Below are 57,671 nucleotides of genomic sequence, written 5' to 3'. Positions count from 1 at the left end.
TCCCTCCGGTCATAGCAATGGCACCTTTGATTATAGCACCGTCGACCCATTCTTGCATCCGCTGAACTTCCTTTTCATGAATCAAAGCGGACATATCTGTACCTTCGTCAAGTGGGTCACCGACAACCAACTTTTCTACTTTAGCTTTAAATTTATTCAAAAAATTCTCATAATTGTTTTGGTGCACCATTATCCGTTGAATGGAAATACAGACCTGACCACTAAAAGAAAAAGCTCCAAGCACACAGCGATCAATGAGTTCATCGGTAATTTCAATTGAGTGGTCTATGATCAAAGCCGAATTGGAGCCGAGCTCCAAAGTGACGCGTTTTAAACCTGCTTTGTTTTTCATAGCTATCCCAACAGCTGGACTTCCTGTGAAAGTAATAGCTTTAATTCTTGGGTCACGCACCAGCTTTTCCCCGACAATTGATCCAGGCCCCGGTATTATATTCAAAGCTCCGTCAGGCAGACCCGCTTCTTGGAATACCTCAGCCAATACCAATGATGAAAGTGGCGTTTGACCCGCCGGTTTCAGTACGATCGTATTTCCTGCAGCAATAGCCGGACCAACTTTATGTGCAACCAAGTTAAAAGGAAAGTTAAATGGCGTAATTGCAGCGATAACACCAAGCGGCTTGCGTAAAGTGAAGGCTATTCTCCCCTCTCCGCCTGGAGCCGCATCAAGCGGTACAGTTTCTCCATGGATTTGACTGGCTTCCATGGCTGCGAATCTGTAAGTCTGTATGGTGCGTGCAATTTCTCCTCTTGCCGTTTTAATCGGTTTAGCCGCTTCCGTAGCTATAATACGGGCAAATTCTTCTTTGCGCTTTTCCAAAATATCTGCTGCTTTGTTCAGAATCACTGTGCGTTGATGAGCTGATAGCTTAGCCATGATACTTGCAGCGTTCACTGCAGCTTCAATGGCTTCTTCTGTTTCTACTTCATTCGCATGAGCAACTTCAGCAATCTTATCTCCTGAAAAAGGAGCATACAGCGATTCGTATTTAGCCGCTTCTTTCCATTGTCCGTTAATAAACAAATCCCATTTCACAAGCATCCCCTACTTTCTCAGTTGCGCATACTGCCGAATCAACACTTCTTTGATAATATCGAGCCCTTCTTCGAGCTCTTCATCCGTTATCACGAGCGGTGTCAAGAAACGAATCACGTTCCCATGCACCCCTGCACTTAACAGGATAACTCCAGCCTCATAGCATCCCTTCTGAACTTCAGCAACAAATGCTTTAGCTGGCTCTTTGGTATCAGGATACAAGAATTCTACGGCGCACATCGCTCCAAGCCCTCGTATGTCCGCAATCAGTGGAATTGACTTCTGCAATTGTGTGAAATGGTCAAGGATTTTTTGACCAATAGAGCGAGATCGTTCCAGAAGCTGCTCACGTTCGATTTTTTCGATAACGGCCAAAGCAGCCACACACCCAAGAGGGCTTCCTCCATAGGTCCCTCCGATTTCTCCTGGGTTCGGTGCATCCATAATTTCTGCACGTCCTGTAACTGCAGAGATCGGCAAGCCAGCAGCAATCGATTTGGACATCGTGATAAGATCAGGCTCGATGTCAAAGTGCTCGCTTGCAAACATGGTACCTGTTCGACCAAAACCAGTTTGAACCTCATCAGCGATAAACAAGATATTGTTGCGCTTACAGATATCGTATACACCTTTAACAAATTCCTTCGGAGGTACGATAAAGCCGCCTTCACCTTGTATCGGCTCCATAATGACTGCTGCCAATTCTTCTGGTGAAGCCTCTGTATATAGAAAATCTTCGAACTGCTTGACGCAGTACAGAGCAAAATCTTTTTCAGACATTCCTTCAGGCCTAGCCATCAGATTAGGGTATTGTGCTTTATATGTAGCTGGAGCAAATGGACCCATTTGAAATTTATAAGGCTTTACCTTGCTCGTAAGTGACATGCCCAGCAGCGTACGCCCATGGAATCCACGTGTAAACGAAACGATTCCTGGCTTTCCCGTATATTTTCGAGCGATTTTGACAGCGTTTTCTACAGCTTCCGCACCACTGTTCAGGAAAATCGTCTTTTTCTGGTATTGACCTGGTGTTATTTCTGCCAGCTTTTCAGCAAGTGCAAGATACGGTTCATACATTGCCACATGAAAGCATGTGTGAATGTACTGATCAACCTGCTTCTTCACTGCTTCTACAACATCTGACGGACAATGGCCGACGTTTAGTGTTCCAATAGCTCCAGCAAAATCTAAGAATACATTGCCATCCACATCATATATCAAAGACCCTTTGGCCTTTTGTACAAAAACGGGCGTATTATTGCTAACTCCTCTTGGTACAAACTCTTGCCTTTTCTTTAATAATTCCTTGGTACGGCTCTCCGGAAATTGTGAAGCAACCGATACAAATTTTCGCGTTAATTCCAAAGTCTCATCCCCTTAGTCTCATTATGAAGCGCTTTCCATAATTTTAAGACTATTAATGCAAGAATACTATTGCACTAAGAGATAAGTTTTAATATATTTATTATCACTAAGGGATAATTATTTTAAAGTAATTATCGTTATTGGAGTGATTAATTATGAAGTTAGTCCAAGTATTAAAGCTTCCTTCTCTCCAACAGGCTAGAATCGTTGCAGGCGCAAACGGTCTTGATCGTACTATCCGATGGGTGCCTATTGTTGATTTACCCAACCCGTTGCCATGGGTGAAAGCTGGGGATTTTCTTCTGAGCACGGGTTACGGATGGCCTGATGACGAAGAAATGCTTTGTGATCTGATTATTCAATTATCTAAAAGAGGACTCACTGGGTTAGGACTCGCAGTCCCCCAATACTTTGACAAAATTCCACAGGCTGTATGCAAAGTAGCGGATGATTTGCAGTTTCCTCTCCTCGAAATACCATGGGAGGTTCAGTTCAACACCATTACGGAAGAAATCCTCAGTTCGATTCTGACCTATCAGTACAAACTTCAGGAGCATTCTGAATTTATTCATCATGAGCTCATGCAAATCGCATTGGAAGCGAAGGATCTCCAGGAATTTGCTCTTACCTTTGGCCAGTTAATTAGAAGAAACGTCATTATTCAGCATCCTGATGGCCATCTTATGGCCATCTACAGCATACAAGAAGATGGTTACACAAAAGAGAAAACCGAACAACTTCTTCATGAAATTTCCACTTTTTCCAAAGAGCAAGCACAACATTTATCCCTGCGATCCGGTTCACCGCCAATAAGAATCCAGGCGACAGCTAATTCCAATCTATATTCTCGTTATGTATGTCCCATTTCGATCAAGAAAGAACTGGTTGGCCTTATGTGGATCATCGAAGGATCACAGGCTCTAAGAGAGGTAGACTTGCGGGCTGCTCAATCCGCCTCTATCGTGATAGCTTTGCACATTTCTCAGCAGCGGGCTCTTGCTTCGCTAGAAGCTCAGCTAGGATATTCCTTTTTGGATTCTTTATTTGAAGGTGAACATAGCACAACCCCTCAAATCTTACGGCGTGCAGAGTTATTAGGCTTTGAACCAGAAGGTATTTATTCGGTTGGCATCTTGATCATGGATGTCTCGGTTCCCTTGTCGAGAGAAGTCATCTTAAAGAGAGAACAGCTGGCAGACAAGCTTAAACTGAGAATGCAAGAGTTGAAAATACCAGCAGTGCTCTCACTGACACAAAATCAAATCATTTTCTTAATTCCGAGCCGTGTTCAGCCCGAGGAAATATGGAAGTCAGTGAAAGACGCTAATCTCGCATTCACCGTTAGTCTCCCTCATCAAGGAATTAACAATATACGTCTAGGTTATTGGGAAGTTCGCTCAATCCTGCCTCATATCCAATTTGGACAACTCCATCGCTATCAAGATTTGCTAGTACCTAGAGTCCTAATGGGAGATCTAGATGCACGTTCGTCCTTTCTTAACCAGTTGTTTGGTCCACTTCAAAAAATTAAAAACGGCGATGTGCTGATAAATACTTTATTAACATATGCTTCCCAAGGCTTTCAACTCAAAAAAACAGCTGAGGAATTAAAAATTCATCCCAAAACCATACGTTATCGATTGGATCGGGCCATTTCAATAGGAAATTTCAATCTCAATGAAGTGGAAACACAATTCAATCTTCAACTGGCTGTTCGTCTCTACTCATTAGAAAATCAAAAGTATTAATTTCCAGAAAAATGATTATGGACACCCTTTTTAAAATAGGATAATATGAAGTTAACTTCATGTGAAGCAAACTTCACACGGTGCTATATCGGGGGTGATTTGTTTGAAAAATAGATTTGTAGAGCTTTATTTAGTTTCATTAGCAATTCTCGCAATTGGAGTTTTTGAAATAATTTTCAATTACTCTAAAGCTAATACTACTGAGGGACTTTACTTAGGTGTTATAAAATTATTCGCAGGAGCATTGTTGTTAGTTTTCGCAATAACTTCTCACATTAAATATCATACCAAACGCAAACAGTTAGATCGAGAGCTGTCCAAACAGTATGATGAAAGAGATGATTTAATAGATGGCAAAGCTTCGCACTTTACTCTCAAAATTTTAATGATTGCGATTTTACTTATGATGTTTCTTTCAGATTGGATTGCAATTCCAACAACCACTGCTTTATTTTTGATTATAATATTTGCCTCAATTACCAGCGTTTTAGCTAAAAAATATTATAATTACGTTCTATAATTAGGAGAATTCCTATGAAAAACAAAATTAAAGAGTTACGTTTAGAACATGGCATCACACAACAGGAACTAGCTGATACGGTATGTGTTTCTTCAAGAACAATCATTTCTTTAGAAAAACAACAATATAATCCATCTGTTTTACTAGCTTATAGAATATCTTTAGTTTTTAACTTATCAATTGAAGAAGTCTTTATATTTGAGCAAGATGACAAATAACTAACGGGGGTAAATATATGGCTTTAAAAATATTGCTTATACTTTTTGGAGTAGTCTTGGTTTTATGGGGTATTTATAAAATGAAAACGGATGATGCATTCGTAGGAAAGACCCAAAAAAGAAAAAATATTTTCAATTTATTGGTGTTCGGGCAGGCTTCTGGAATAGGACAATTATTAAGTGGGATCCTGTGTATAATTCTAGGGATTGTAGCCTTTATAATTAAATAATTTGCAAACAAAAGGAGCTAATCTGCATGTAGAGTTTAGCTCCTTTCTTCAATTCTGGAACCTATTGACGAGACTCGCAGCCAACCACCATATGGGGTTTATCTAAACTCAAATCCGTTGGGATAATGTTTATTCCAAAATTCATATGCCTTTTTCTTATATTCCTCTACATTGTTAATTTGGGCACGTTCTTCCATGCTAACTTGATAATCAAATACTATTTTCGGCTTATCCTTTTCCTTTAATTCACTTAAAAAAATATTATGATCGTCTATCGTTACACCAAATATTTTTTCGTATATTCCATAATAACCTTCTTCTTTGTGACGCCTTATATACCGATCAAGGTCGAAATTACCTTTTTCATAGAATCTGTAGGACACATGGAACTCTTTGTCCATGCTATCTGGATGTTTTTCTATATATCTATCGATCGCAGCTTCCACTTCTTGTTCTAATGCCCAGTTACTCTCCAATTCCCTATCGATGTCGATTTTATCACGCATTACCCCTAAATGCATTCCCGTTGAACCCGGAGAAATTAAAGCAACCCCATAGATGGATTCTGGATAAACCCCCTGAAATTGGTTGAGTGGATTACCTGGCTTATGCTTTTCAAGAAGGGCGAAAATTTCTTGGCGCAATTCGAAAGCCTCTTTGATGTATGTAGTTTCAAATTCCCCAGATTCCGCGTGCTTTTGAACCTGGATAGCTAAACTGGGATCACGTTTATCGTATACTGTTGCGAGCATATCGCCTTTTTTGGTACCATGTGTAGAGTTATCGCTTTCCTCAATCCACAAATCAACCTCTGCGATCTGAAGATCATATTCTTCTTCTAGATATTTGGAGATTTCAGCTTTTTCAACTTCATAGCTTGGCTTTTCCTTGAGAATACTACATCCTGTCAGCACTACTAAAAGCGCAGAAAGACCTAATATCACTATCATTTTTTTCATTTAAGGTTCCTCCAAAATAAATGATTATCAAGATAAAAAAACTTAATATTCTTATAATAATGGTTGCATTGATAAAGATCAAAAAAAACGCTTGGCAACCTAACGCCAAACGCTTAATTTATAAACCTACTTCTTACTTTGCCTGAATGTACCCTTCCGCCTTAAGCAGTTCGGCGATCAGAACAGCACCGCCTGCTGCTCCACGTAATGTATTATGGGATAGACCTACAAATTTATAATCGTATATGGAATCATCACGCAATCTGCCAACCGAAACTCCCATACCGCGTTCAATGTCACGATCAAGCTTCGTCTGTGGTCTGTTCTCTTCTTCAAAATACGTTATGAACTGCTTTGGTGCGCTTGGCAAACCAAGCTCCTGAGGTCGTCCTTTGAATCGAAGCCAGCGATCTAGAATTTCTTCCTTTGAAGGCTTGTTCTCGAACGATACAAATACTGTAGCCAAATGTCCGTCTGTTACTGGAACGCGAATACACTGTGTTGTAATTAAAGGCGCACTAGCTTTAATAATTTCACCATTGACCATGCTGCCCCATATGCGCAGTGGCTCCTGCTCACTTTTTTCTTCCTCACCGCCAATGTAAGGAATGACATTATCTATCATATCAGGCCAATCGGTAAAGTTTTTGCCAGCTCCGGAAATTGCTTGATAGGTTGACGCAACCACTTTGGTTGGTTTGTAATCATATAGTGCATGAAGTGCCGGCACATAGCTCTGGATTGAACAGTTAGGCTTAACGGCAATAAATCCTGTTGAGGTTCCCAGCCGCTTTCTCTGTGAAGCAATCACTTCAATATGCTCCGGATTAATTTCCGGAATCACCATAGGGACGTCCGGCGTCCAGCGATGAGCCGAATTATTGGAAATAACGGGCGTACCCGTTTTGGCGTATGCCTCTTCCAACGCTTGAATTTCATGCTTTTTCATATCTACAGCACAAAAAATTAAATCGACCTGATCGGCAACTACCTCTACTTTAGAAGCATCCTGAACGATGATATTTTTTACATTCTCAGGAATTGGGTTAGCCAGCTTCCATCTGCCTTGAACAGATTCTTCATAAGTTTTACCATCTGAATTGCTGCTTGCTGCTATAGCAGTTACCTCAAACCAGGGATGCTGATCCAGCAATTGCACAAACCTCTGGCCAACCATCCCCGTTCCTCCAACAATACCAACTTTCAGTTTTTCTGTCATAAGATATTCAAATCCTTTCTGTGTTTTTCTTGTGAAACAACAAAAAAATCCCACCCCCAAGACTTAAGTCTTAGGGACGAGATTTATATACTCGTGGTACCACCCCAGGTTCGCTAATATGTCACCATATTAACCTCTCAAGCCTAACGGAGCTCTCTGTGAAAGAATCCATTTATTTACTCTTCTCTTCATCGCATTTGAATATTTCCATTATTTTATCAAATATCACTTGAGAGGTAAATATTAAATTTTAAGAATCTCGATTAACCATATAATTCAATAAGTGCTTCAGAAAAGCGTTACTGCGAGGCATCTCTTTTAACGCTTCCATTGCAAGACAGTAGTGTTCCCACATCTCTTTTCTGGCGCCTTCCGGACCAAGGATGGTCACAAAAGTTGAATTGTTGTTTTCAACATCCATGTGTGTCGGTTTACCGAGTAATTGCAGATCTCCTTCCAAATCAAGCAAGTCATCCTTAATCTGAAAGGCAATGCCCGCATGATAAGCATATTTCTTCAAAGTCGCAATTTCTGTCTCCCTAACCTGAGCAAGAATGGCTGGCATAACCAGAGAAGCCTCAAATGCGATTCCGGTTTTGTAAAAGCATATCTTATTCAATTGCTCCAGTGTCAATGCTTTTCCTTTGGATTGCAAATCCATCGCCTGACCCATACAAATATCAGCTGCACTTTGGGACGAATATTGTATTAAAGCAAGCACAGTTTTAGCATCGAACTCATCAAGGCACGATTGTTCTTCAATCGCCTTCTGAATCAGAAACAGACCTGTTAATTCCGCAGTGGCGCTATTATGAACCTGATGCAAGGTTGGACGTCCTCTACGGGTAGACGCATTATCCTGCGATGGCAGATCATCGAAGATCAAGGATGCGGTGTGCATATATTCCAATGATCTCAGCAGCGGGACAATAGATGAAGCTTGCAGTCCATATTCGTTTACGCCCATGACCCAAGCTAATATGGGCCGTAAACGCTTGCTATCCCCTGCCAGACTGTAATTTGCAGCATCAATAAGCGACTCATTTTCCAGTGTAATTCTGTTATTTGGGGATATCTGCAATAGATTGTTGATCTGATTGCGGACAGTAGTGAGTGTATCGACAAATTCTTCCTTTTCCTTTCGGTCGTTTTTCAGAACGGTCACCATTTGGTCCCGAAGTAGTTTATCGAAGAAATCCACATCATCCGCTTTTCGGACCATATGTTGGATGAGACGATTTAATTCCGGATTTCCGGAGGCGAATATCTCCATAATTTCATTATACTTTTCAACACCGATACGCTCTTTACAACGTTTTAGACCGTTGATGGCACGATCCAGTATCACTTCACGGGTCTTGGCATCGGAGTGATACACGTTATGGATTAAATTAGAGATGACTGCCCAGTATAATTCAAAGGGGTTAATTAGATCCGAACGCTGATCACGGTATTTTAAATAATAGGTATAGGGTGTTACAGCCCCGTCTCTCATATCGTCAAACATATCTGCAAAATCATCAGCCAGCTGGTTATAGATGCCATAAAAGAAGGTTCGATTATCAAAGCCTTCATCCACAGGAGCGCTAATGACGGAACGAACAATCAATCGAGAAGATGAAGATTTTAAGATGATGGGCAGATAAAGCTCTTCGTTGGTGTAATTTGCATTCGAAAGATCCTTTATACGGTCTATATCCTGGGAATGAAAAAACACATAGGACTGCTCGAAAAAAATATTTTGTGTTTCCGGCTGCTGATGTTCCTTAATATATTCAAAAGCATCGCTGAGCTCTGAGTGAACATAATGGATCAGATCCGAGTTATTACCTTCCCACTCTCCTAATTCCGGCACAGATCCAGTGAGAAGCGCATTACGTATCATACGGGTATATTGTACTTTCTCCCCATCGTTTAAGACCCCAGAATCGAGAAGATCGTCAATGAAGGGATAAGTCAGACCATAGGAATACCCCAGCCTGATGGCTCCATCAAGTCGCAAGGCACGTTCCGAAGGTAATATCTCTTCGTCCATCTCTTCCATCACATGCAGAACAACCCCGATAATGATTTTGATTAGTTTGCGCTGGGCATGCTCCGCATTCATTTCCTCCGGAATATGAGAGGATACGTTCTTAAGTTTGTTAATCAACCAGATCACAGCGTTTTCTACGTTTTGCTTTTGGGCCCATCGATACAACCCAGCCAAACTTATAAACTCTGATTGATCTCCGCTATTTGTTGCGGTAGAACGAATCAAGTGATTCTTGATGTCGGCAACAAGGCGTTGTATCCTGAGCTTTGTTTCAGGAGAATCCAGGGCTTTGCCCAGATCCCGCATATAAATATAGGAAACGCTTCGATCCAAGTAATCATCCAATTTACCTGTATAATTTAGCCAATTAATATATCGATTATAATCCTGAGAATCAGGCTTTTTCTTTCCTTGTGAAAATAAGGATAGCAATGAATGATGATGAATATGCTTCTTTTTCCACAATTGAATATCTTCTATTAAAGTAGGCACGTAAGTCTTTTCCATAACCTGCACATAAAGTGATGCAAAATAATGAGCTGCCTTCTGCTCAGCAAGCTGATACCATATATCGGACTGATCTGTAAATTGCTTATTCATACGATGGATTACCTCAACTTCTATATATGTTAAACATATATCCATTAGTGGGAGCCGCAGGATTATGTTCACATCTTTATACGTGGAAGCATCTTTTGGGTTACGCAAACGTTAAGAGTTTTTATTTCCAATGCAAGGCAGGTGAAACACAAACGCTAATAAAAAAGATGACTCCTAATGAATTACAGGAGTCACCTACTTGCAGAATAGCATCGAATAACAATTCCGCCTTTATCAAAAACATTAATCTAATAAAATCCATTTCTTGTCCTTAATCTGAATCATAGAGAGCGAATCGACCTTTAACCCGCTATGGTCTGTTTCCGAGAAGGTATAGATGCCGCCGGTTGCCACCAAATCTTTGGTTCCGGATTCGATCGCATCGCGAAGTTTGATCGGGTCGGTCCCTGCTGTTTCAACAGCTTTTTTAATAATTTGAAAAGCATCCCAAGAGTGTCCGCCATACGTGCTGGCTGCATAACCGTATTTATCCTCAAATAGTTTTTTAAATTCTAACAGCACTTTCTTCTGCGGATGATCGTCTGCTACCTGTTCAGGGGCTATCATTCGGTCTGCCGGGAAAACCGCCCCTTCCGAAGCATCACCGGAAAGTTGAACAAATTCCGCGTTTGCTACGCCATGGGACTCGAGGATTGGAACTTGTATGCCCAATTCACGAACACTTTTCGTTACAACAGAGGCCCCTTGAGTCGTATCCCATATGATGATCGCCTGCGGATTGGCTTTTTTCACCCGCGTCAGCATCGGCTTTGCATCATTTACAGTCGGTTCAAACACATCGGTAACTACCGCTTTGATGCCGGCATCTGGAGCCAGTTTATTAAATTCTTCCAACGCGCTAGAGCCAAAGGAATTATCGACGTTTAACCAAGCAATATTCGTCAGATTATTTTTTTTCAGATAGTCTATGATTTTAACCATAGCGATGTTATCGCCTTGGGTGACCTTAAATACGAATTTTTTGACCGGAATGTTAATGTTTTTACTTGAAGCAGTGGCAAAGAAAGGGATTTGGGCTTTTTCAACGATCGGAATCATCGCCAAAGCATTACCGGACAGCGTACCGCCAATGATAACCGATACTTTATCCTGCTCGATCAATTTTTTTGTACTCAGCACGGTTTCATTTTGGTCGGATTTATCATCGTAAGCGATCAGTTCGAGCTTATGGCCATTAATCCCGCCTGACTCATTCGCTTGATCAACAAGCAGTTTAAGCGCATCCATGCCGGGCTTGCCAAGTGTACCAGCACCACCAGATGTAGAGAAAACGGCACCAATCTTCAGCACATCCTTGGATGAACCTGAATCCGATTTATCAACTTGGCCTTGTTCCTTTGCAGCAGGCGAACCATTGCCTCCGCAAGCCGTTAATACAATGAGCATGACGATACTAATCAAAATCTGTAATCTCTTTTTCATTTATAGCTCTCCCTTTTTAATAAAAGTATTTGTTCTTGAAGACTGTAGCCATAGAGTGTTCGATCAGCTTGTACAATAGTATGGAATGCTGTCACCCCCTCAGGAAACGCTTACATAAGCTATAAAAACATGCTCAAATTCATCACACTTAAAACGGCCTGATCCGGATAAATGATTCGAGATGCAATTTTCCATTCCTCATTTACCTTTCGAATTAGATCCTCTCGCTCCCCAAATATTTGTTCAGTATTTGGATCTGAAGCTCTGCTGCGCTTGAATAAAAAATAACTTCTTACTTTATATTCATCAGGATCAGAACCCGGATCAATCATAATATTACTTATGAAATGCCGTTGTCTGGTAGCCGGGTTTTCGACCCATGCCGATTTGGTATAAAGTCTTTCCACTCTTGTCGATAGAGTATTTTTCGTCTCTTCAAAAAAAGACACGTCACTAGCTAGATTCGTTCCTTCTTTATTATCAACCGTTACACGTTGCGGCATTCGATATTTGATATCGTCGGTAAGCAAGTCTAACCATTCTCTATACTTCCGATGATCTAACAAGTAAGCTTCCTGATGGAGCAAACGGGTAATTTGATTATGTACGTCATTGTTCATTTGCAGTCCTCCCCTGAACCGCTAGTAATGAGTTCTAACCAATATTCGTGGATATTTCTTGCTATATGATCTGTATAGCAGGTTGGATAAGCGATACCTGGTCCAGGGAAGTTCTCATCGGGTTTAACACTACCCATTCCCATCAGATAATTAAAAAGATTATTGTAACTAAGGGATTTATCTCGTGCCATTGTACCTTCACTTGCTTCAACTATACGAGCCCAATTCTCCGTGTCATCTTGCTCGAATACACCTGAAGCTCCAAAGGTTTCACGAAATCCATCATACGATTTTTCTTTGTATTCTTCCGTCAACGCTTTATCAATCATATGCCAAACCCAAATCTCGACCTTATCTGGTCCTAAAGGTCTCCAAACCCGAAAGTTGATATGGTTATACTTATTTTCTTCTGATCCGCTGCATGTACTTAAAAAGGACAGGTTTGGATAAACACCTCCCACAAAAGTTCCTGCTTTAGATAAGATCTCCACTTGCTCTGGACTTAAGTTTTTATCAAACATCGGCCACATCGATTCAGGCATTCCTTGATACGGATGAGCAGACTGTCCTGTTGCTGATGTGATGACATTGATCCCATGCCCATGGTCTAATACGACTTGATGTCCAAACGACGCGTATAAAGGATTATTAGGAGTCAATCCCATTTCCACTGCAGATCGATGAGTCGTCTGAACGTGATAAGGATCTGCCGCAAAGTTTTCCTGCAACATTTTCCAATTGGCTTTAGCTACCCATCGTTGGGGCACCCCTCTTACTTCAACTCCGCCATCGCTTCTTCCCAGCATAAGATCGAAATAAAATTTCATATCACCTAGATACTCATGCAAAGAAATCGCATCAGGATCCAGGTTTGCAAATATCATCCCCTGGTAACTCTCGACCTTCGGAATAGGACGAAGACCCCACTCTTTTTTATCCATTTCCTCTCCGAATACCTTATGTCCAACTACGATACCAATCAAATCTCCATCCAGGTTGTAACTCCATCCATGATAAGGACAAACGAACGTTTTCTTGTTTCCGTAGTCTTCTGTACATAAACGTACCCCTCTATGAGCGCAAGAATTGAGAAATGCTTTAAATTCTCCGGTATTGTTTTTTACAAGCAAGACAGGATCATTCACAATCCATCTTGTCACATAGCTGCCAGGTTCTTTCAATTCAGATTCATGACCCAAAAAATTCCATTGTTTGCTAAATATTTTTTCTACTTCTAGTTTGTAAATGTCTGGATCATTTAACACCCACTGTGGCAAGTATCCCTCTGACATCTTTTCCTTAAGCTGCTGAAACTCCTTCTGACTTAGGCTCATAACCTGCCCTAACCTCCCTTAAATGATTGAACTGTAATGTATTTTTTAGTTATAATGACAATAACATTTGAAAGCGATTCCAAAAAGATCGTATATTCTTAATATTTTGACAAAAATGATTATTATAAATAAATAGATATAAGGGGCGAGAAACCAATATGCTGTTAAGCACACTGAACCGACTGCAATTAATTGTTCATCGGGTAGAAGAATATCATCGGATGCCGACATGGAAAATTGACAGAATTGACCGCCCTTATTCCGTATTCTGGTATGTTTTTTCAGGCGAGAAAAGTGTGGAAATCGGAGGAGTGAAATATGAGGTAAGCCAAGGGGATCTCGTTATATTTCCTGCACAAGTTCCATTTGAGCTTTATATAAATGAAAAATCTATTCCTTTACACCACATTGATTTTGCCATTGAATATAAGTTCGGACCTTTTGATTTTTTGACCCTTTATGAATTCCCTATTATTATAAAACCGGAGAAAAATGATCACTTGAAACATTTACTTACTCTTTGGCACGAAATTAAAAATCATCCTGAAAAAATGTATCCTTATTCCAATCACGAGAACAAATTAAAACTGGAATTAGTGGAAAACATTGAAATGCTCCGTTTCAGTGCACTCGTTAATCAATGGTTAGCTGAACTGCTATGTTTGTTTCAACCTTATTCGGATGAATTAACTCTATCGTTCGATCCCAGGCTGCATCAAGTTGTCTTCTATATCCAGAATCATCTCCACGATAAACTAAGCTTAAGATGCCTTGCAAAACAAGTGTTTTTAAGCGAAAGTCATTTAAGTCTACTCTTTCGGCAAAAACTAAAAATATCCCCTATGGAATACGTTAGGCAGGCGCGTCTTCATAAAGCCCGTGAACTGCTCCTAACTACAAATTATCGTTTAAAAGAAATAGCTGAGGCAGTCGGTTTCGGTGAGCAAAGCCAGTTAAGCAGGGCCTTCCGCCAAGCCGTAGGGATTAGTCCTTTAGATTATCGAAAAGGCGAGGGTTTATAAGTGCTGTGCTTTTGACCCGTCAATACTTTTTTCAATATAAAAATACCCCTTTAGATAATCATATCCAAAGGGGTTAAACGGTGTAGTTATCAACATTTTCGAATGATTTTATTTCTTAATTCAGAGTAGGAACTTATCCACGAATATGATCCCTTATGTGGCAAAGCTTTTGAATTATGAAATTGATTCAATCTTATTTTAACAATGCGAAAGATTGTTTAATGTTCAAATCACGATAAAGTTGATCAAACAGCTTGCCGTCTTCCGATTGTAGATCAAACGGATTGGACTGTGGAGTTATATACACATACACCATACCGCTCCCTTCCGCAATTACGCTTCCTACAGGAGGACCATCTTCTTTAGAGATGCGAGTCCAGTCGTTTTTGGCAAATACGGCGAATTCCACAAGCGTTTGAGTATCTTTTCCGTCCTTGGTCGTATAATCAAACTGTACTACATGCTTGGCTGATGGCAGAATTTTGCTTGCATCTGCACCTTCATATGGATTCACCTTATAAAGTCCGTCCCAGGAAGCGGGCGTTGTAAAGCTAAAATTTGCTTTAGGATTGTTGTAAAGGTTTTCTTGTTTCGGAGCTTCTACTTTAACGTCGAACACTTCCCATTTGCCATTGTTCCATTTCCAGTTAGAAGTGACAAAAGCAACCGTATCCGAGTTGGTATCCCCTTCTACCCGCTCAACTCCCTGCAGGATGTAAGAACCGTTTTTGTTCAGGTCGATCGGTTGCAGCTTGATGGAACCTTCGCCCAGCAGGCCTACCTTCTCTTTTTGCAGTCCAGGAAGCGGAAGTTCAGCAGGCTTGCCGTTGTTAAGCGTATAGATATAGTTGTTGGTATAGCCGCCGCTTCCGCCTGCATCTGCAGTAACCATTATATCTGCCACTTTGTCTATGTTAAGATCCTGCAGCAGAAGCTTAGGTGAGTACCCGCCGTCTTTCAATGGAAGTGAGGTCACTTGTTTGGACGATCCATTTTCAATGACAAGCAGCAATTCCATATTGTATATATCACTTGCTTTTTCCTTTTGTCCATATAGTGTGATGATGTCCGCTTTTTTATCGCCGCTCACGTCAACTGTTTTTTGATCCAGCTTGTACATGTTGGCAGGCAGTTTAAAGCTGTTTTTGTTGACGGTCGGATAGCTGGCAGCTAGTGCGGTTCCGCTTATTACGACAGATGTTAGTACGGTGGTTGCAATAATTTTTTTGAAGTTCATGTGGATTCCCTCTTTGTTTATGTATTGTTGTTGTTTACAATTTCATTGTAGTCCTGATTGAAAAAGAAATGGTTACAAAGAAGTTTCATCTTTATATGAGTTGGTAGCATCTCTTTCAATCAATCTTACAAATACGTATAAGCATACTTTGAAAATCCCCTTTAAGGTCAACCTTAATCCCTAATTTCATTAAAGCCAATCCGCTAAGAGGCTGTTTAATGTTTTCAACTTGATACACTGATTGCTCATCTAGACCCTGCAAACGAATTTGGGGAAGCTCATTCGCAAAATTATTCGAGTGCAGAAATGCAAATAGAACCGCATCTTCTTTGTTATCACTTACATACATCACTGATGACAATATACTTTCCCTGACTGAAAGGAGTCTATATTGATGCCCATGTTGGATGATTGGTCTTATTTCCTTATATAAATGGATCAGTTCTTTTGCTTCTTGAAGCTCACTATCACTCCATTTCAGCAGGTTATCACCAATTCCCAAGTTCCCCATCATGGCACTATGAAATCGATAGGTCAGAGACAGCTTTCGATTGTTAACCCAGTTAACTTCATCCGTAACCCATGATTCCATAATTTTGGCGTAGTATGCGTAAGAGAAACCTTCTTGAATACGCAAGCGATCAAAAGCGTCCGTGTTATCGCTTGTCCACACTTGATCAAAATATTTCAAAATACCTAGATCTACACGTCCTCCTCCACCCGAGCAGGATTGGAAGATGACCTTAGGATGTTTAAGCTTCAGTTTTTCTGCAATTTCGTAGATACCTAATGCATGCCGAACCCAGACTTCCTTTTGTTCTTCAGGTGGTGCGGAAGGAAACCCTGGTTCACTGAAGTTTCGATTCATATCCCATTTGATGAAAGCGATCGGATGCTCCGAAAGGAGTCTGTCGATACAATCGTAAATATACTGTCTCACATCATTTCTAGCCAAATTTAAGATGAGCTGATTTCTAACTAAAGTCTTCTCTCTCGTTTCAAAATGATAGACCCAGTCTGGATGGTTTCGATACAGGTTACTATCGGGATTCACCATTTCCGGTTCTATCCAAAGTCCAAACGCCATTCCTAAATCATTTACCTTACGTATCAAGCCATGAAGTCCATTAGGGAATTTGTCAGGATTAATAACCCAATCCCCCAGCCCCGCTTGATCCGAGTTGCGGGCGCCAAACCATCCATCATCCATGACAAACAGCTCTACTCCAATTTTTGAAGCGATCTCTGCCAGCTTAACTTGTTGCTCTTCATTTACGTCAAAGCCTGTTGCCTCCCATGAATTGTAAAGTACTTTCCGCAGCTTACTTCTATTCTCTTCAGGCAGAAGATAACTACGCTGGTATTTGTGGAGATTTCGACTAGCTTCACCGAATCCTTTGTTTACATAACCAACTACGAAATTCGGTGTACGGAAACACATTTTAGGCTTCAAACTCCAAGAAAAATCAAAGTCATTTACCCCTGCGCTTACTTTCACCATATTAAACTTGTCTTTTTCAATAACCACTTTCCAATTTCCACTAAAAGCCAAAGCGCCAAAGTATACTTCACCTTGATTCTCTCCTGCTTTTCCTCCTTGATCCAGCATAAAGAAAGGATTTGCAAAGTGACTGGTTGTACCTCTTCTGCTCTCAAGAATAAGTTTCGTATCTGGAAGCATCACCCGATCTAATTGCGTTTCGGCAGGCCAACGTCCTGTAAGATAGGTCAGTCTATACTCTTTTTCTCTCGGCAAATGGATAGAGCCAGTCAAAGCTTGATCCAAGGTAATATTCTTCTCGCCAAGGTTTACAATCTCACAGTACCTTTCAATGAGGTCGCAATCCATTACAATTTTGTAATAAAGCTTAACCTCTAAGGGATAGTAAGTATCTTTCAGAACAAGGAGAAGTACATCCTCCAAAATTTCATAATTGACATAAGTAAGGTTGACATCTCTTACATGATCATGAAATGTTACCTTTAAGCTAGGCTCCGTAAATTTGGCTTTCCCCCACCCCATATACTCTTCTTCACTCATTTCGCTTCCAAGTGTATAGGGATACTCCGATACCTGTTCTGCTTTGGGATAATCCGATAATCGTGGGAGCTTCTCTCCAAAATAAATATGATTAATGGTACCCTGTTCGCATAATCCTAATGCGTAGGAAATATGATCTCCCTCCAGTACCCAAATATTTCTTGATGCGTCGTGTCTTATCATATTAAATGTTCCTTCCTATCCTTTTACTGAACCCGAAACCATACCGGATATGATATATCTCTGACCAAGTATATATAGAATAAGCACAGGTAACACGGTCAAAACAATAATCGTAAATATCATATTCCACTCATTAAAGTGGAATCCAAAATAGTTATAAATTGAATTGATCATTCCTAATTTTTCTTGACTGTTCAACAGGTACAAAGGGGTAACAAAATCGTTCCATGCTCCAAGGAAATTTAATATAAAGCCGGTAATGGTTACAGGTTTTAAAAGTGGAAATACAACTTGAAAGAATAACCTGCCTAAACCACAGCCATCTATAATTGCAGCCTCATCAAGCTCTCTAGGGACACTGCCGATAAATCCGTAATAGAGAAACATTGCAAATGGTATACCTAGGGTGGCGAATATTAAAATGATACCGGTATAACTATTTTGAAGATGAACCGTTTGCAGTACTTTAATTGTAGCGATATAGTTTAGCGGTGCGACTAAACCTATAAAGAAATAGTTATAAATTAACTTGTTCCATTTGTCTTTGTTCCTGACCAAAATAAACGCTGCCATTGCCGTAACTAAAATACTTATGACTGCCGAGACTGATGCCATGAGTAAGCTATTGAAAAATGAGTGCACCAAATTTCCATTTTGAAATGCTTCCACATAATTAGTCCATTGAAAAGTATGAGGGAGCTTAAAACTCATCTCATTCGCTTCGCTTGATGTTTTTAAAGAATTAATAATAATGAGGTACACCGGTATAAGGATCGTTAAACTTAATATCCAAACAAAGATCTCCTTTATAATTTGATAAATGGAGTTTCTCCTCATTCCGTATCCACCTCCTCTTTAGTAACCTTCTTCATTACAAAAGCAATAATCAGAGTTATCAGGAAAGCAATCATGCCAAGCGCATTCGACATCCCGTATCGACCGACAGAAAACTCCTTAAATACTTGCGTATTAATAACCTCGGTCAAATTCCCTGGACCACCATTTGTCAATGCATATATGATATCAAACACCCTGAGACCATGAATGGTATTAAGTATTGTTGCGATTGTTAATGAAGGCATTAGATATGGAATCGTGATCTTAATAAATTGCTGATAGCGACCGGCTCCATCCAATGAAGCGGCTTCGTAATAAGATTTAGGAATCATTTGTAGTCCAGCTAAAAGAATGACCATATTCCATCCAACCATCCGCCAAATTTCGACACCCATTGTTGATGCCAATACAACACTCTTATCAGTAAGCCAACTGCGAGTAAAATTACCGAGCCCCGTAAACTCTAATATTGTATTTATTGGACCATAAGGGGCTAGTATGGATACAAACACAATACCGATGATTAGAGGGGCTAGCGTGTAGGGCATAAAAAATACCGTACGCAATAAATTTCTTGTCTTCAATCCTTCGTTTAATAAAATCGCGAGAAAAAGTCCGATCAACACTTTAAAAATAACGGTGAAAAAGGTAAACGAAAAGGTATGAAGAATGCTTTTTAAATAAGGGCCGGTCGATAAAAATATATCTCTATAATTATCCAACCCTATAAAATGAATGTCAGGTCTTATGGTGGACCAATCTGTGAAAGAATAATATGCCCCCCATATTACAGGGACAATAAAGAAAAAGGTATATAAAAGAAAAGCAGGAATTATAAATACACGACTATAGGTTTTCTTAGCGTTCATGATGGATTAATCACCTAAACTTTCAATTTAACTTAAAGGAAAAGGAAGCTTAATAGATTATCATAATAACTAATCGTCAAGCTTCCTTTGTTCAATTATTTAAACATTTTTGCCCGTTCGGCATCTATGGATTCTAATACTTGTTTTGGTGTTTTTCCACCTAAATACAAGTCCTGTATCATCTTACCAATAACAGATCCATTCCAGAATTGAACGCCGCCTTCAAAATCCAGTCCTGTTCCATCTTTTGCATTTGCGATTACTGATGTATAAGCTGTTGTTGTTTTACCTTTCACATCTTTAAAAGATACAGGTCCCAAATCTTTTCTTTCGGCATAATAAGCCTTGAGATTGTCTTCCCTTGCTAAAAAGTTGAAATAATCTTTTGCTGCATCAATAACTTTAGAATCTTTATTAATGGAACGAACAATACCGCCTGCAGACATAGCCCAAGCTTTATTGTCACTTAAAGGACTAGGGAACATTCCCCATTGATCAGCCTTACTATCAGGAAATTTGGCTAAAACTTCATTTTGAAAGGTAGAATAGGTTAGCATCATTGCATATTTTCCTGATCCCATTGCATCTACGGAATTTTCCCAGGTTTGAGACATGAAATCTTTACCAAAATAACCTTTATCAGCTACTTCCTTCAATTGTGTAAGACCGATCTCCAGATCCTTTTGGTCAGCGATTTTGGCTTTATTTGTATTGAATTGATCATAGATTCCCGGATTCTTCTTTGCGATCATCGCTCCAAGTGCATTTAACCAAATCTCTTGGTGCCACTCTGCTTTTCCCGGTTCGTAGATTGGTGTTATTCCTTTAGCTTTAAGTGTCTCACAAACCTTCAGGAATTCTTGATAGTTCGTCGGAATTTGAACCCCGGCTTGTTCAAACAAGGACGCATTATAGAGTAATCCCCATCCATCTACAGACCATGTATTAAAAGCAATAACTTTACCATTATCCGTAGTTCCTGCCTTTGCCCAATCCGTATATCTGGACACCCATGGTTCATTTGAAAGATCAAGCGCATGCTGATCAGGCATATATTCTCTCATACCTACTCCACTTGGTGTAAGGTATACATCCGGTCCTTCTCCTGTAGCGAATTTAGCCTTTAAGACATTTGAATTCTGATCATCTGGTGAAATAAGGAACTCAATTGTATTGCCTGTTTCAGCTTTAAATTGTTCGGCAAGTTTTTTGTCAATGTCTTTCATCCAGTTCGCAGATGATGCAACCTTTATGGTTACACCTTTTTTAGGAGCAGGTGTCGAGTCTGATGGTTTCGTACTTTCAGAAGGATTCGAAGTCTCCTGTGTTAATGAGGCAGTAGAACCGCATCCTGCTATAACACCTACTAGAGTGATAGCTGTAAGCATGCTGCTAAAAACGCTAATTTTCTTTACATGTTTCATTTGAACGACTCCTCCTTTTTATTATCTGTTTATTTGGGTTAGCGTACCTTGAATTTATCATAAGTCAACAATTCGAATTGATACATGGATAAATTAAGCTTCTACAAGTGGATATTTTTGTTATATAATGATTTTATTTCAAGGATACTATTCAAGACTTTCGTTTTGAAAGGGGTTTCAAATGTTTAGATCCAAAACCATTCAATCGAAACTTTTCTTTAATTACTCTTTGTTAATCATTGGTATTATTATCGTATTTGTTCTATCCTTTTATTTTTACATCTCAAAAATATTAGAAACCAAAGCTTCCGAATCTCTTTATCAAATCTCAAGCCATATCTCGACTGAATTTGATTCACAACTTAACATGATGAATTCCACTTCCACGAAAATCTTATTTTCACAGCCACTTAGTCGACTCTTCTTTTCTGATATGTTTCAATTAAATAAATCTACCATAGACCAACAACGTCAATTTAATGAAATCTTGTACTCAATCATCGGCTATGACAAAAGTGTTTCTCAAATTAATATGTTCCGAACAACAGGTGAATTTGCCAGTATTGGTGATAACGCTGTGTTTTCAAATATTTCTCCTGAGAAAATTGCTAATGTTCAATGGGTTAACGATACATTTGACAATAAAGGAAATAAACTGATCTCTCTCCCGCATCAAGATGATTGGAATTTGACGCAAGCAACCGTAATTTCCTTAAGTAGAGCTTTCTCTCCAAATTGGGGTACAAAAGAAACGAATATCCTTGAGGTTCAACAAGACTATCGACTTTTCACTAATATTATTGAGAATGCTTTAGTAAAACCAGATTCAAAAATAAGTAATGAAGTCCAAGTATACGTTTTTAATAAAGATGCACAATTAGTTTATCCCTTCGAGAACAAGAATTCATCTACTGAATTATACTGGGAATATGTTAATAAACCTGCTAATCATAATCCTACTTTCTCAATTCTAAACACCCATACGAATAGTGAGGATATGCTAGCCTTCAATTATTCTGAATTATCAGAATGGACAGTAGTTGCCGTCGAGTCCAAGAGTATGCTGTTGAAGCCTATTAGAAATTTTCAGAATTTTTTGCTTATTATAGGTTTCATCACGATCTTAATTACTTTGCTTATTTCATATCTCGTATCTAAGACATTAACTAACCCGATCAAAAAAATTCATAGCTTAATCAAGGGGTTAAATTTAACATCACTTTCTCCCAAGTTTTCCTCAACGATTAATAGTAATCTGAATGAATTAGAGCAACTAAATTATTCTTTTCAAGATATGCGCATTAGGCTGCAAGAATCATTAAATGAAGCTATTTCTTCACGTGCTTATGAACTTGAGGCCCGCATGTTCGCATTACAAGCGCAGATGAATCCACATTTCCTCTATAACACAATCACAAACGTTAGTGTTATGGCAGAAGAGAACGGTCAACAATCAATCGTAGAGGTATGTGACAGCCTTTCCGTTATGCTGCGTTACATATCTTCCGAACACGCCGCTCCCGTGAAATTAAGAGATGAGATAGAACATACATTAAACTATTTACAACTTATGAAATTAAGGTTTGAAGAAAATATAGTTTTTAATATCCATGTATCTGAAGAACTACTCAATGTTGAATTTCCAAAATTAATCGTTCAACCTATAGTCGAAAATAGTATGAAATATGGTATTAATATAGATCCACCTTGGTTGATAACCGTAGCAGGCCATAGTTTTCAGGACAGGTGGGAATTAACTATTCGTGACAATGGTCCAGGCTTCACAGAAAGTGAACTTGCGTATTTATTGGAGCAATTCGAGACTATAGATCCATTAGTTAAGATACCCACATTAAAAATCAACGGCATGGGACTATTAAATATTTACTGCAGGTTAAAACTTTTATTTGGAAACAAATTGACATTTCATATAGGCAATCATCAGAGTGGTGGAGCTGTTATTACAATTTGCATCAAATACTAGGAGGATTTAGTTATGCTGAAATTTTCTAAGTATCGTGTCGTTGTTGTTGAGGATGAACCTAAGATCCGTAGAAACATCGTACAGAAAATTGAAGATGCCAATCTCTTTTTCGAAGTAGTAGGCACAGCCTCCAACGGCGAAGAAGCCATTTCCATAATTAAATCTGTTCAACCCGATGTTGTTTTCACTGATATAAAAATGCCAAAAATGGATGGTTTAGAGCTGGTTAAACAAATAAGAAACTATTTTCCAGAAATTCAAATTGTCATATTGAGCGGTTATTCAGAATTTGAATATGCAAAATCAGCCATGAAAATGGGTGTTCGGGAATACTTGCTAAAACCGTTAAAAATAGAATCATTACTTGAAACTTTAAGTAATATTCGAACAAACATAGAAATGAATAACTCAACCATTATAAGAAATATCCTGAGTTCCGATATTCATGGTTATTCCTCAATTTCAGAGACGTTTACTTCTCGTGATGACGAGTTTTTACTTTTTTTAATCTGTATCGGGAACTTATGCCCTCCTATTACTTCCATTCCTCTAACTACTATTTTTCAAAACAATTGGTTGAAATTTCAACTAAGTGACATAGTTAAATCCCTACAGGAATCTGATAAGTGGTGGGTCATAGATGAAAAAACACCCAACCAAAAATTTCTCCTGATCTCAGGAACTAATAGACAATCTGAAGTTAGTACGATTATTGCAGAAGACATTAAACAGAAACTTTTAAAACATAATCCTACATTTACAATAAATATATGTCACAATGGTTCTATCATTAAACTTAGAGACATATGGGAGAAAGCTCAAGCTCTTCGATTTACATTAGATTGCGAGTTAGTAGTTGGAAACTCTAGTGTAATCTCTCTTACAAATGAGAAGCACACACCCAAAAAGCCAATCCTGGTTGATCAATTATTCCGCAACAAAATGGCTTCGTTTATACAATCTGGGGAAAAATCACTTCTGAGAAATGAAATCCTTCAACTGTTTAATAGTTGGGATCAGTTGAAATATCCGCAAAGATTATTGGAAAAAGCAACAAATCAATTAATCAGAACTATATACATTCAAACGGGGACGTTATCTGAGGAGGAAATTTATCAACTTGAATATCGTTTACACGAAAAACTTGCTATATCCTCAAACTTTCCGAGCATTTTCGAAGATTTTTGGGAAATCGTCGAACGCATGCTCATACTTAAGAAAGATGATGAATCTGATATCAAAAAAATAATTGATCAAATAGCCGAATTTATTAGACTCAACTTTACTGAATTCATTAATTTTGAGGAGATTGCTCAAAAATATCATTTTACACCTGCATACCTTTCTAAAACATTCAAAAAATTATATGGGGAAACTCCATTGAAGTTCTTAATCAAATTACGCATTGAAGAAGCAAAGCGATTACTGCAAGAAAACCCCCTCTATGATATCGGGAAAATAGGAGGAATTATCGGATATTCAGATCAACATTACTTCAGTAGAATTTTTAAAAATTCCACAGGAAAAAGCCCTACTGAATATAGGGAGCAAATTCGGTAGTACTAGGAAAGTCTATAGGCACATCGTGTAAGATGTGCCTAGTTTAAACAGGATAAACGGGATGCTTGCGTGTCTCGTATATTTTTGTATGCAAGGAATAAGCTGCAAACCGATTGATGAGCTCATCTCGCAATTTACTGGCAGGAACGATCCCATCAATGACCATATCAGAGGCAAGGCGGTATAAGTCAATATTTCTGCGGTATTCGTCCTGTTTTTCGGCAATGAAATTCGCTCGCTCTGACTCCGGAAATTCGGCGATTTTATTCGCATATACGGCGTTTACCGCTGCTTCTGGGCCCATGACGGCAATCTGTGCTGAAGGCAGCGCAAGGCAGCAGTCCGGTTCAAACGCTGGTCCAGCCATCGCATACAAGCCTGCGCCATATGCTTTGCGAACAATAACGGATATTTTGGGAACGGTTGCCTCAGAAACCGCAGCAATCATTTTGGCGCCATGCCGAATGATCCCCGCCTGCTCGACTTTGGTGCCGACCATAAAGCCGGGCACATCAACGAGAAAAAGCAGTGGAATATGAAAAGCATCGCATAAGCAAATAAATTTGGCAGCTTTGTCGGCTGAATCGTGAAATAAGATGCCCCCCTTGGCACGCGGCTGATTGGCAATGATGCCGATCGCCTTACCGTCGATCCGGGCAAAACCGGTTACCAATTCCTTGGCAAACAGCTTCTTGATTTCAAAAAATGTATCTTCATCGATAATGCGCTCTATTAATTCATATATGTCAAATGAAGTATACTGATTGTCCGGAATGATCTCTTCGATTGATAGATCAAAATATTTATTCGGTTCCGGTTCTCGAACAGGAGGCTTTTCGGAGCAGTTGGCGGGAAAATATGATAGATAGTCCCGTGCAAGCTCAATTGCTTCTTCTTCACTGTAAGCAAGCACGTCTCCGCAGCCAGAAACGGAACAATGCATTTTGGCACCGCCAAGCTCCTCGAGCGTCGCCTTCTCACCGACGACGATTTCAACGATTCGCGGAGAGCCGAGATACATAGACGCATTCCCCTCAACCATGATGACAACATCGCAAAAAGCCGGAATATAAGCGCCACCAGCCGCAGACGGACCGAACAGCAGACAGACTTGAGGCACTTTTCCCGATAGTTTCACTTGATTATAGAAAATTCGCCCAGCCCCCCGGCGCCCCGGATACATCTCCACCTGGTCCGTAATCCGTGCACCCGCAGAATCGACCAAGTATAAAAGCGGCACCTGCATTTTATCTGCAGTTTCCTGCATGCGAATGATTTTCTCAACTGTTCGAGCTCCCCAGGAGCCAGCCTTGACGGTTGAATCATTTGCAATGACGCATACCGTTTGACCGTTTACTTTGCCGATGGCAGTGACAACACCATCCGCTGGCAAATCTTGCTCCATACAGTTGGCGAATAGAGCATCTTCAAATTCAAAATCCGCATCAAATAATAACTGTAAACGTTCCCGGACAAATAATTTGCCCTGCTGCGCGTTTTTCTCGTGATATTTGGGGGCACCGCCTTGCTCGATCTGTTCTATTCGCTGTTGAAGCAGAGCTTCTTGCTCTTCATATCCGTTCTTCATCGCCATTTACTCCCCTTTGAATACCGGATGTCGTTTCTCCTGAAATGCTCGCAATCCTTCCAGACGATCTTTGGTTGGGATTGTAACCTCATATGCCTGTTGTTCAAGGGCAAGTCCAGTTATCATGTCCCTGCCGAATCCATTATCAATGGCGATTTTAGCCTGGCTAACTGCAATCGGCGCATTACGCGCGATCTGTTCGGCTATATGCAGCGCTTTATCTAGCAAGGTCTCGGCAGGCACGATATATTCCACGAGACCGATGCGCAGCGCCTCTTCGGCTTCAATTCTACGCGCCGTATAAATCAGCTCTTTTGCCCGCCCTATGCCAACAAGCCTCGGGAGACGCTGTGTACCGCCAGCACCAGGAATAATGCCAAGTGATGTTTCCGTAAGACCGAGCTTGGCCGTCTGCGCTGCAATCCGAAGATCACAGGCAAGCGCCAATTCCAAGCCGCCACCAAATGCCACACCATTAATTGCTGCAATGACCGGCTTCGGAAGCGATTCTATTTGGTTGATTGTATCACGAATGAGCGCAACGGCAGCATATACTTCCGTCTCGCTCATTCCCATTCGTTCCTTTAAGTCGGCTCCTGCACAGAATGCCGTATCTCCTGCTCCGATGAGAATTACGCAGCGCACGGACATGTCAGACTTGCATTTTGAAATTACTTCTTGCAGTTCAAGCAGCATCTGTCTGGATAATGAATTGGCGGCTTGGGGGCGATTCAGCATTACAATAGCGATCCCTTGACTGTTATTTGAAACCGTAATTGTATTGTCCATGCTTAAACCGCCTAACATCCAATTTGACTTGCAATCACCATTCGCTGAATCTCCGAAGTGCCCTCGCCTATTTCCAGCAGCTTCGCATCACGGAAAAACCGCTCAACTTCGTACTCCCGCATATAACCATAGCCGCCATGGATCTGAACAGCTTGGTCGCAAACCTTCATGCACATTTCCGTAGCAAATAGCTTCACCATTGCCGCTTCCTTCTTGAATGATCTGCCCTGGTCTTTGAGCCATGCCGCCTTATAAACCATGTTACGGGCGATTTCGATATACATCGCCATATCCGCAAGCTTGAACTGAATTGCCTGAAACGTCGATAAGCTGCGTCCAAACTGTTTACGTTCTTTGGCGTATTCGAGCGATTTCTCGAAAGCTCCCTGAGCGATTCCAACAGCCATCGCGCCTATACCGATTCGTCCTCCGTCCAACGTGGCCAAAAACTGCTTGTAACCATTGCCGAGCGTGCCGAGTAGGTTTTGTTTAGGTACGCGTACATCTTCGAGCACTAGTTCAGTCGTGTTAGAGGCATGCAACCCCATTTTCTCGTACCGGTTCAGCACAGTAAAACCGGGTGAATCCGTCGGCACAATAAAAGCGCTAATACCACTTGTTCCTTTTGAACTATCCGTTACTGCGGTAAGTACGAGATGACGGGCGTAGCTGGCATTCGTAATAAAACATTTATTGCCATTAATGACCCATTCTTCTCCACTTAGTACAGCTGTTGTTCGCGTTCCACCCGCATCCGATCCTGCGTTAGGCTCAGTGAGCGCGAAGGCGCCTAGCGATTCGCTACTACATATCTGCGTTAAGTAGGCGGTCTTTTGCTCATGGGTGCCAAACAAATGAAGCGGCCCGCCACCTAAAGAAATATGAGCGGAGTAGGTAATCCCCGTGGATGCGCATACCCGGCTCAGTTCCTCCACAACGATCGCAAAACTGATCGTATCCGCTCCTCCGCCTCCATACAATTCCGGAAATGGTAGCCCCATAAGCCCAAGCTTGCCTAATTTCTCGCAGATTTCCTTAGGGAACGTACCTGTTCGATCCCTGTCAATCGCTCCCGGTGCAACCTCGGCGTCCGCGAAATCGCGGATCAAATTTCGGATCATCGTCTGTTCCGTTGTTAAATCGAAATGCATCACTCCACAACCTTCCTTTGTAAACGGAGATAAACGTCATCTTCAATTTCGATTTCCATACGCATTAAATTAGATGCGAAACATTTTCCGAGATTATCCATTCGCAATGTTGCCGAGCCTCCACCGCCTAAGGCCTGCTTGCACACAAAATTCATCGCATACAGATTAGGCAATGTATAACGAGTCACTTCACCATTCACCAATCCGATAAAATGCGCTTTTACCTTCTCCGCAGTCACTTCCTTAAGCAACACTTCATATAAGCGTTCATTTGGCGCAAACATGGCGATATTTACCGTGTTGCCTTTATCGCCTGAACGCGCTTGCACCAGATGCCGGAGCTGTACCTGGGTCATAGCCGCACCTCCGAAACCGTTACGTTTATTCCGCATTCAACGAATTCACGAGGCACAAGGCATGACCACATGCCAAGAAGCTCACGTGGCTTCATCATCCCCAGAAATCCGCCCATTGAAGGTGGACCGTTCAGCATGAGCGGAGGAAACAGTCTGCCTAGCTTGGCGGCCTCCTCCTTACTGCCCGTACGTATCGCAAGTCGCAAATACACTTCGTTCATCTCTTGAGCTGGCTCTTGCGCGAGCGGTCCGTGCAGGGAATTGTAACCGAGATAGTCCGTTTGAATATCGTCAGCCTTAAGCCCGATTCGCTCTATTTGTTTGCAAATAATTCTATCTGCTGCTTGTGCCTTTGCCAAAGCATCAGGCCATGAATATCCGCATATTCCTTGCCCAAGCCAGCCGTCCGCATAGCCCATCACAACTTTCATTGTATCAGGACGTTTCGTTCCACAAGCACCAGTTACGTGCACCCGATTTGGCCCGATGTTTGTGAGTTGTACTTGCTGCAGATCAAGTACGACATCTGGAGTCATATAGGCAGAAGGATCATGGATTTCATAAAGCAATTGCTCCTTGACTGTATCCACAGATACGAGGCCTCCCGTTCCTTCCGTCTTCGTCAGAACGAATTCCCCATCCTCGCGAACTTCCGCCACTGGAAAGCCAATGCGGTCTAAATCATCGATCGATCGCCAATCACCACTGAAATTTCCACCTGTCGCCTGCCCGGAGCATTCCAATAAATGGCCCATGAGTATGCCCTGCCCCAAACGATCCCAGTCATCATGCTGCCAACCGAATTCATAGACGAGCGGAGCTAGGAACAGAGCGGAGTCGGTCGTCCGACCTGTTATGACGATGTCAGCCCCCTGACTAAGCGCTTCTACAATCGGGCCAATCCCCAGATAAGCGTTGGCAAACATGATACGGTCTGCAACGAGATTGAAGCTTCTACCATCTTCCAGATGCGTAAGCGTGATCCCTTGCTGCCTCCATCCATCTAAACGCTCCAGCACGTCATCGCCCGTTACAACTGCTACCTTCAGCCCTACCAAGCCGAGCTCTCCAGCGATACGCATGACTTCCTGCTTCGCGCCTAGCGGATTCATACCTCCGGCATTAGTCAACAGCTTGAAACCCTTTTCTTGTACATAGGGAAGCAGCTTTCGCATGGCCTGCGGAATATCTGCTGCATACCCCCTTGACGGATCTTTTTGCCTGTCCTTTTGCAAAATTGCAAGCGTCAACTCAGCCAGACTGTCAAAACAGAGGTACTGAATGTCCCCTCTCTTAGCTGTTTCGATTGCAGGTATAAGGGTATCCCCATAAAAACCTTGCCCTGCCCCAATACGAATCGTTTTCATTGTATCCCCCAAGGATCGTTATTCGGTCTTGCCTGTAACAATATATGGGTTTGAAACTTGTCCTATTCGATTGAAACATCCTTATAAATAGTTTACACGTTAAGCGACTACCGAACGGGGTTTCATTTGTTATCGATCAGTTATAGTTATGAAATTGATTCACCCGATAAATCAATAAAACAAAAAGGAGCTGCCTAATAGCAAGCTCCTACATTAACATTCTCCATTAGATTATAATGCTGTATCTGCCGTATTGATTACTCTTCCAGCACATCCGCCCCTAATTCGCTCGCAACCTCAATCATTATGGGAATCACTGCTTCATTGGTGCCGGATACGTATATATCTCCCTGATAATGCCTGAATGGGATCTTAGTTTCGTCGTAGTTCCACATAAAAAAATCTCCCTCGATGGACATGCTGGTAGAGCCTGTCACCGTAAAAACTGATGTATAGGAAAAATCCGGTTTGGACGTGAAATACTGTTTGCACTCTTCCAAAGATATAGTTTGTGCCGAATTGGCATTTTCCTGAAATGCTCTTGTAATTCGATAGCGTTGACTCATTGAGATGCCTCCTACGATAACTGATTCATAAACTTGGTCACATTCCCTAAACAACAACTACCTTGAGGATTGTTTACTTCACAACCACATCGATTCTCTTTGATGTTTTCACGAATATGATCAATCGGACTAGGCTTAAGTTCCTTTTCAACGGATTGGATAATTTTTTCTTTTGTCCAATCAAAACAATAGCAAACAGGTACAGTACAAGTAGTGTCTTTTTGGTGTACAGGAACCTTGACGTCTGATAAGGAATAGGTTTTTTTATTTGTATCAAAATACACCACGTTACAATTACTTGTTGAACAAAAATAATGAGTTAAATCAGCATACAAAGACGATAATGCAGCTGGTTTTAGCATGGACTTTATAGTAAGAGGTTTCACTTTTTTTCCCAGTACCATGCAAGCTGGACAGGTTCCAGAATCGCTCATTTCAGAAATTTGCTCTTTTGTATTACAACAATCGCTCATGATTAAGCGCTCCCTTTCAATTGACCTTATAAGGAAATTATACCATTCCTTATTGAATTAAACTGTCCGTTAACTGAACAGGCTGCCAATGTTATCGGCAGCCTGTTGTCTTTGCACTATCGTTCTCCGTTAGCCCAATAAACGATATATGCGCCCTATTAAAGCAGAAACTCTAATTGATAATCCCTAGGGTCATTTTCGTATAGTTTCTTATTTATTTCTACCAACTCTTTACAGCCAATGGCAAAATAAAATGCAACTGTCTCCTCGGCAGAACCAGCACAAATATATAATTTATCTGCTTGCCACTCTTTCGCTATTTCTGCGATTATCAAGAATAGCTTTTTGCCAATACCTTGATTTCTATGCTCTAATGAAATAAATAATTGGTCTAATAAAACGTAATTATAATTTTCACCAAAGAACTCACGATTTATTGTTGCAAAACCTATTAATTTGTTATTTTCATCAAAAGCACCTACCGCTTCACCTTCACTTAAAATAGTAGCTTTCAAACTATTGAAATGGTGTTCGTAACCATTAGCCCAATCAGAATCTTGATAATTAATTTCGACTAACTGGCGTTTTCCATCCACTTCTCTCCATGCATTTTTTATGTATTGTGATGGATTCATATCATTTATTAGTTCACACTCTTCAATTGCTAATTTTCTATACTTCACACTTAACATCAATTACCTCCGAATACTATTCCTACACACTACATGAAACGCCATATGAATACCGGCAGAACTCCTGCGGAGCTGACGATATTACCGGTATCCACAAACTTGACGTTTTCTTGAACCGCGATGGACGGATAGGTTTTTTTAAGCTTTTTGGTAAGTGAGCACAACGACACCCGAGTCGAACGTCTTCGTATCTACCAATTTTAACACGGTATTATCAATCCCATCTTCGAAGAGGCGTTTTCCACTGCCTAGAACGACAGGGAACACCATTAGTCGATATTCGTCGATCAAACCGAGCTTCATAAGCGTCCGTACGAGAGAACAACTACCAAAAACCAGAATGTCTTTGCCCGGTTGCTTTTTTAGGTTGTCGATTTCCTCTACGAGATCACCCTGGATCAGGCTTGAATTGTTCCATTCTACCTGATCCAGGGTACTGGACACTACATATTTGGGATATTCGTTCATCCACTGACCGTATTCTCCTGCCTGTTCGATCATGTTCGGCCAAGCGGCTGCAAATCCGTCATACGTTACGCGTCCCAGCAACAGAGCATCGCTCGCTTTAAGTTCGTCGTACTTGAACTTCTCCTGTTCCTCGCTGTTGAACTGAAACGTCCAGCGCGGTTCCTCCATGACGCCATCCAAAGATACAAACTCCGAAACGACAACCTTTCTCATATTAATTCTTCTCCTTCGCTTTATTTATTTTTGCTTGATCCATATTTTGCACTCCAAAACTTCATACCAATTGATAACCTGGTTTAAGCATTTTAGCGCTATTGGAAAACGCGTAAATAATTGATGTACGGCTACCGATGCAGCTATTCCGATTACTGCTCCTGCTAAGACATCAGATGGATAATGAACCCCAGTCCAAACTCTTGAGAAAGCAATACAAGCTGCTAAAGCAAGCCAAACCATTCCGTCTTTTCTACGGAATATCCAGATGGAAGTAGCAATTGCAAAAGCCCCAATCGCATGGTCACTTGGAAATGAGGCATTAGCCGGGTGTGCAATCAGTTGAAGAACCGTATGTGTCACGAAAGGGCGATCTCGGTAGAAGAAATGCCCTATAATTCCGCTGCATACTAATGCCGCACAGGCAGAGATGAGTGATTCTGCAACCATTCGGCGTTTGATTTCATGCCTTGTAAACCAATAAATTACAATTCCGATGTAAAACACATACTCAGCATAAGAAGCAAACAAACTCATAATGGGATTTAAAACAGATAATGTATGTCCTAGTTCATTAATCATTTGAAACCACTGATAATCCAACTCAGAAAAGCTCATTTTCATCATCCTTTATTTAAATTAGATGCCTTAACATGGCATGTAAAATAATTTTACTTGATGAAAATGAGAAAAAAATGAGAAATCCATTATTGAAGAACTTAACTAATGGGTAACTTAATGTTTACAGTTGTCCCAACGTTCTCCTGACTTTGGATGGTTATTTCCCCCTGATAATTATTCACAAGCTGCTGAGCAATGGATAACCCAAGTCCTGTACCTGCTATTTCATGGTTTCTTGCCTTATCCACACGATAGAACCTATCAAACACATATGGTAAATCCGCTTCGGGGATTCCAACTCCATGATCTACTATTGTTATCTGAACCTCATTTTTTAATCCTTCTCCCTCAATGAAGATCCGTTTATCCTGAATAGTGTATTTAATAGCGTTATCCAGAACGATAAGGAGAATTTGCTCCATATGTAGCGGGCTTATAGATATGACAACATCTCTAATTTTCTCCAATTTCGCACAAAATGAAAAATCAGGATTGAGGGCTTCAAATCTTTTTAGAGTCTCATGGATTAAGGGCTCTAGTTGGATTGATTTTCTATTTTCATTTGTAAGTTGAGACTCTACTTTCGTTAATGTCAGAAGTTCTTGAACGATACCTTTCAAACGCCTAACCTCTTGAAGCGATGCTGACAAAGATTCATCGAGAACTGCAGGATCCGATTTACCCCAACGATTTAAGAGAGACAAATGTCCATCCAATATGGTTATGGGTGTCCGAAGTTCATGTGAAGCATCTTCAACAAACTGCTTTTGTTGACGAAAGGAAATTTCTAGTTGATTCATCAAATCATTGAATAACTTTGCTAAACTAGATAATTCATCACCGTTTTCTACATGACTAACACGCTCCGTGAGCCCTTTCTCTTTTACGCTTCGAATGGTTGATGCCAGTGCGCGAATCGGACGCATGAACTGCCGAGCAAGAGCCAAACCACTGATTCCACTTATGAAAACAGCCAATCCACCACCAATTAACATGACCCATAACAGCGTCTCACTGAAATGATCAAATGTTTCCAAGTTACTTGCTAATTCTATGGTTCCAACAAATGAAGCCGCTATTAATGGACTCCTGTATATGAGAATATGGTCTCGCTCATGGGTAGTATCGAATAGCTCGGATGCTGTCACCGACTTCGGTGTAACCCAGCTTTCATCAAAATGGTTTGAAACCGTCAGGAGAGATTCTCCCTCTTTACCAATGATGCGTATTAATTGGTTTTTCCCAATTACCTTCTCTATGTATGGCCGACTTTCGACAATCTGCAAGGCATCCGCCCTGTTTAATTTTTCCTGAAAATAGTCTTGAAGCTGCGTCATATTGACTTGAATCTTATCTTTCTCCTGGTTCATCATCCATTGCTTAAGAACTAAATATTGGGCAAAATTATAGGTTGAAAATATCAGAAAGATTAGCGCAGCAGCTCCTAACATGAGCTTCCACTTGATAGGCAGACGTCGCATAAAAAGAGTTAGACGTTCTATCATCTCATCACGTAGCCTATTCCTCGTACAGTTTGAATACAGCTATTTTCACCGTTAGGATCTAATTTGTTACGCAAGTATCTGACATAGACATCAACAACATTTGTCTCCACTAATGAATCATATCCCCAAACTTGATCCAAAAGCATATCACGAGTCAGTACAAGATGGTGGTTTTTCATAAACATAACTAATAGATCGAACTCGCGTTTCGTAAGTTCAACAATTTGCTTGTCCTTGTAAACAATTCGGGCATCTATATCGACAATAATATTCTGAAAAGTAAGCATGGCATGCGGGGCGTTTCCTTCTAGTTCTATACGACGAAAAATAGCCCTTATTCGAGCTAATAATTCTTCAATAGCAAAAGGCTTGGGCATATAATCATCAGCTCCGCTATCTAAGCCAGATACACGATCAATAATACTATCTCTAGCTGTCAACATCAAGATCGGGGTTTTTTTGGCCGCACGTATCCGGTGGCATACCTCAATGCCATTAAGTACTGGCAGCATAATATCAAGTAATATTAAGTCCCAATTATCTTGAAGTGCTAATTCCAGTCCTGTTTTACCATCATAAGCAGCCTGTACTTCAAAAAATTCATGTTCCAGCTCCAGTTGAATAAATCGAACTAGGTTTTTTTCATCTTCAATGAGCAATATCCGTTTCATAGACATCCCCCTCGATTCATTAATTTCCTAACTATAAGTTAAATAGATGATAAAATAATGAGAAATTTCCCCATAAATGCGTCTACACCTAGTTTGAAGCTCGGGATGTTTTTCTATGCAAAAACCCCATAGACCTGGGGAAAGTTAGTTAAAGAAAATGATTGCGAACTATTTTATAAAAGTGTCTAACGAAAAGTACCACAAGTATGAGTGCTATTCCATAGCTAAATGGTCGGATGTATGACTCTACTTGATTCCAATTTTGCCCTAGCTTATAACCAAAATAGGTTAAGGCCATATTCCATGGTAAGCATCCGAGAAATGTAAAGAGAACGAAACGGGTGAAATTCATTCTTGCAATACCTGCTGGTAGCGATATGAAGGTACGAATCAAGGGTAAATTTCGTCCGAAAAAAGCTGCATATTCACCATATCGGATAAACCATTTCTCGGCTTTATTAATATGTTCGGGCCGAACCCACACATATTTCCCATATTTTTCTATAATAGTTCTTGCACTAGTTGCTCCTAGCCAATAAATCAGGATAGATCCAACTAAATTGCCTAACACACCTGCACTAACAACCTCGAAATAATTAAATGATCCTTTTTGAACAAAAAAACCACCGAATAGCATAATGACTTCGCTAGGAATTGGGATGCAAGCACTTTCTAGTAACATACCTATGAAGATTCCCAAGACACCGTAACTTGCGACCAATGCTGTGGTATTAGCAGAGATCCATTCAATCATCTGATGCAACTAAACCACCTCTTTATTTATTTCTGCGCAAAGAACACATTAGAACCAATTAGTTCCTCAGGTTACTTTCCACATCCCAACTATAACAATAAATAATGAGAAATTAATGAGAGTTACTTCTTATCGGGATTGCTGGGTGGCCCGAGAACTGGGGGTAAGCGGAAAGCAAAAAACTTGAAAGGCTTATACCAATCAAGTTTTTTTGATTCTAAAATTCTTATTTCTAAATATGCGAAAGCTCCAGGAGCCTTCGCAAATTACTGCCCGTTAACGCAGCGAAGCTGCCATTCAACTCTATGGCAGCCTCGTGGTGATCTATTTTAACATTTGCATCTGATAGGTTCGGTAGGTTCGGTAGGTTCTGCCGCCCTCTCTAACCATGCAAGCCTCCTTCCAATCTAGCGCCGGGACGATAGGATCCAACCGGAATTTGGATTAAGCTCGTTATTCCTCGCCCAGGCATTTTATAGATCTCGTCACTCAATTTAGCTTCATATCCAAGAAGCGGATGTCCCCCCATTCCGATCGCGGAAGCCGAGAGCAACAGCCGTTGCACGAGCATGCCAGCCTCCATCTGTTGAATGCGGTATCCTCTGTAACCCAGAGTAGGTATGAGATGATCCATGCTCCCCGCCACATGAAAGCAAAGCGGAACCTGGTAGAGGTTCACATTATCCACAGACATACCAAGCTGCAACATGGACCGATGATCTCCGCGACGCACCCTCCTGAGCGTGTGACTGTAACTGTCGTAATGGTAAGCGCCGTCAGGTATGTCTTCAACGTTATGAACGCAGACATAAAGCGAGACACGAGGCGCGGAGTTATTCTCTATTCCATCCACATCATTGGCGTACACAAAGGAAGCCGTCGCCTCTTGCAGCATTTCAGCCAGTTGTCTCTGACTCACCTTGCTCATAACGAAGTCTCTGTCCGGCGAATACCGTTTTCGGCAAATCAATGCTAAATCATATGACAACCGCTGCACGCTTGGTAGAGCCACCGTCAGTTCCTCACAATCAACGATCTTCTCACTCCCGATTCGGCGCGGCAATGACTGAAGCGACTCGATCAAGGATGCTTCATTCATTTGGATAAGCAATGGAAACTCTCTAACTCGCCGAGAGCGAACGTAGTGTTCATGGTGGATGGATGGTATCTCGCGTAATAAATTGGTGGCAGTAACTGTTTCGTCTTCTTTCTTCCGGTCGTCAAACCAATAGGTTGTCGGCTCCAACGACAGTGGAATAACCGCGTATACGCTCTCTTCTTGATCAGTGAGTCCGAGCAGATGGTTAACCGCACGATCAAGAAACCGAAAAAACACACCGGGCGTATAACCGAACCGTTTAGCCACTTCCAAGAGCTGCCCGATCAATACACCGGCATCCAGCCCTTGCAGACGATAGGAAAAATAATTGTATTTAAAAAAATTCTTCCAAAACATCGTCGAAACAAACACAACGCCAAAACAAGCCGACAAATCGCATCGGCTGCCAAGAGCCCGGGTTAGATAGGAATCGAATTGGCCTTCGCGAAGCAGCATTAGTCGGTGATGCGCCGCATCGTAATGGTAGATCCCCTTAGGTAAACCTTCTATTTTCAGATACATATAGCATTCACTGGGATACAATGCTCCTCCGGAGGGAGCATACCGCCGATACATTTGCAGCAAACCCTTCGATGGTTCACTCGTAATCGAGGCGAAGACGGACTGGGACAATTGCGTGAGCCCAAATACGTACCAGAGAAAGTGTCCGATTATGCGAAGGTCTGGCATTGTAGGAGTTCTCACGCCTTCAAGCGTCAGCGGAATTTCAGGAGATAACGGTACCGCAGGCACGCCTCGGTAAAGCTTATATGCAAGCGGTCCGTCCTCCCAGTCCACTGCTAAGTCGGGTGGTTTAGTTTTGTCAACGTCAAAGTGCAGTTGATGCAAGAATAACTCAAGACTCATCGCCTTCTCCCCTCGCCTTATGGAAATGGATGCGGATATGGATTGAGCTGATCAACGGTCAGCGGCTGCTTCACATACCCAAGTTCCATAGGTACCCTGAGCACTCTTTCTAGCCCTGTCACACGTGTATAGTGATGTCCGAAAGTCATCGGTAGCAACCCCGGAATTAGTACTTTTACGCAATAGAGTCCATTGCGAATAATTTCCGGTGCCGTTAAATCCACCACGATTACTTCCAGGTTTAATCGGCGGAATGTCTGCAAAATATCCTTCAGATCATCTGTTAAATCCGAATTCACCGGATTCCGCTTGAACTCCTCGTCAATTGTGCGTGGCAATCGGCTTTCATCAAGCAAAAATTGCAGACGTTCTTCAGCTTGCGGCAATCCGTACAGCAATGAATGGTCTTCCATTTGGTACAACAGGGAAGAATCGTTGAACATGCGAACAATGCGTTCCCTATTCTCCTCCAGTTTCTTGTCGAAATTGAGCACCATGCCAGACAATTCATGCATCGCACCTTTTATCGCACGGATCGGATCTGGGTGCGCACCGGCCGCACATATTAGATTTACTCCTGATTGTTTTCTGTTTTTCGCGATCCCCCAAACGCTCGGAATTCCATGTTCCATTGTCGCATTGAAGAAATGCACATCGAATCCCGCAACGGCACGTAAACGATCAATCATCAACTGCAATTCTTGATCATGAGCGGATGATAGATCAAGACGCGGGAGAGGAAGCTTGGCATACCAAGTCATCAGAAACGAGTCGCGCTCCACCACTTCCAATAACCCGTAAAAAATAGCTTCTTCCAAGCTTCCTCCAAGCGCGCATCCGTTGGATGATTCAAACGCGAATCGATACTCGGCACCCATGCTATAAAACCCTAGCTGCTCTGGAACGAGAATCGGACGCTCTTGATAAAACGAATAGCCCCATACCCAATTGATTGAGTGGTCAATATCAAACGGCTTAAACGGAAAACCTGGGCGGGCATATTGATCCTTCGTGTGTATTCCTACCTTGAAGGGATCAAGGGCTTGATCCTGCAAATCACGATAACTACCGCGAACGACCGTCCGTTTGCCTCGAGGCACCATACTGCTGTACCGTTCCATGCCCTCCAAAATAGCGGTCAACTCGCTCACTGCATAGGAATGCGTCCGTCCCGCCGTGCCAACATCCTCATTGAACAGCGGCAAATTTACGCTCGCGTCCGCAAATGGCGAAACGAGATCCGCCATTTTCCCATTCAAGATACCTGTACGGGAATCCAGATAGTCGTGGATCAGATTTGTCTTCATGTCATCAAGTGATCGGGTACGGTAGCTGTCCGTATTAATTTTCGGTCTTGATTGCAGCTCGATCCGGGCTGTTTCCATGGAATCGTCCGGCAATCGGCTACAAACCGGACACAACGAATCCGGAATAAAGAAGTGACGCGTGCTCTCCAACGTATTTAAGTTGATTATAAATAAATGATCTTTCGTCCTCGCTGACCTGCCTTGCAGCACCATCCCTGCTTCTTCCGAAAGTAAGTGAGCCATTTGCCTAAGCCCCGTACGGGATGCCCATGCATCGCTCATGATTTTCCGGGTCGCCAGCTGTAGCTTCCGTATCTCCTGTCGGTCGCCCATCGCCATTAGACGACGGCTGTCGGCACACTCAGAACACCCTTGCGTACCCGGTTCAACCAGTGGACCGATAACACCTTCACCAAAAGAAACAAAGCCGCGAAGCCAGGGCATACCGGCCCGCTGGATAATCTTCTCTGCTGTTTGATAGATATCAGGGTTCCAGGCATCATGCAGTACCAAAATTAACTTCGCCGATTCCGGTACTCCCCTATCGAAATCAGTTTGACAAACAACTTCGTATTGGCCTGATAATTCATCCTTTACGCAGTCAGCCAACACCCCTCCCCCTACAATCGCGACAACTGCGCTCACCGCTATTCCTCCTTTCGCAGCAGCATGCCAAACACCCCTGCCAGCTCTTCTTTGAGAAACGGTTCAAGCGCTAGATCGAATACAATTGGCTGTATGCGGTTCTGTTTTAATGTACGCCAAGCAGATTGAATAACTTCAGATACATGCTCCGTCACTTCATATGCCGGGATGCCAATGCTTATCGGCGATTTTTCTTCCATGTTCACAGACGTTACCTGCAATGCTTGTGCCGTGCTGCATGCATTCTGGTTTTGTTCCTTCAGCAGCGCCTGTTGCAAAGCATTCCGCAACGCTTGGTGGACACTCAAGCCAACACTACCAAACCAGCAATCGCCCGTGCCAATCCATACGACTGGGAATCCGAATACGGCTTCCCCAAAGCCGATCTTCGGCTCAGTCTTTATAGTGGTTAATGCGTTTAAATAAAATTGGCAGCGCTCGTCCTCTATTGTAGACAACAGTACCGGAATGACAGAGGGAAGCTGAGTGCGCGGTCGCTTGACCAGTTCTTCTGTCAAACATTGATGCAACCCACGGCAGACGCCTTCCGCAATCGTTCCTCCGGCTCCAACGCCGATAAATTCATGGAGATCTACCATTACGTCCCCTGCTTCATGTTCGGTGAGAAGCTTAAGAACTAGTGGAACGACCACTCGCGACACATACGCTTCAATCCCGGCTAGCCCCGCTTCCCGCCGCGCCTCCTCATGCAATAAATCCGAACAAATAAGCTCAGGCAATAGTTCTGCAGGTCCCTCAGAAAGCAGGTCAACCACCTGAACTCTGCACTGGGCGAGAGGAAGCTGCAACAAGTCTCCTTCTTCCCACTTATGGAAGATTCCCGTTTGCTCCGACGTCAGATCACTAAAAAAAGATAGCAATCTGTTCTCTTTTTTGCTTGAACCTTGCTCGATTTGCAGCTCGATATCTTGCATCTTTGCGACTGCAGCGCGTCCGGCAACAAGCGGATGCGGCGCGAACGAGCGCCATCTCCCCTCCAATGTCCCCAGATCAAACACGAAGATCTGATGATTCTGTTCCGAATCCAGCACCCCGGTAAGCTTTTTGAAACTCTCAAACACGATCACATTCGCTAGCATCGCTTCCGCAGTCGAAGACGAGATGTCTTGGTGTGAACTGTTGTAAAGCGAAGATTGATGTATGCGGCGCCATGCCGACTCCCAACATCCTTCTGAGTCAGGATGCACAAGCGGTCCTGCCAATCCAACCTGCTGAAAACATATGGCAGGCAGAAATATTTTCTGCTCTTCCCTGCACGCCTTATGAATGAGTTGCAATGTCACTAGCTCTGTTGCCCGCGTTACATATAAGATACAGTCAAAAGGTTTCACAACCATTGACCAAGAAAGATCGCCCTCTTTTGGCAGTAAAGCTTCCTCTATCACAACCTCGGGATCCATTCTGCGTGCATGTCTCTCGAGTTCCGCGATCCGCTGTCTGTTCGTCGGCTCTGCATCTGTGATCAGCATGTTGATTTTGGGCAGTCCCGATTCAAGCAACGCAGAAATGAGCGCAACGAAAAACGGTCCTGAACCCACCGCCAGTACTTTTGTTTGCCGATATGTCTGATATCGGTACGCACCCGAATTTCCAAAATGGTCCAAAAATTCAATTTGAGAAGCATATTTTTTTAGAACCGCTTCCGGTAATTGATGCTCAGCATCATGACTCACATCCCGTACAAAACCATTTTGGTACATCGTTTCAGCAATATCGAATATCTGGTTCCGATACGGCGTCGGTAACCCGTCAGTCAAATCCGTAAGAGAGTACTCCCCATTAAACATGGGCAGTAGTTTTTCAACCCATTGATCGATCCCTTCCCCATCCATGCGGAACGAGCTTGTATTGTTTCGGAAATACACACCTCCTTTTGGATCAGCGTTGTAAAACGTATCCCTCTTCACTTTCAGACGCATATTTGCGTTCATATTTGTCATTCGATTCCACCTCCATTCTCAGATCGACAATTCTTTAACAAGTAAATAATATGTATAGCTCTTTGTCCTTCATGTCTGACTTGCAAAAGAAAATCCCCTGCAACCATAACCGGCGCAGGGGCAATCCATTCATTGACCAAAATACTTCATCGTTTTCATTGACCTGGACGGCAATTATGGCAATTATGGCAGTTTTGGCAGTTATGACAATTATGACAGTTAAAACAATTATGACAGCTAAAACAATTATGACAGCGGAAGCAATTGAAGCAAAAAAAGCAGAGTCTTGAATCTTGTAGATTTTGAGCCGACAGAGGAGTCAACTCGCCTGAGTTAAACGAGGAAACATTCAAATTTTGCAAGTCTTTCTTGAAATCATCCATGATCCCAACCTCCAAATTATTAATAAATATACTTGCATGTAACAACTGCGTTTGGTAGATACACCTACTCAATGTCAAAATATGAACCGGGATATGCGTTTGTTACTGATTCCTACGCCTATTTTTTGTCATCTTAGCGGGTTCAAGCAGTCTAGATTTTTCTTCTGAATCTTTATGACATAAAGTTCAGGTTCCACACCAAAATCAGTGCTTGAACAAATGGAATCATGTCGATTGATGAACGCTGCGTGGACGGATTGTCCTTACGATCGCTGTTGCCCCCAGATTTCTTGATCGTATACCGCTTATAGCGGTAGAAATCCGGTGGCAAAGGCGAACGCTTCGCTTCTCCAGGACAATTCCGTCCCCTCCGCTACGAGCTGCATATGATTCCCAAATAAAAATAACCACAGTCATTAATTGACTGCGGTCATTTTTTAGTGGATTTTATTTTCTGTCATTTGAATCAATTTCATAACTCATTAAAACGGTAAAATTGAAACTATATATACAAATTAATGCGTTTTGATCTATATATACTCCTGATTGAAGCAGCTAAAGGTATTATGAAATTGATTCATTTACTCACTATAGTTCGATAATTATTATGATTCTATGACAAGTCTTGCATCATCGATCTATTGTTCATCATGCCTCGAGAGTTTGTATAACCTTCTCCTTGATGGCAATTCTGGTACATTTGTTCAAGCTCTGATTCATTATAATTTGGGTGCATTTCCTTCATAAAAGGAAGCATATCTTTGAAAGTACCTGGACCCACCTCAGCGGCATACGCAGCTGTTCCTATTCCAAGTATTAAAACCACTGCACCTACCACGGTAATTAGTTTGGTTTTCATGAAGTTCACCTCCTTCAAAACAGTTAACTATGAATATATGCTGAAAATATGTTGAATCTATGTAGCTAGAATAGCATAAGGCATTGAACACAATTTGTCCTATGACATTTTCTACTGAAAAACTATATTATATTTCTATTTCGAAGTTAAACGGATGCCGAAACAACCGTTTTTCTTTAGTCTAAAATTAACTCCTTGATGATTGAGTAGCTCCAAATAACGCCATAATTAGAGTCAATCCAGCAACAATTGAAACGATTCCATCGGAATTTAATGATAGCATCCATGATGGGATTGGAACACTATACGAAGAAGAAGTAGATGTGATCGAAACGAATGTATATACGATAGGAGCATAAAAAGAGAGTATCAGGCAAGGAACACTTACACACAGGAATATGGGTGCATTCATTTCAAACGACCATTTTTTGACGAAAAGCAACGAAAAATAAAGAGCGAACAAAAAAGGTACAGTAGTATTAAACCAAATTTCAGGCAATGGACTAATCATATCGTCAGCGAATTGTTTTATACTTTTCTCAAAATAGGACTTGGTAACAACCAATGCAATTAAACCCAAAACCCAGAAAACAAATGTTGACCATTTATGTGACATTATAAGAGCCCCTATCCAATTGTTATTTCGTGTAAGCCATAACGGAAACAGTTAAACTTAATCGCATGTAACACCCTAATTTTACCATGAACAACTTGTTAATTGTTGGAAGATCTTCGAAGGAAATTCAACCAATATATTAAATAAATTAAAATGATATCGGAATACTATATCCCAAGATCAAATTACTGAGAGGGCTATATAAGAAAATGACTAATCCTATGAACGCGTCAGAAAATCCTCAATCACGAACCGTAGCGGATATTATCATAGAACAGCTTCGTATATGGGGTGTTACATGTATTTATGGCATCATCGGAGACTCTATTCTGGGACTTATGGATGCTATCGCCAAACAAAATGCAATTAAGTTCATCGCAGTGAAACATGAATCTACTGCTGCTATTATGGCCTGTACAGAAGCAAGACTTACAGGATCTCTCGGTGTGTGTATCGCAACATCTGGGCCAGGACTTGCTAATATGATAAATGGTCTAGCCGAAGCACAAATGGGTCACTATCCTGTAATAGCCATCACTGGTCAAGTCCCGTTGAGCAAAATGGGAACGCATTATAAACAATATATCGATCAACAACAATTGATTCAGTCAGTCTCAAGCTACAGTTGTTTAGTAGCGCACCCAGATGCAATCGTCGAAGTTCTTACAAATGCGATACATGCATCACTAACCGGGAGTACCGTTACACATCTGTCAATACCAGAAGATTTATTCATGATGAAGACAGGATCTGTCCCTCGTCCACAAATACACTTTGCTAAATCAAGTCTGGATAAGAACGAAATACGTGAAGCTGTTATTCAGATGAAGTATGCCAAGCGTCCACTCATTATGGTGGGATCAAACGTCAGGTCTTGTAGTTCAGAAATTGTACGTTTATCCGAACATTGGGGAGCGGCTATCGTACACGCGTATGGGGCAATCGGCTCAATCCCTGATGGAATCCCCACAATGCTAGGCGGGGTTGGTGAAAGTGGTAATAAATTTGCTACTGACCTGTTCAAACAAGCTGATGTCGTTCTCCAAATCGGAACAAATTGGTGGCCTGAGTTAAACCTGACGGATCAAGCCAAAGTAATCCTCATTCATTCGTCTAATCAACATCTAAATCTGTCAGTTCCTTTAGATTTAGGTCTAATAGGCCGTATCCCAGAGATTGTCTCCTTATTGACAGAAGAGTTCGCAGCTGAAGTATATCAGACTAATATTGAATGGATGTCTCAAGTTCATAAAGCCAAACAAATGTGGATCACATTGAACGAAAAAGAAAGAAATATATCAGAATTCCCACTTTATCCTTCCCGTATCGTTAAAGCGATAGAAACTATCATTTCTGAGGATGCAATTATTGCCTTAGATATTGGAGACTCAAACCTTTGGTTTGGGCGGAACTTTAGAGCTAAGCACCAGGATGTCCTCGTATCAAATCAATGGCGAACGATGGGATTTGGACTCCCTGCCGCGTTAGCTGCAAAATACTCGATGCCAAACCGTCAGGTTGTATGTATCGTCGGAGACGGCGGTTTAGAAATGGTACTCGCTGAACTGCTTACAGCAGTTCGATATAAGCTGAATATTTCACTGATATTATTCAATAACGGATCTTTACAAATGGAAGCAGATAAAATGCGTATGAAAGGTCTCGTTCCCTTCGGATATGACTTAACGAATCCAGATTTTGTTACATTGGCCGAATCATGCGGTTGGACTGCTGTTCGAATGAATCTTTTCGATGAACCTGAAATTGTATTTAATCAAGCACTAGATTCCCTGAAACCGGTATTTATTGAAGTTCCAACTAGCAGAACGCCCTACCCGGATTTTATAAAAGATTCTGAAGGAGCGACATAAGATGTGTGCGAAGAAAAGTCAATCAGGAGCTTTTCCACCTCAGCATCAAGAACATCAGCCGGGCATAGAATCGATCATGAATCCTAAGCCCTATTTTGATGATCCAAACTATAAAGCAAGCGGAAAGCTGATAGGAAAAGTAGCACTCATCACCGGTGGGGACAGTGGACAAGGCAGGGCTATTGCCGTCGCCTATGCGAAAGAGGGTTCCGATGTAGTCATCGTCTATCTCGATGAGTATGATGACGCCAAAGAAACAAAAGCTCATGTCGAGCAAAAAGGTCGCAGATGCTTAACGATCGCGGGGGATATCGGCAATGAAGCTTTTTGTAAGCAAGTCATTCAACAAACAATTGATGAGTTTGKCAGGCTAGATATTCTTGTCAATAATGCAGCTGAACAACATGTTCAGGCCGGCCTGGAGCATATTTCAAGTGAACAGATGGAGAAAACATTCCGGACCAATTTCTTTTCCATCTTCTATTTGACCAAAGCTGCCCTCCCCCATTTAAAGCATGGAAGTACGATAATAAACGCAGCATCTTTGACTGCATATGAAGGAAACGAACAGCTCATGGATTATTCGGCAACGAAAGGAGCTATTGTTGCGTTTACACGTTCCCTTTCGAAATCACTTATTGGACAGGGCATTCGGGTGAATGGTGTCGTACCCGGGACCATTTGGACACCGCTCATCCCTGCTTCATTCCCTGCGGATCAAGTAGCGAATTGGGGGACGACTACACCTATGAAACGTTCTGGACAACCTCAGGAAGTAGCGCCTGCTTATGTTTTTCTAGCTTCTGAAGATTCCTCCTATATCTCAGGTCAAATGCTACATGTAAATGGCGGAGTGATTGTTAACGGATAGAAATCCCGGTGATATTGTTGTTTTTTTAATATTCAACCTCATTTTATATATGATTGTGAGTACAATCACAATACACTCATTTTTCCTATGATATTCTTTATTTGAGAATGGTTCTCAAATATAATTTGAGGAGTTACCGTGATGAACAAAACCTTGGATTTATCTAAAACTGTCTATGAATTATGTACAAATGATCCTAGCATTACAGAGATTATGCGAGACTTAGGGTTTGATCAATTGTCTAATCCTGTGATGCTTGCTACCGCAGGCAAGGTAATGACCATCCCGAAGGGAGCTCGCATACGTAAGATAGATTTGTCTTTCATTATAAATACATTTGAACAAGCAGGTTATACCGTCTTAGGAAAGGAGACTACCAGTCATGAGTGAGATTATTAATAACCGGGAACGGTCTGTTCCGAACCAAAGCGAGCGTCAGCGTTTACTGAAAGAAATCATTAAAGAACTTCATGCAGGCAAAAGTGTAGACGAAGTAAAGGCACGTTTCCAAGAAGCGGCCCAGGATGTAACGGTTGAAGAAATTTCAGCAATGGAGCATGCGCTGATGACAGAAGAAGGCATTCCTGTTTCTGAAGTACAGCGGCTATGTTCTGTTCATACAGCTATTTTTAAAGGCTCGATTGAAGAAATTCATATAGGGAATAATCAGCATGAGCAACCTGGGCACCCCGTCCATACTTTTATAAAAGAAAATCGTGAGCTCGAACGACTTGTTCAGTTCAAGCTGGATTTGCATGCTGAACGATTTGAACAAGAAGATTCTGAACGTAATCGACTGAAGCTGCTAGAAGATCTAAACCTTCTAATGAAAATCGATAAGCATTACAGCCGTAAAGAAAATTTGTTGTTCCCTTATTTAGAGAAATACGGAATTTATGGACCAACCAAGGTCATGTGGGGTGTTGATGATCATATTCGCGCTGCCATCAAAGGAGGACTTGAAGCACTTACAGCTTACACAGAGAACAGTCGACAGCAAGATAATGTGATTCAAATTTTGCGTTTTATTATTACGGAAGTAAAAGAGATGATTTTTAAAGAAGAAAATATTCTGTTGCCAATGGCTTTGAAAACTTTGACTGAAGATGAATGGGTGCGAATTATGAAAGAAAGCAACGCGATCGGCTTCTGCCTCATCGATCGTCCTCAATTCTGGTTTCCCGATCGTGCTCCGTTGCCGGGACAGTCAAGCACTCCTGAGTCAACGAAAGAACAATCATCTCTTGGTGACAACGATGGATTTAACGGGTATTTTGTCACTATCGCAATTAGAACTTATGATGAATCATTTGCCTGTAGATATCACTTTAATTGATGAAAATGATGTGGTCCGATTTTTTTCACACGGTAAGGATCGCATTTTTACAAGAACAAAATCAGTAATTGGACGCACCGTCCAGAACTGTCATTCTCCTCAAAGCGTTCATGTGGTTAATCAATTATTAGCTGATTTCAAATCTGGAAAAAAAGATGTAGAAGATTTCTGGATTCGCTTCAAAGATAAGTTCGTACTCATTCGTTACTTTGCTATTCGCGATGAGAATGAAGCTTATAAAGGAACATTAGAATTTACGCAAAACATTCAGCCTATTCAAGCCATTGAAGGTGAGAAGCGTATCTCTGATGCGGTTAAATAAAGCCTATATAAAAAGGACGGCCTTTGAGAGGTCGTCCTTATTTATCCACCTATAAAAGACATGTTAATTTTCTTGCGGTTGTGTGCAGTTTGCTCTGTTCTTTCATCTGAATAGCGATCCATTCTGCTTTCCCACACGTGTTGAATAACCTTTATAATTTCAGTGTCCGTAGAGCCATCACGGAGCATTTCACGTAAGCTATACCCCTTCGAGGCAAACAGGCAGGTGTAGATGCTTCCGTCAAAAGATAAGCGTGCTCGTGTGCAAGAGGAACAGAACGATTCTGAGACCGAGGTGATAAAACCGACCTCTGATAAGCTGTCTTTGTAGCGATAGCGTTTTGCAACCTCTCCATAGTAGAGTGGTTCCAGAGGTTCAAGCTCATATTTAGAACGCATTATATCGAACATTTCGCGCTTGGTAACTACTTTCTCAAAGCTCCAGCCGTTATCATTACCTACATCCATAAATTCTATAAAACACAGCGTGATTCCACGTTCTTTGAAAAAACCTGCAAGCGGCAGTATTTCCTGCTCATTAACACCTTTCTGCACAACGGTATTCACCTTGATCTTGAAGCCGATTTCCTTCGCTAATTCAATGTTTGCTATTATCTCCGAAGGTGCTATTCCTCTTCCATTTAGTCTTGCGAATAGTTCGGGATCAAGTGCATCTAAGCTTATATTCAATCTGCGCAGACCTGCATCGAACAAATCTTGTGCATACGACTTGAGCAATAGTCCATTCGTAGTCAAACCGATATCCTCTATACCTTTAATGCCAACAAGCTCGCGTACAAGTGTCGGCAGTTCACGGCGCATCAATGGTTCACCGCCTGTAAGACGAAGCTTTTTAACACCTAAAGTAGCAAACAACCGAGCTATACGAATGATTTCAGCGAATGTCAGCATCTCGTCTTTTGGCAAAAATGCATAATTATCTCCGAATACTTCCTTCGGCATACAATACGTACAGCGAAAATTACATCGGTCTGTAACTGATATACGTAGATCACGTATCGGTCTATGCAGTTGATCGCGTACAGGGTGTGTCTCCATAGCTTACTCTCCTCTCTATAACTGTTCTGCGGGTGTGTTAACATTTAGAAACACGAATCCGGTGTCGCTTTTGTCAGGATTCAATTGACAAGAACTACTCCCTCCGTTCTTTGGCCCATGTTAACAAATCATCCAACTCTTTTTCGGTAAACTGTTTTCTATTAAATAAGGTATTAACTAAACTTAAAAATGAGTTTTCGTGATATTGCTTCATAAAATTCTCTGTTTCTAATTCAAGGTAATCCTCTTTGCAGATCAGCGGATAATAAGTGCGCTCTTTCCCCTCCTTTTCAGTTTGCAAAAAACCTCGTTCTACCAAACGCAGCATAAGAGAAATCACAGTAGGAGCTTTCCATTTGCGTTCATTACCGAGTTGTTCCATAATAATTGCGGTATTGATTGGCGGTTCGTTCGCCCAGACCACCCTCATGATTTCAAATTCTGCATCAGGCAACCTTTTGAAATTTCTCATTCACCTAACTCCTTTTTGACAATTGTCTTTTTTAAAACTTTACACTTGTCAAAAATAATCGTCAATATGTTTTTCGAATATTTATTCAGTTAATATTATGATTTTTATATTGGGGAAAGGGCTACTGAAGACTGCCCAAATCCAGGTTTATCGGCTCTTGTTTTGACACAGCCCGCTGCCGTGAAAAGAGCTTTAGCTCTCCGGCTGAGAAAACATATGAGGTATATGCTCTCTGCTTGCTCGCTCCAAGTTTCGGGACACAAAAAAAGCAGCTACAAAGTGGCCTCTGTTGTTTACCGAGGGTGAATTGTCCCTACAATAGTTACAGGTTTATCATCTTTTATTGCTTTAATTATTCCATCTGATATTTCTTTATTTGTAAGCCATCTTGATTTACCATCATCAATAATGAAACCTAATTTAGACATATTTAATAAAATACTTAATTTGGTAATTGAATATTAACTAGTTTAGCACCATCATCAAGAGAATAATAATCATAACCAGCTAGATAAATTGTATTCTCTTGTACTAGATTCCATGTATTTTTACTGTCTAATATTAATTTAATTTGTTTTGGTTTTGTTTCATTATTATAAGGATTCATGAGAGCAACTACCCAATATTCCCCATTTGCTTCTTCTTTTGATAGAACTTTAACATACGATACCGCAGAATATAGATTTTTATTATTTCTCTCATTTAATAATATTCCAAAAAAAATAATGACCACAAGAATTACAGATATCGGGATTATTAGAAAGGGGTTTCTTATTTTCATTTATGTCCCTCCTTTCTATTTATTTCCATATAATTCAGTCAATTAGAAATAGAGAAGAAATCCTCGTACTTGGTTAAATACAAATCAGCACCTGGGGTACTATTCTGAAATAAACATGTTTTGATTCCAATTGACTTCGCAGGCAGAATATCGATTTCACGATCACCAATTGCTAGGTTGATATTGTATTTATCATGTAGATATATATAAGAAGCCGGATCTGGTTTTCTCGGAAATCCATCATCACCAGCTACTATTTCTTGAAAATACCCTTCCCATCCATAATGCTGCAAAATACTTATAACTCCCTTACGTCGTTTATGAGTCATGATTACATTAACTTCAGCAAACTTTAATATGTCTTCTACATTCGAAAATGGGGGTGTTTGTCTTGGATGTAAAGATTTTTCTTTAACTAGCATTTCCATTACTTGTTGTTCAGAAAGTCCATAATGCTTAACTGCATGTGTAATAGAAATCTTGATGTGAGATAAAATTTCCTCTTTCGTTACTGAGTCTCCTAGTATTTCTTTAAATAGATCTGTATAGGCTGGAAGTGTATCAAACAATGTACCGTCAAAATCCCACAGTATATTCATAATTTCACCTCTTTCTAATTGTGATACGGCACTAAATCGGAGTTATTTGAAGTTTCGATCATCCTTCTATTGGAATCTCTTCCATTGTTAAAGTTCTTAAATTATCGCTTTTAATCTATTCAAAATCTCTTCCCATTGTACTTTCATTTCTTCCCTAACATACATATTCGATAAATTCTCTTGGTGAAAACTAATAGTGGTTTTATTATCTCCATTACGTATTGTTCGTATTTGAAGTGTTGATGGTTTAATCCATTGTTCTTTCTTCCAAGACATTCTAATATTCTGAAACTGATTAACAACTCTTATCTCTCCTGGAACTCCATCTTCAGTAAGGTACTCCTGACCTACATGAATGTTAAAAGAGGATACTTCGCCTAACTATGTATTTATTCCTTTAGTTGAGGTGATTAGATCCCAAGCATCTTCGACAGTGATTGGAAATGTTCTTCTTACACCAACTTGAAAACCTGCTGATAATGACTGGCCTACAGGTTTTAACTTCTTCATTCATATTCCTCCAATCGTAAGAATCAGTGTTAACGGATATTTCCGAAATCTTAGAATAACCCACACTCTTCTATAGATCTTTCTTAAAAAATACCTCTCCAATCCCTTCTTCATTTATTCCATTTATAATTCCTGATTCAATAAAACCCATTCGACGGTGCCAAGCTTGAGGCTCTGATTCATTCACTTGCGAAGAACTATACAATTTATTTATTCCTTGGCTTATCAAGTATTGTTCAAGATAAATAAGCATCTGTCTTCCAATACCCTGTTTTCTTTTTGATTCTTTTATCAGAATTAAACCTATGTATGGAATCTTAGACCATAAATACTCTATCCTTAAATACCCTACAAAGTTGTGGTTATATTCAGCTATTATGATTTCGTTATTCTCTAATTTCCATTTCAATAAATCTCTCGATATATATTTATCGGTTGAAATTGAAAAATCAAAATCGGTTATTGTACCAAATCGGATGTTGAGTTCCATTTATTCACTCTCTTTCTTGACGAAATATTCAATCACTTTTTTTGGGCCGAGGGCACTTTAGCCCTCGAGTTACGAACACGTTGTTAGCAGAAAATAAGTCTGCTAGACTGAAATGGCTAACACAGAGTGAATATAGTGTTAGATGATGCCAGTGCCTCCTCGAAACACTAGATAAAATGCTTCTTTATTTCTTCCTTAAATACATCTATTGGCTTATTATAATTTATCGGCTTATATATAATTCTGTTATTTTCCATATTCAGTTCTATAATACCAGGGATCGTTTCCCTGTCATATAAGTAATCCATCAACTTTATTGATTCAGTAATGGTCCCTAGGACACTTCGATTATTTGTATTTGCAAAGTGTATATAACTGGGAATTCCGATGTAACGATCAATTAATGATTCATTGAGTCCTTCAGCTAATAAATAATCCTTAAGGTTTGTTAAAAAAATGCCCCTAATATCTTTATATTGATTGCTTCTTATTCCTGAAATTGTAATGCTTAGTCTGGATTTATCATTCATAAAAATTATGTGTTTCTTTCGATTTAACAAGAAATTATTAGCATGCCAACTAAGAAAGTCATTCACAGTTGAAGTTTCAATGCTTTCTACCTTTGGGTCGATTTCTCTAGTCAATGTCTTTGTAGGTCTAATTACCAGCAAAAAGAACCACCCCATTCGTTTTAAGTCTACTTTTTTACATTATGACTCAACTTACAATATTTATCATAGCACTAGTTTCATCTAACGACTCTTGTATTCACAAACCCGAGAACCTTAAGCCCAAGTGCCGACCGTGACCCGGTTAGGTTCGCAGGCTTGTCCGTCAGCACCCTCTTCCGTGAAATGCATATGGCGGACCGAGGGCCGAATGGCCCGATGCATAAACATAGTGTTATAGGAAGTTCTCGACATCTTCGAAATAGCTTATACCAGTATTTCTTAATGCATTTAATATCGGTCTTGCTTCCTTAGGATTCTTAATTATTATAATCTTTGTATTCACTGAATGGTTATTAAGTTTTTCAATTATTCCAGGCCTTTTATCCCTTCTAAAATTCCAGCAATACTTTATAAATTGCCAGTCTAATGACTCTGGACAACCTTCATTTAAATCAGGCCTTGTCTTACCATGATATTGAATTCTTCTCTTAAGTACTCTATATGTTGTGATCCACGGTGATAAATCAAAGAAAAAAATAACATCCGCTGTTTGCATTCGAATTTCTATAGTTCTTCCATAGTATCCATCAATGATCCATTCATTTTTCGTCACTAAGCGTTTATTGAAGTCAGCCCATTCTTCATTTGGAGTCTGAACCCATCCTGGCTTCCAAAAGTAAACATCTAGATGATAAACAGGTAGTTTTAATACTTCTCCGATTTCTCGTGAAAATGTTGACTTCCCGGAACCACCCGAACCAATTACCATTATTTTCATTTGTATGTCCTTTTCTTTATTGTTAATTTTTCTCAAGAATTTCTTATAACGTTGCGTATTTCTGACGTCCAAGCGGCTTAAGGACCAAAGGTCCGGGTGGCTCTGCCACTTAGCCCGTTGGATGTGTCGCCTGATTTCATCTTCCCGAAAATTCTCTAGGCGACTAAGGAGCGGATGCGACGAAGCTGAAATATATTGTTACCTGAAGTATCTGCCTTCTTCGACTATTCAATAGTTCTTTGTTCTTTAAATTTGAGTTGTTCTATTATTTCCTTATGTGTTGGCAATACGTCAGTCGGTATTAATTCTATCTCAAAAAATCTAGTTTCTGTAGACTCTTCACTCTCTCTGATAGTTCCAGAAAAATCATTACATCTAAAACTAATTTGCACTAACGCAACTTCATCCCCATTAGAATAGGCCACCTCATACTCAGGGCCCGAGGATATTGAAAATAACTCCATTGAATTCAACTTTAAGCCTGTTTCCTCGTACACTTCTCTCTTAGCTGTTTCTTCAACTGTCTCACCAATCTCCATATATCCCCCAGGGAATCCCCAAAGTCCATTATCTGACCGTCTCTGTAGTAAAACTCTTCTGTCTTTGTCAAAAATTATAGCCYCCGAAACTACCATTATGACCTTAGATTTACCGACAAATGATCTTAAATATTGGATATAGTCTTTATCCATTAATAATCTCCTCATGTTTCATTCTTTTTAAGATTTTGTGTTTAATATGGGTTTTTATAATAATGCAGTTATTTCAGGTAACGTCTTCCGTGTTCCTGACGCCGAGAGGCTTAAGGCAGCTTGCTACCGGGTGGTTCTGCCACTTAGCCTCGTAGGATGTATCCGCCTGTTTCTGCTTCTTTGCTACTGATATTACTCCGTTGTGGATTCACTTCTTCCTACTTCTGGCGGACCGAGGATCGCTTGCGATCCGATGCAGGAACACAGTGTTATGCGATTTCTTCTACTTCTTTGCTATTTCTTTATATATATTAATATATTGCACACTTATCTAGGTCCCGTCTAATATTTAAATCACACCGTAACTAGATCTCGACTAATCTCGTTTTCCCATCCACTTCTTAGCTGAAGATTTCGCATAACGTTCTTGTATCTACGAACCCTTACTGCCTTAAGGGACGTCAGTCCCGGTCGCGACGCGGTTAGGCAGTGCAGGGTTGTCTGCCTGACCCTACTTCTTCGAAAATCCTCGGGCAGACCAAGGAGCGTTAGCGACGCAGCGTAGATATGGCGTTATATGATTCCTCGGGCATCTTCGAATTTACCTTCATGATTCTATACTTACGCTTGAATAGAAATTTATAATGTTTCCATCTGGATCTCTAAACCATAATGAGCGTCTTCCCCAAGGATAGGTTTCGGGTAATTTTACAAATGTTACATTTTTATTTTTTAGCCGTGTAAATTCTTCATCAACATCAGCTACTTCGATTTCAATAGTGTAACTACCATATCCAGCATTTATAGTACTTCCTGGAGCCATGCTCTCCATTCCTTGTTTCGAAAATATATCTATATAATTGCCTTCTATTAAAATCCTTGCGTTATTTTCATCTCCTACAGCTTCTGCTTTCAATATTTCTTTGTAAAATGCCATCAGATGAGATACATTTTCAGTTATTAAGCATATTCCACTGAATTTCATAATTTTCTCCATTTTTTGAAATTTACAAATCGGTTGTTATTAATTTTTTTATTGTATTAATGTTCTCCGAGGTTTCACATAACGTACCTGTATTCACGAACCCGAGAACCTTAAGGCCCAAAAGGCCGGCCGCGATGCAGTTTGGGAGTTGGATGTGTCTGCTGAATCTGCTTCCTCGAATATGCTTCTGCAGACCAAGGAGGGGCTCTAGCCCCTCCGCAGTGGGAACATGCAGTTATAAAATGTAGCTGCCTTCATCGAATTACTCACAATTACTCTTAAAAAAATTATAATATATCCTCGTATGGCGGTCTGCTTAATCGGCTGTCCGGTCTATAATATTTTGTTACGATATGGTGCAAGGATGTTTCCTTGAAACCAAGACTTTCATACAAGGTTTTCGCAGTATTACCTTTGACAACCTCGAGCTTCACGATTTTTTCGCCGCGGCGCATCATTTCATTCACAAGAAATGAAACGAAGGCTTTACCGTATCCACTCGATTGAATATCTGGCCGAACTGCGACCTGACGCAGCTCACTGCCATTAATAACCCCAATTGCCGTCATTTCACCATCGATAAGCATCACATATCGGTTGTTTCTATCTTCTAAAAAATTCTTCCGTTCCCATTCTGAAGGTGCAAAATAAAATGATGGGAGAATACCAACGCGTTCACGCATTTTGTAAAAAGACATTTCGCGAATACCATGCCACGCAGGATAATCATCATCTTCATACTGCCTGATAGGAAAATGGCTTTCAGGAAGAATTTCGCCTTCACGCACCATGATGTAAGATGAATGAAGTATATGATAACCGTTCTTACACACAAATTGCAGAGAAGAGCGATCGCCGTCTATACAAGCACCCATCGAACGTTCGACTGCCTCGTATTGATTAAGCAATTGTTCTGCCCTTTCAATAAGCTTGCTACCAATACCCAATCTTCTATATTTCTTGCAGACAAAAATTGTCGTCTCAGCTCCTCTCCCCTTAAAACCGCTAAAGGAAAGAAAACCCACGGTCACACTGTTGTAACAAGCAACAAATATACCTTCAGGAAAATTTATTACTATTTCCTGAAACTTTTCCTCAAAGTATTCGTTTCCAAACAACATGCCTCGGATAGAGGATATATCCCTTTCGGGTTTGTAGGTTTTTATTATTAGATTGTCCACATGCATACTCCTTTCGATTGATAGGGATATATCTATCACCGCTTTTGTGTGTTATATCCACTTCTTATCATAATGACATCAATGTTTTAGATTGTGCAGTTTATAAAGGTTTTTGCATTTGCGACTATTTCTTATAACGTTCTCTGCATTCACGAACATTCACTGACTTAAGGCCGTAGGCCGGGTGCACTTGTGCACTTAGTCAGTGCAATGTTGTCCGCCTGAACCAACTTCCTCGAAATTCCTCGGTGCGGACCAAGGATCCTTGCCGATCCTTATTGTGAATGCGATGTTACATGAAGTGCTCTCTTCTTCGAACTACTTTCATTCTTTAGTTCTTTCTTGACCCTGACTTTCCTACCCTCAATTTTTTTATGAATAACGAAACGTCGATAAAAATTTGCGAAGTTAACTGCTGATATTCCTTTTTCGAAATTCACTGTCAAGTATACTGTAAAAGAATTGATTTACCCATTTACCTTGCCAGGATAATTCTTCTCTAAATATCCCTTCTCTGACCATTCCTAACTTTTCCATCACCTTATATGAAGAGATATTGAATTCATTACACATAGCAACCACTTTATGCGCATTCCAATCTTCAAAAGCATACTTCAACGCTATTTTTGCAGCTTCTACACAATATCCTTGCCCTCGATATTCAGGAAAGATACAATAACCAATTTCCCAACTTCCACGCTCTTTTACATACCAATGAATATGTAGTTCTCCGATAGGTGTTCTTTTTGGGTCATCATGCTTAATTATATATTGTTTATACCAATCACTATTAATTTTTTCTACTACATTTTTACGTACTGCTTCCTTATCAGATGAAATAAATTCTTCATAAAGCCATAAGGAAGCGCAAGTTTTTTTATTAACAATGAAATCTACATCGTCTAAAGTAGCTAAGGATAATATAATTCTTTCTTTCATATACTTTTCACCACCCAATAATAATCTTTAGTTCTTCATTATTTCCAAATTCAAGCATCCTACAAGTTTAACTTTTTTTTCAAACACACTCTTTTTTTTGTTTTTTGTCTATAGAGCACTTCATGTAACGTACCCGCATTCCTGACGTCCGAGCGGCTTAAGGCACGTAGTGCCGGGTCGTCAGACTTAGCCGCTTGGATGTGTCGCCTGAATCCACTTCTCTGATATCCCTCTTGGAGACCAAGGAGCGTCAGCGACGATGTAGGAATGCATTGTTATACGCTGTTAAGGCCATCTTCGAGTGAGCTGAATAATTACTTCAATGCTACAAACAAATCAATCTCATTGACTCGACTTTCTGGTTTATATCTTTCATCCCAAATTTCAAAATCATAATCTTTTGGTTCATTTCCAGTTTCTCTTATCCATTGGCCATATACATAGTCATACGTACGACTAAGCTCTGATTCAAGTCCCTTATGAGTGTAAGTAACATACTTACTTTCAGTGACGGCATGACTTATCATATTTAATGGAACATCGCCTTGTTTACTTACTTCATAACAAAGAATTTGTGTAAACCTATCCACCTGAGGATTAAAATCGGACTTCATAGGATAAATCTGCATTAAAATTACATTCTCATTTTTCTTGTTTTGAAT

General features: G+C 40.7%; 57 protein-coding genes and 1 pseudogene (1 of these 58 running past the window's edge). 11 read left to right on the top strand and 47 right to left on the bottom strand.

The window, feature by feature from the left end; translation table 11 throughout:
• Positions 1–1,054, bottom strand: the 5' portion of a protein-coding gene (locus AC1DOK_RS18670) for an aldehyde dehydrogenase family protein (protein ID WP_477555826.1). 374 nt of this gene lie to the left of the window's left edge; 1,054 of the gene's 1,428 nt are visible here — the first part of the coding sequence; the start codon lies at positions 1,052–1,054; its stop codon lies off the left edge, out of view.
• 9 nt (positions 1,055–1,063) lie between these two features.
• Positions 1,064–2,419, bottom strand: a complete 1,356-nt coding sequence (gene gabT / locus AC1DOK_RS18665; RefSeq protein WP_477555825.1) for a 4-aminobutyrate--2-oxoglutarate transaminase — start codon at positions 2,417–2,419, stop codon at positions 1,064–1,066.
• A 155-nt stretch (positions 2,420–2,574) separates the two neighbouring features.
• On the opposite strand from gabT, the gene AC1DOK_RS18660 reads away from it, so the two are divergent.
• From AC1DOK_RS18660 to AC1DOK_RS18645, 4 genes are all read left to right on the top strand, one after another.
• The gene (locus AC1DOK_RS18660; RefSeq protein ID WP_477555824.1) at positions 2,575–4,167 is read left to right on the top strand and encodes a PucR family transcriptional regulator; all 1,593 of its coding nucleotides are present in this window, start codon (positions 2,575–2,577) and stop codon (positions 4,165–4,167) included.
• 103 nt (positions 4,168–4,270) lie between these two features.
• A complete protein-coding gene (locus AC1DOK_RS18655; RefSeq protein WP_477555823.1) occupies positions 4,271–4,687 on the top strand; it encodes a DUF2178 domain-containing protein in 417 nt (138 codons plus the stop codon).
• Positions 4,688–4,701: 14 nt separating this feature from the next.
• Entirely contained in the window at positions 4,702–4,905 is a 204-nt protein-coding gene (locus AC1DOK_RS18650; RefSeq protein ID WP_477555822.1) for a helix-turn-helix transcriptional regulator, read from the top strand.
• Positions 4,906–4,922: 17 nt separating this feature from the next.
• Entirely contained in the window at positions 4,923–5,135 is a 213-nt protein-coding gene (locus AC1DOK_RS18645; RefSeq protein WP_477555821.1) for a hypothetical protein, read from the top strand.
• A gap of 98 nt (positions 5,136–5,233) precedes the next feature.
• On the opposite strand, the gene AC1DOK_RS18640 is transcribed toward AC1DOK_RS18645, so the two are convergent.
• The 6 genes from AC1DOK_RS18640 to AC1DOK_RS18615 form a co-directional block, all read right to left on the bottom strand.
• A complete protein-coding gene (locus AC1DOK_RS18640; protein WP_477555820.1) occupies positions 5,234–6,094 on the bottom strand; it encodes a hypothetical protein in 861 nt (286 codons plus the stop codon).
• Positions 6,095–6,227: 133 nt separating this feature from the next.
• Positions 6,228–7,313 carry an aspartate-semialdehyde dehydrogenase gene (gene asd / locus AC1DOK_RS18635; RefSeq protein ID WP_477555819.1) on the bottom strand — a complete coding sequence of 362 codons (1,086 nt, stop codon included), beginning with the start codon at positions 7,311–7,313 and terminating at the stop codon, positions 6,228–6,230.
• Positions 7,314–7,563: 250 nt separating this feature from the next.
• Positions 7,564–9,948: a polyprenyl synthetase family protein gene (locus AC1DOK_RS18630; protein ID WP_477555818.1), complete on the bottom strand. Its 2,385-nt coding sequence runs from the start codon at positions 9,946–9,948 to the stop codon at positions 7,564–7,566.
• Positions 9,949–10,191: 243 nt separating this feature from the next.
• On the bottom strand, positions 10,192–11,391 hold the full coding sequence (locus AC1DOK_RS18625; protein ID WP_477555817.1) for an ABC transporter substrate-binding protein: 1,200 nt from the start codon (positions 11,389–11,391) through the stop codon (positions 10,192–10,194).
• 119 nt (positions 11,392–11,510) lie between these two features.
• Positions 11,511–12,011, bottom strand: a complete 501-nt coding sequence (locus tag AC1DOK_RS18620) for a 3-phenylpropionate/cinnamic acid dioxygenase subunit beta (RefSeq protein ID WP_477555816.1) — start codon at positions 12,009–12,011, stop codon at positions 11,511–11,513.
• Positions 12,008–13,345: an aromatic ring-hydroxylating oxygenase subunit alpha gene (locus AC1DOK_RS18615; RefSeq protein ID WP_477555815.1), complete on the bottom strand. Its 1,338-nt coding sequence runs from the start codon at positions 13,343–13,345 to the stop codon at positions 12,008–12,010. Before AC1DOK_RS18615 ends, AC1DOK_RS18620 begins: the two co-directional genes overlap by 4 nt.
• 221 nt (positions 13,346–13,566) lie before the next feature.
• On the opposite strand from AC1DOK_RS18615, the gene AC1DOK_RS18610 reads away from it, so the two are divergent.
• Positions 13,567–14,367 (top strand): AraC family transcriptional regulator, encoded by an 801-nt coding sequence (locus AC1DOK_RS18610; protein ID WP_477555814.1) that lies wholly within the window; start codon positions 13,567–13,569, stop codon positions 14,365–14,367.
• 193 nt (positions 14,368–14,560) lie between these two features.
• On the opposite strand, the gene AC1DOK_RS18605 is transcribed toward AC1DOK_RS18610, so the two are convergent.
• The 5 genes from AC1DOK_RS18605 to AC1DOK_RS18585 form a co-directional block, all read right to left on the bottom strand.
• The gene (locus tag AC1DOK_RS18605; protein WP_477555813.1) at positions 14,561–15,604 is read right to left on the bottom strand and encodes a hypothetical protein; all 1,044 of its coding nucleotides are present in this window, start codon (positions 15,602–15,604) and stop codon (positions 14,561–14,563) included.
• Positions 15,605–15,719: 115 nt separating this feature from the next.
• Positions 15,720–17,828 carry an alpha-galactosidase gene (locus AC1DOK_RS18600; protein ID WP_477555812.1) on the bottom strand — a complete coding sequence of 703 codons (2,109 nt, stop codon included), beginning with the start codon at positions 17,826–17,828 and terminating at the stop codon, positions 15,720–15,722.
• A gap of 15 nt (positions 17,829–17,843) precedes the next feature.
• A complete protein-coding gene (locus AC1DOK_RS18595; RefSeq protein WP_477555811.1) occupies positions 17,844–18,665 on the bottom strand; it encodes a carbohydrate ABC transporter permease in 822 nt (273 codons plus the stop codon).
• Positions 18,662–19,534 (bottom strand): carbohydrate ABC transporter permease, encoded by an 873-nt coding sequence (locus AC1DOK_RS18590; RefSeq protein WP_477555810.1) that lies wholly within the window; start codon positions 19,532–19,534, stop codon positions 18,662–18,664. Before AC1DOK_RS18590 ends, AC1DOK_RS18595 begins: the two co-directional genes overlap by 4 nt.
• A 95-nt stretch (positions 19,535–19,629) precedes the next feature.
• Positions 19,630–20,958 (bottom strand): ABC transporter substrate-binding protein, encoded by a 1,329-nt coding sequence (locus AC1DOK_RS18585; RefSeq protein ID WP_477555809.1) that lies wholly within the window; start codon positions 20,956–20,958, stop codon positions 19,630–19,632.
• A 181-nt stretch (positions 20,959–21,139) separates the two neighbouring features.
• Between AC1DOK_RS18585 and AC1DOK_RS18580 the strand changes: the two genes are divergently transcribed.
• Together AC1DOK_RS18580 and AC1DOK_RS18575 are read left to right on the top strand one after the other, a co-directional pair.
• A complete protein-coding gene (locus tag AC1DOK_RS18580; RefSeq protein WP_477555808.1) occupies positions 21,140–22,942 on the top strand; it encodes a sensor histidine kinase in 1,803 nt (600 codons plus the stop codon).
• A 12-nt stretch (positions 22,943–22,954) separates the two neighbouring features.
• Positions 22,955–24,502, top strand: coding sequence for a response regulator transcription factor (locus AC1DOK_RS18575; RefSeq protein WP_477555807.1), 1,548 nt, complete (start codon positions 22,955–22,957; stop codon positions 24,500–24,502).
• A gap of 43 nt (positions 24,503–24,545) precedes the next feature.
• On the opposite strand, the gene AC1DOK_RS18570 is transcribed toward AC1DOK_RS18575, so the two are convergent.
• The 19 genes from AC1DOK_RS18570 to AC1DOK_RS18480 form a co-directional block, all read right to left on the bottom strand.
• Positions 24,546–26,090, bottom strand: coding sequence for an acyl-CoA carboxylase subunit beta (locus AC1DOK_RS18570; RefSeq protein ID WP_477555806.1), 1,545 nt, complete (start codon positions 26,088–26,090; stop codon positions 24,546–24,548).
• A 6-nt stretch (positions 26,091–26,096) separates the two neighbouring features.
• Positions 26,097–26,879, bottom strand: a complete 783-nt coding sequence (locus AC1DOK_RS18565) for an enoyl-CoA hydratase (protein ID WP_477555805.1) — start codon at positions 26,877–26,879, stop codon at positions 26,097–26,099.
• Between the two features lie 11 nt (positions 26,880–26,890).
• Positions 26,891–28,030, bottom strand: coding sequence for an acyl-CoA dehydrogenase (locus tag AC1DOK_RS18560; protein ID WP_477555922.1), 1,140 nt, complete (start codon positions 28,028–28,030; stop codon positions 26,891–26,893).
• Complete coding sequence (locus AC1DOK_RS18555) at positions 28,030–28,386, bottom strand: AtuA-related protein (RefSeq protein ID WP_477555804.1); 357 nt, start codon at positions 28,384–28,386, stop codon at positions 28,030–28,032. The genes AC1DOK_RS18560 and AC1DOK_RS18555 overlap by 1 nt, the downstream gene beginning before the upstream one ends.
• On the bottom strand, positions 28,383–29,753 hold the full coding sequence (locus AC1DOK_RS18550) for an acyclic terpene utilization AtuA family protein (RefSeq protein WP_477555803.1): 1,371 nt from the start codon (positions 29,751–29,753) through the stop codon (positions 28,383–28,385). The genes AC1DOK_RS18555 and AC1DOK_RS18550 overlap by 4 nt, the downstream gene beginning before the upstream one ends.
• Positions 29,754–30,010: 257 nt before the next feature.
• On the bottom strand, positions 30,011–30,319 hold the full coding sequence (locus tag AC1DOK_RS18545) for a hypothetical protein (protein ID WP_477555802.1): 309 nt from the start codon (positions 30,317–30,319) through the stop codon (positions 30,011–30,013).
• Positions 30,320–30,330: 11 nt separating this feature from the next.
• Positions 30,331–30,792: a putative iron-sulfur cluster-binding metallochaperone gene (locus AC1DOK_RS18540; protein WP_477555801.1), complete on the bottom strand. Its 462-nt coding sequence runs from the start codon at positions 30,790–30,792 to the stop codon at positions 30,331–30,333.
• Positions 30,793–30,950: 158 nt separating this feature from the next.
• Positions 30,951–31,484 (bottom strand): GNAT family N-acetyltransferase, encoded by a 534-nt coding sequence (locus AC1DOK_RS18535; RefSeq protein ID WP_477555800.1) that lies wholly within the window; start codon positions 31,482–31,484, stop codon positions 30,951–30,953.
• A 138-nt stretch (positions 31,485–31,622) separates the two neighbouring features.
• The gene (locus tag AC1DOK_RS18530; protein WP_477555799.1) at positions 31,623–32,165 is read right to left on the bottom strand and encodes a dihydrofolate reductase family protein; all 543 of its coding nucleotides are present in this window, start codon (positions 32,163–32,165) and stop codon (positions 31,623–31,625) included.
• A 24-nt stretch (positions 32,166–32,189) separates the two neighbouring features.
• A complete protein-coding gene (locus AC1DOK_RS18525; RefSeq protein ID WP_477555798.1) occupies positions 32,190–32,783 on the bottom strand; it encodes an undecaprenyl-diphosphatase in 594 nt (197 codons plus the stop codon).
• Between the two features lie 101 nt (positions 32,784–32,884).
• A complete protein-coding gene (locus AC1DOK_RS18520) occupies positions 32,885–34,291 on the bottom strand; it encodes a HAMP domain-containing sensor histidine kinase (protein ID WP_477555797.1) in 1,407 nt (468 codons plus the stop codon).
• A complete protein-coding gene (locus AC1DOK_RS18515; protein ID WP_477555796.1) occupies positions 34,288–34,962 on the bottom strand; it encodes a response regulator transcription factor in 675 nt (224 codons plus the stop codon). The genes AC1DOK_RS18520 and AC1DOK_RS18515 overlap by 4 nt, the downstream gene beginning before the upstream one ends.
• A 148-nt stretch (positions 34,963–35,110) precedes the next feature.
• Positions 35,111–35,716, bottom strand: coding sequence for a DedA family protein (locus AC1DOK_RS18510; RefSeq protein ID WP_477555921.1), 606 nt, complete (start codon positions 35,714–35,716; stop codon positions 35,111–35,113).
• A 382-nt stretch (positions 35,717–36,098) separates the two neighbouring features.
• Complete coding sequence (locus AC1DOK_RS18505; RefSeq protein ID WP_477555795.1) at positions 36,099–37,682, bottom strand: SagB family peptide dehydrogenase; 1,584 nt, start codon at positions 37,680–37,682, stop codon at positions 36,099–36,101.
• A 17-nt stretch (positions 37,683–37,699) separates the two neighbouring features.
• On the bottom strand, positions 37,700–39,634 hold the full coding sequence (locus tag AC1DOK_RS18500) for a TOMM precursor leader peptide-binding protein (RefSeq protein ID WP_477555794.1): 1,935 nt from the start codon (positions 39,632–39,634) through the stop codon (positions 37,700–37,702).
• Positions 39,635–39,636: 2 nt separating this feature from the next.
• Positions 39,637–41,595 carry a putative thiazole-containing bacteriocin maturation protein gene (locus AC1DOK_RS18495; RefSeq protein ID WP_477555793.1) on the bottom strand — a complete coding sequence of 653 codons (1,959 nt, stop codon included), beginning with the start codon at positions 41,593–41,595 and terminating at the stop codon, positions 39,637–39,639.
• 608 nt (positions 41,596–42,203) lie between these two features.
• Entirely contained in the window at positions 42,204–42,395 is a 192-nt protein-coding gene (locus AC1DOK_RS18490; RefSeq protein WP_477555792.1) for a hypothetical protein, read from the bottom strand.
• Positions 42,396–42,591: 196 nt separating this feature from the next.
• A complete protein-coding gene (locus tag AC1DOK_RS18485) occupies positions 42,592–42,837 on the bottom strand; it encodes a hypothetical protein (RefSeq protein WP_477555791.1) in 246 nt (81 codons plus the stop codon).
• A 187-nt stretch (positions 42,838–43,024) separates the two neighbouring features.
• On the bottom strand, positions 43,025–43,453 hold the full coding sequence (locus AC1DOK_RS18480) for a hypothetical protein (protein ID WP_477555790.1): 429 nt from the start codon (positions 43,451–43,453) through the stop codon (positions 43,025–43,027).
• Positions 43,454–43,662: 209 nt separating this feature from the next.
• Between AC1DOK_RS18480 and AC1DOK_RS18475 the strand changes: the two genes are divergently transcribed.
• The 4 genes and pseudogenes from AC1DOK_RS18475 to AC1DOK_RS18460 all read left to right on the top strand — a co-directional run bounded on the left by AC1DOK_RS18475 (position 43,663) and on the right by AC1DOK_RS18460 (position 47,853).
• Positions 43,663–45,324, top strand: coding sequence for a thiamine pyrophosphate-binding protein (locus AC1DOK_RS18475; RefSeq protein ID WP_477555789.1), 1,662 nt, complete (start codon positions 43,663–43,665; stop codon positions 45,322–45,324).
• 1 nt (position 45,325) lies between these two features.
• Complete coding sequence (locus tag AC1DOK_RS18470) at positions 45,326–46,195, top strand: SDR family oxidoreductase (RefSeq protein WP_477555788.1); 870 nt, start codon at positions 45,326–45,328, stop codon at positions 46,193–46,195.
• A gap of 141 nt (positions 46,196–46,336) precedes the next feature.
• Positions 46,337–46,585: a DUF1858 domain-containing protein gene (locus tag AC1DOK_RS18465; RefSeq protein WP_477555787.1), complete on the top strand. Its 249-nt coding sequence runs from the start codon at positions 46,337–46,339 to the stop codon at positions 46,583–46,585.
• Positions 46,578–47,853, top strand: a pseudogene (locus AC1DOK_RS18460) (DUF438 domain-containing protein). The gene AC1DOK_RS18465 and the pseudogene AC1DOK_RS18460 overlap by 8 nt, the downstream one beginning before the upstream one ends.
• Positions 47,854–47,894: 41 nt before the next feature.
• Here AC1DOK_RS18460 and moaA read toward each other — a convergent pair.
• The 15 genes from moaA to AC1DOK_RS18385 form a co-directional block, all read right to left on the bottom strand.
• A complete protein-coding gene (gene moaA, locus AC1DOK_RS18455) occupies positions 47,895–48,911 on the bottom strand; it encodes a GTP 3',8-cyclase MoaA (RefSeq protein WP_477555786.1) in 1,017 nt (338 codons plus the stop codon).
• A 94-nt stretch (positions 48,912–49,005) separates the two neighbouring features.
• A complete protein-coding gene (locus AC1DOK_RS18450; RefSeq protein WP_477555785.1) occupies positions 49,006–49,383 on the bottom strand; it encodes a BlaI/MecI/CopY family transcriptional regulator in 378 nt (125 codons plus the stop codon).
• 293 nt (positions 49,384–49,676) lie between these two features.
• Entirely contained in the window at positions 49,677–49,811 is a 135-nt protein-coding gene (locus tag AC1DOK_RS18445) for a hypothetical protein (protein ID WP_477555784.1), read from the bottom strand.
• Positions 49,812–49,825: 14 nt separating this feature from the next.
• Complete coding sequence (locus tag AC1DOK_RS18440) at positions 49,826–50,164, bottom strand: hypothetical protein (RefSeq protein ID WP_477555783.1); 339 nt, start codon at positions 50,162–50,164, stop codon at positions 49,826–49,828.
• Positions 50,165–50,202: 38 nt separating this feature from the next.
• Complete coding sequence (locus AC1DOK_RS18435; RefSeq protein ID WP_477555782.1) at positions 50,203–50,763, bottom strand: HAD-IA family hydrolase; 561 nt, start codon at positions 50,761–50,763, stop codon at positions 50,203–50,205.
• A gap of 96 nt (positions 50,764–50,859) precedes the next feature.
• Positions 50,860–51,072, bottom strand: a complete 213-nt coding sequence (locus AC1DOK_RS18430; RefSeq protein ID WP_477555920.1) for an SRPBCC domain-containing protein — start codon at positions 51,070–51,072, stop codon at positions 50,860–50,862.
• A gap of 72 nt (positions 51,073–51,144) precedes the next feature.
• Positions 51,145–51,273, bottom strand: a complete 129-nt coding sequence (locus tag AC1DOK_RS18425; RefSeq protein ID WP_477555781.1) for a hypothetical protein — start codon at positions 51,271–51,273, stop codon at positions 51,145–51,147.
• Positions 51,274–51,343: 70 nt separating this feature from the next.
• A complete protein-coding gene (locus tag AC1DOK_RS18420) occupies positions 51,344–51,763 on the bottom strand; it encodes a GNAT family N-acetyltransferase (RefSeq protein WP_477555780.1) in 420 nt (139 codons plus the stop codon).
• Positions 51,764–51,930: 167 nt separating this feature from the next.
• Entirely contained in the window at positions 51,931–52,449 is a 519-nt protein-coding gene (locus tag AC1DOK_RS18415; protein WP_477555779.1) for a DUF6933 domain-containing protein, read from the bottom strand.
• Between the two features lie 217 nt (positions 52,450–52,666).
• On the bottom strand, positions 52,667–53,212 hold the full coding sequence (locus AC1DOK_RS18410) for a DNA topology modulation protein (protein WP_477555778.1): 546 nt from the start codon (positions 53,210–53,212) through the stop codon (positions 52,667–52,669).
• A 224-nt stretch (positions 53,213–53,436) separates the two neighbouring features.
• Positions 53,437–53,904 carry an NUDIX hydrolase gene (locus tag AC1DOK_RS18405; protein WP_477555777.1) on the bottom strand — a complete coding sequence of 156 codons (468 nt, stop codon included), beginning with the start codon at positions 53,902–53,904 and terminating at the stop codon, positions 53,437–53,439.
• A 607-nt stretch (positions 53,905–54,511) separates the two neighbouring features.
• Complete coding sequence (locus AC1DOK_RS18400; protein WP_477555776.1) at positions 54,512–54,901, bottom strand: VOC family protein; 390 nt, start codon at positions 54,899–54,901, stop codon at positions 54,512–54,514.
• 275 nt (positions 54,902–55,176) lie between these two features.
• Positions 55,177–56,010, bottom strand: coding sequence for a GNAT family N-acetyltransferase (locus AC1DOK_RS18395; protein WP_477555775.1), 834 nt, complete (start codon positions 56,008–56,010; stop codon positions 55,177–55,179).
• Between the two features lie 468 nt (positions 56,011–56,478).
• Positions 56,479–57,009, bottom strand: a complete 531-nt coding sequence (locus AC1DOK_RS18390) for a GNAT family N-acetyltransferase (RefSeq protein WP_477555774.1) — start codon at positions 57,007–57,009, stop codon at positions 56,479–56,481.
• A gap of 314 nt (positions 57,010–57,323) precedes the next feature.
• A partial coding sequence (locus AC1DOK_RS18385) for a GyrI-like domain-containing protein (protein ID WP_477555773.1) occupies positions 57,324–57,671 on the bottom strand: 348 nt, incomplete at its 5' end.

The organism is Paenibacillus sp. P5_B5, assembly GCF_056400365.1.
This window is presented reverse-complemented; position numbering and strand designations above follow the sequence as displayed.

What these genes read in the sequence shown, in the direction of transcription:
- AC1DOK_RS18660 (WP_477555824.1), top strand. Translation starts at nt 2,575, where the DNA reads ATGAAGTTAGTCCAAGTATTAAAGCTTCCTTCTCTCCAACAGGCTAGA.
- AC1DOK_RS18650 (WP_477555822.1), top strand. Translation starts at nt 4,702, where the DNA reads ATGAAAAACAAAATTAAAGAGTTACGTTTAGAACATGGCATCACACAA.
- AC1DOK_RS18645 (WP_477555821.1), top strand. Translation starts at nt 4,923, where the DNA reads ATGGCTTTAAAAATATTGCTTATACTTTTTGGAGTAGTCTTGGTTTTA.
- AC1DOK_RS18640 (WP_477555820.1), bottom strand. Translation starts at nt 6,094, where the DNA reads ATGAAAAAAATGATAGTGATATTAGGTCTTTCTGCGCTTTTAGTAGTG.
- asd (WP_477555819.1), bottom strand. Translation starts at nt 7,313, where the DNA reads ATGACAGAAAAACTGAAAGTTGGTATTGTTGGAGGAACGGGGATGGTT.
- AC1DOK_RS18630 (WP_477555818.1), bottom strand. Translation starts at nt 9,948, where the DNA reads ATGAATAAGCAATTTACAGATCAGTCCGATATATGGTATCAGCTTGCT.
- AC1DOK_RS18625 (WP_477555817.1), bottom strand. Translation starts at nt 11,391, where the DNA reads ATGAAAAAGAGATTACAGATTTTGATTAGTATCGTCATGCTCATTGTA.
- AC1DOK_RS18620 (WP_477555816.1), bottom strand. Translation starts at nt 12,011, where the DNA reads ATGAACAATGACGTACATAATCAAATTACCCGTTTGCTCCATCAGGAA.
- AC1DOK_RS18615 (WP_477555815.1), bottom strand. Translation starts at nt 13,345, where the DNA reads ATGAGCCTAAGTCAGAAGGAGTTTCAGCAGCTTAAGGAAAAGATGTCA.
- AC1DOK_RS18610 (WP_477555814.1), top strand. Translation starts at nt 13,567, where the DNA reads ATGCCGACATGGAAAATTGACAGAATTGACCGCCCTTATTCCGTATTC.
- AC1DOK_RS18605 (WP_477555813.1), bottom strand. Translation starts at nt 15,604, where the DNA reads ATGAACTTCAAAAAAATTATTGCAACCACCGTACTAACATCTGTCGTA.
- AC1DOK_RS18600 (WP_477555812.1), bottom strand. Translation starts at nt 17,828, where the DNA reads ATGATAAGACACGACGCATCAAGAAATATTTGGGTACTGGAGGGAGAT.
- AC1DOK_RS18595 (WP_477555811.1), bottom strand. Translation starts at nt 18,665, where the DNA reads ATGAGGAGAAACTCCATTTATCAAATTATAAAGGAGATCTTTGTTTGG.
- AC1DOK_RS18590 (WP_477555810.1), bottom strand. Translation starts at nt 19,534, where the DNA reads ATGAACGCTAAGAAAACCTATAGTCGTGTATTTATAATTCCTGCTTTT.
- AC1DOK_RS18585 (WP_477555809.1), bottom strand. Translation starts at nt 20,958, where the DNA reads ATGAAACATGTAAAGAAAATTAGCGTTTTTAGCAGCATGCTTACAGCT.
- AC1DOK_RS18580 (WP_477555808.1), top strand. Translation starts at nt 21,140, where the DNA reads ATGTTTAGATCCAAAACCATTCAATCGAAACTTTTCTTTAATTACTCT.
- AC1DOK_RS18575 (WP_477555807.1), top strand. Translation starts at nt 22,955, where the DNA reads ATGCTGAAATTTTCTAAGTATCGTGTCGTTGTTGTTGAGGATGAACCT.
- AC1DOK_RS18570 (WP_477555806.1), bottom strand. Translation starts at nt 26,090, where the DNA reads ATGAAGAACGGATATGAAGAGCAAGAAGCTCTGCTTCAACAGCGAATA.
- AC1DOK_RS18565 (WP_477555805.1), bottom strand. Translation starts at nt 26,879, where the DNA reads ATGGACAATACAATTACGGTTTCAAATAACAGTCAAGGGATCGCTATT.
- AC1DOK_RS18560 (WP_477555922.1), bottom strand. Translation starts at nt 28,030, where the DNA reads ATGCATTTCGATTTAACAACGGAACAGACGATGATCCGAAATTTGATC.
- AC1DOK_RS18555 (WP_477555804.1), bottom strand. Translation starts at nt 28,386, where the DNA reads ATGACCCAGGTACAGCTCCGGCATCTGGTGCAAGCGCGTTCAGGCGAT.
- AC1DOK_RS18550 (WP_477555803.1), bottom strand. Translation starts at nt 29,753, where the DNA reads ATGAAAACGATTCGTATTGGGGCAGGGCAAGGTTTTTATGGGGATACC.
- AC1DOK_RS18545 (WP_477555802.1), bottom strand. Translation starts at nt 30,319, where the DNA reads ATGAGTCAACGCTATCGAATTACAAGAGCATTTCAGGAAAATGCCAAT.
- AC1DOK_RS18540 (WP_477555801.1), bottom strand. Translation starts at nt 30,792, where the DNA reads ATGAGCGATTGTTGTAATACAAAAGAGCAAATTTCTGAAATGAGCGAT.
- AC1DOK_RS18535 (WP_477555800.1), bottom strand. Translation starts at nt 31,484, where the DNA reads ATGTTAAGTGTGAAGTATAGAAAATTAGCAATTGAAGAGTGTGAACTA.
- AC1DOK_RS18530 (WP_477555799.1), bottom strand. Translation starts at nt 32,165, where the DNA reads ATGAGAAAGGTTGTCGTTTCGGAGTTTGTATCTTTGGATGGCGTCATG.
- AC1DOK_RS18525 (WP_477555798.1), bottom strand. Translation starts at nt 32,783, where the DNA reads ATGAGCTTTTCTGAGTTGGATTATCAGTGGTTTCAAATGATTAATGAA.
- AC1DOK_RS18520 (WP_477555797.1), bottom strand. Translation starts at nt 34,291, where the DNA reads ATGATAGAACGTCTAACTCTTTTTATGCGACGTCTGCCTATCAAGTGG.
- AC1DOK_RS18515 (WP_477555796.1), bottom strand. Translation starts at nt 34,962, where the DNA reads ATGAAACGGATATTGCTCATTGAAGATGAAAAAAACCTAGTTCGATTT.
- AC1DOK_RS18510 (WP_477555921.1), bottom strand. Translation starts at nt 35,716, where the DNA reads ATGATTGAATGGATCTCTGCTAATACCACAGCATTGGTCGCAAGTTAC.
- AC1DOK_RS18505 (WP_477555795.1), bottom strand. Translation starts at nt 37,682, where the DNA reads ATGAGTCTTGAGTTATTCTTGCATCAACTGCACTTTGACGTTGACAAA.
- AC1DOK_RS18495 (WP_477555793.1), bottom strand. Translation starts at nt 41,595, where the DNA reads ATGACAAATATGAACGCAAATATGCGTCTGAAAGTGAAGAGGGATACG.
- AC1DOK_RS18490 (WP_477555792.1), bottom strand. Translation starts at nt 42,395, where the DNA reads ATGACTGTGGTTATTTTTATTTGGGAATCATATGCAGCTCGTAGCGGA.
- AC1DOK_RS18485 (WP_477555791.1), bottom strand. Translation starts at nt 42,837, where the DNA reads ATGAAAACCAAACTAATTACCGTGGTAGGTGCAGTGGTTTTAATACTT.
- AC1DOK_RS18480 (WP_477555790.1), bottom strand. Translation starts at nt 43,453, where the DNA reads ATGTCACATAAATGGTCAACATTTGTTTTCTGGGTTTTGGGTTTAATT.
- AC1DOK_RS18475 (WP_477555789.1), top strand. Translation starts at nt 43,663, where the DNA reads ATGACTAATCCTATGAACGCGTCAGAAAATCCTCAATCACGAACCGTA.
- AC1DOK_RS18465 (WP_477555787.1), top strand. Translation starts at nt 46,337, where the DNA reads ATGAACAAAACCTTGGATTTATCTAAAACTGTCTATGAATTATGTACA.
- moaA (WP_477555786.1), bottom strand. Translation starts at nt 48,911, where the DNA reads ATGGAGACACACCCTGTACGCGATCAACTGCATAGACCGATACGTGAT.
- AC1DOK_RS18450 (WP_477555785.1), bottom strand. Translation starts at nt 49,383, where the DNA reads ATGAGAAATTTCAAAAGGTTGCCTGATGCAGAATTTGAAATCATGAGG.
- AC1DOK_RS18445 (WP_477555784.1), bottom strand. Translation starts at nt 49,811, where the DNA reads ATGTCTAAATTAGGTTTCATTATTGATGATGGTAAATCAAGATGGCTT.
- AC1DOK_RS18440 (WP_477555783.1), bottom strand. Translation starts at nt 50,164, where the DNA reads ATGAAAATAAGAAACCCCTTTCTAATAATCCCGATATCTGTAATTCTT.
- AC1DOK_RS18435 (WP_477555782.1), bottom strand. Translation starts at nt 50,763, where the DNA reads ATGAATATACTGTGGGATTTTGACGGTACATTGTTTGATACACTTCCA.
- AC1DOK_RS18425 (WP_477555781.1), bottom strand. Translation starts at nt 51,273, where the DNA reads ATGAAGAAGTTAAAACCTGTAGGCCAGTCATTATCAGCAGGTTTTCAA.
- AC1DOK_RS18420 (WP_477555780.1), bottom strand. Translation starts at nt 51,763, where the DNA reads ATGGAACTCAACATCCGATTTGGTACAATAACCGATTTTGATTTTTCA.
- AC1DOK_RS18415 (WP_477555779.1), bottom strand. Translation starts at nt 52,449, where the DNA reads ATGGGGTGGTTCTTTTTGCTGGTAATTAGACCTACAAAGACATTGACT.
- AC1DOK_RS18410 (WP_477555778.1), bottom strand. Translation starts at nt 53,212, where the DNA reads ATGAAAATAATGGTAATTGGTTCGGGTGGTTCCGGGAAGTCAACATTT.
- AC1DOK_RS18400 (WP_477555776.1), bottom strand. Translation starts at nt 54,901, where the DNA reads ATGGAGAAAATTATGAAATTCAGTGGAATATGCTTAATAACTGAAAAT.
- AC1DOK_RS18395 (WP_477555775.1), bottom strand. Translation starts at nt 56,010, where the DNA reads ATGTTGTTTGGAAACGAATACTTTGAGGAAAAGTTTCAGGAAATAGTA.
- AC1DOK_RS18390 (WP_477555774.1), bottom strand. Translation starts at nt 57,009, where the DNA reads ATGAAAGAAAGAATTATATTATCCTTAGCTACTTTAGACGATGTAGAT.